Annotated in this window: 45 protein-coding genes and 3 pseudogenes (2 of these 48 cut by a window edge); 22 read left to right on the top strand and 26 right to left on the bottom strand. The window is 69.3% G+C overall.

Annotated elements, in window-relative coordinates; translation table 11 throughout:
- Positions 1-147: the start of a hypothetical protein gene (locus AB0I41_RS08250; protein ID WP_357103414.1), read on the bottom strand. The gene continues 276 nt to the left of window position 1, outside the view; 147 of the gene's 423 nt are visible here — the first part of the coding sequence; the start codon lies at positions 145-147; its stop codon lies beyond the left edge, outside the window.
- A 229-nt stretch (positions 148-376) separates the two neighbouring features.
- On the opposite strand from AB0I41_RS08250, the pseudogene AB0I41_RS08245 reads away from it, so the two are divergent.
- Positions 377-793: pseudogene (locus AB0I41_RS08245) on the top strand (transposase); the annotation flags it as partial.
- A gap of 78 nt (positions 794-871) precedes the next feature.
- On the opposite strand, the gene AB0I41_RS08240 reads toward AB0I41_RS08245, so the two are convergent.
- Genes AB0I41_RS08240 through AB0I41_RS08230 form a run of 3 tightly spaced genes read right to left on the bottom strand, consistent with a single transcriptional unit; the run spans position 872 to position 3,640 of the window.
- Entirely contained in the window at positions 872-1,528 is a 657-nt protein-coding gene (locus AB0I41_RS08240) for a response regulator (protein ID WP_357103411.1), read from the bottom strand.
- A complete protein-coding gene (locus tag AB0I41_RS08235; RefSeq protein WP_357103408.1) occupies positions 1,507-2,604 on the bottom strand; it encodes a hypothetical protein in 1,098 nt (365 codons plus the stop codon). Before AB0I41_RS08235 ends, AB0I41_RS08240 begins: the two co-directional genes overlap by 22 nt.
- Positions 2,597-3,640 carry an ATP-binding protein gene (locus tag AB0I41_RS08230; protein WP_357103405.1) on the bottom strand — a complete coding sequence of 348 codons (1,044 nt, stop codon included), beginning with the start codon at positions 3,638-3,640 and terminating at the stop codon, positions 2,597-2,599. Before AB0I41_RS08230 ends, AB0I41_RS08235 begins: the two co-directional genes overlap by 8 nt.
- 560 nt (positions 3,641-4,200) lie before the next feature.
- Here AB0I41_RS08230 and AB0I41_RS08225 point away from each other — a divergent pair.
- The 8 genes from AB0I41_RS08225 to AB0I41_RS08190 all read left to right on the top strand — a co-directional run bounded on the left by AB0I41_RS08225 (position 4,201) and on the right by AB0I41_RS08190 (position 23,146).
- On the top strand, positions 4,201-4,647 hold the full coding sequence (locus tag AB0I41_RS08225; RefSeq protein ID WP_357103507.1) for a peptidoglycan DD-metalloendopeptidase family protein: 447 nt from the start codon (positions 4,201-4,203) through the stop codon (positions 4,645-4,647).
- 28 nt (positions 4,648-4,675) lie between these two features.
- A complete protein-coding gene (locus tag AB0I41_RS08220) occupies positions 4,676-5,230 on the top strand; it encodes a M23 family metallopeptidase (protein ID WP_357103402.1) in 555 nt (184 codons plus the stop codon).
- A gap of 431 nt (positions 5,231-5,661) precedes the next feature.
- On the top strand, positions 5,662-6,225 hold the full coding sequence (locus tag AB0I41_RS08215) for a transposase (protein ID WP_357103399.1): 564 nt from the start codon (positions 5,662-5,664) through the stop codon (positions 6,223-6,225).
- A 473-nt stretch (positions 6,226-6,698) separates the two neighbouring features.
- Positions 6,699-7,358: a LuxR C-terminal-related transcriptional regulator gene (locus AB0I41_RS08210; protein WP_357103397.1), complete on the top strand. Its 660-nt coding sequence runs from the start codon at positions 6,699-6,701 to the stop codon at positions 7,356-7,358.
- Positions 7,359-7,517: 159 nt separating this feature from the next.
- Positions 7,518-10,760: a BTAD domain-containing putative transcriptional regulator gene (locus tag AB0I41_RS08205; RefSeq protein WP_357103394.1), complete on the top strand. Its 3,243-nt coding sequence runs from the start codon at positions 7,518-7,520 to the stop codon at positions 10,758-10,760.
- 434 nt (positions 10,761-11,194) lie between these two features.
- Positions 11,195-17,269 (top strand): DNRLRE domain-containing protein, encoded by a 6,075-nt coding sequence (locus AB0I41_RS08200; RefSeq protein ID WP_357103391.1) that lies wholly within the window; start codon positions 11,195-11,197, stop codon positions 17,267-17,269.
- 642 nt (positions 17,270-17,911) lie between these two features.
- Positions 17,912-18,931, top strand: coding sequence for a hypothetical protein (locus AB0I41_RS08195; protein ID WP_357103389.1), 1,020 nt, complete (start codon positions 17,912-17,914; stop codon positions 18,929-18,931).
- Positions 18,932-19,561: 630 nt separating this feature from the next.
- Entirely contained in the window at positions 19,562-23,146 is a 3,585-nt protein-coding gene (locus AB0I41_RS08190) for a S8 family serine peptidase (protein WP_357103386.1), read from the top strand.
- 66 nt (positions 23,147-23,212) lie between these two features.
- On the opposite strand, the gene AB0I41_RS08185 is transcribed toward AB0I41_RS08190, so the two are convergent.
- Positions 23,213-24,238, bottom strand: coding sequence for a helix-turn-helix domain-containing protein (locus tag AB0I41_RS08185; RefSeq protein ID WP_357103383.1), 1,026 nt, complete (start codon positions 24,236-24,238; stop codon positions 23,213-23,215).
- Positions 24,239-24,442: 204 nt separating this feature from the next.
- Between AB0I41_RS08185 and AB0I41_RS08180 the strand changes: the two genes are divergently transcribed.
- Positions 24,443-24,847, top strand: coding sequence for a hypothetical protein (locus tag AB0I41_RS08180; RefSeq protein ID WP_357103380.1), 405 nt, complete (start codon positions 24,443-24,445; stop codon positions 24,845-24,847).
- 295 nt (positions 24,848-25,142) lie between these two features.
- On the opposite strand, the gene AB0I41_RS08175 is transcribed toward AB0I41_RS08180, so the two are convergent.
- A complete protein-coding gene (locus AB0I41_RS08175; RefSeq protein WP_357103376.1) occupies positions 25,143-25,790 on the bottom strand; it encodes a response regulator transcription factor in 648 nt (215 codons plus the stop codon).
- A complete protein-coding gene (locus AB0I41_RS08170; protein WP_357103372.1) occupies positions 25,787-26,983 on the bottom strand; it encodes a sensor histidine kinase in 1,197 nt (398 codons plus the stop codon). The genes AB0I41_RS08175 and AB0I41_RS08170 overlap by 4 nt, the downstream gene beginning before the upstream one ends.
- 134 nt (positions 26,984-27,117) lie before the next feature.
- Between AB0I41_RS08170 and AB0I41_RS08165 the strand changes: the two genes are divergently transcribed.
- Positions 27,118-28,182, top strand: coding sequence for an ABC transporter permease (locus AB0I41_RS08165; protein ID WP_357103369.1), 1,065 nt, complete (start codon positions 27,118-27,120; stop codon positions 28,180-28,182).
- A complete protein-coding gene (locus AB0I41_RS08160; RefSeq protein ID WP_357103366.1) occupies positions 28,179-28,865 on the top strand; it encodes an ABC transporter ATP-binding protein in 687 nt (228 codons plus the stop codon). The genes AB0I41_RS08165 and AB0I41_RS08160 overlap by 4 nt, the downstream gene beginning before the upstream one ends.
- 67 nt (positions 28,866-28,932) lie before the next feature.
- Here AB0I41_RS08160 and AB0I41_RS08155 read toward each other — a convergent pair whose 3' ends face one another.
- From AB0I41_RS08155 to AB0I41_RS08135, 5 genes are all read right to left on the bottom strand, one after another.
- Complete coding sequence (locus tag AB0I41_RS08155) at positions 28,933-29,346, bottom strand: transposase (protein ID WP_357103364.1); 414 nt, start codon at positions 29,344-29,346, stop codon at positions 28,933-28,935.
- Between the two features lie 104 nt (positions 29,347-29,450).
- Positions 29,451-30,737 carry an MFS transporter gene (locus AB0I41_RS08150; protein WP_357103361.1) on the bottom strand — a complete coding sequence of 429 codons (1,287 nt, stop codon included), beginning with the start codon at positions 30,735-30,737 and terminating at the stop codon, positions 29,451-29,453.
- On the bottom strand, positions 30,734-32,161 hold the full coding sequence (locus AB0I41_RS08145) for a hypothetical protein (RefSeq protein WP_357103359.1): 1,428 nt from the start codon (positions 32,159-32,161) through the stop codon (positions 30,734-30,736). The genes AB0I41_RS08150 and AB0I41_RS08145 overlap by 4 nt, the downstream gene beginning before the upstream one ends.
- A complete protein-coding gene (locus tag AB0I41_RS08140) occupies positions 32,158-33,237 on the bottom strand; it encodes a transporter substrate-binding domain-containing protein (protein ID WP_357103357.1) in 1,080 nt (359 codons plus the stop codon). Before AB0I41_RS08140 ends, AB0I41_RS08145 begins: the two co-directional genes overlap by 4 nt.
- A 379-nt stretch (positions 33,238-33,616) precedes the next feature.
- Positions 33,617-34,603, bottom strand: coding sequence for a helix-turn-helix domain-containing protein (locus AB0I41_RS08135; RefSeq protein WP_357103355.1), 987 nt, complete (start codon positions 34,601-34,603; stop codon positions 33,617-33,619).
- Between the two features lie 102 nt (positions 34,604-34,705).
- On the opposite strand from AB0I41_RS08135, the gene AB0I41_RS08130 reads away from it, so the two are divergent.
- Positions 34,706-35,635, top strand: a complete 930-nt coding sequence (locus AB0I41_RS08130; RefSeq protein ID WP_357103352.1) for an NADP-dependent oxidoreductase — start codon at positions 34,706-34,708, stop codon at positions 35,633-35,635.
- A 4-nt stretch (positions 35,636-35,639) separates the two neighbouring features.
- Positions 35,640-35,912, top strand: coding sequence for a hypothetical protein (locus AB0I41_RS08125; RefSeq protein ID WP_357103349.1), 273 nt, complete (start codon positions 35,640-35,642; stop codon positions 35,910-35,912).
- A 192-nt stretch (positions 35,913-36,104) separates the two neighbouring features.
- On the opposite strand, the gene AB0I41_RS08120 is transcribed toward AB0I41_RS08125, so the two are convergent.
- Positions 36,105-37,604 (bottom strand): FAD-binding oxidoreductase, encoded by a 1,500-nt coding sequence (locus tag AB0I41_RS08120; protein ID WP_357103347.1) that lies wholly within the window; start codon positions 37,602-37,604, stop codon positions 36,105-36,107.
- Positions 37,605-38,035: 431 nt separating this feature from the next.
- Here AB0I41_RS08120 and AB0I41_RS08115 point away from each other — a divergent pair, with 431 nt between their 5' ends.
- Positions 38,036-38,245 (top strand): hypothetical protein, encoded by a 210-nt coding sequence (locus tag AB0I41_RS08115; RefSeq protein WP_357103345.1) that lies wholly within the window; start codon positions 38,036-38,038, stop codon positions 38,243-38,245.
- Between the two features lie 166 nt (positions 38,246-38,411).
- Here the strand turns inward: AB0I41_RS08115 and AB0I41_RS08110 are convergent, their stop codons facing one another.
- The 5 genes from AB0I41_RS08110 to AB0I41_RS08090 form a co-directional block, all read right to left on the bottom strand.
- Positions 38,412-38,726, bottom strand: a complete 315-nt coding sequence (locus tag AB0I41_RS08110) for a DUF3703 domain-containing protein (RefSeq protein ID WP_357103342.1) — start codon at positions 38,724-38,726, stop codon at positions 38,412-38,414.
- Positions 38,727-38,761: 35 nt separating this feature from the next.
- Positions 38,762-39,499 carry a cation transporter gene (locus tag AB0I41_RS08105; protein ID WP_357103339.1) on the bottom strand — a complete coding sequence of 246 codons (738 nt, stop codon included), beginning with the start codon at positions 39,497-39,499 and terminating at the stop codon, positions 38,762-38,764.
- Entirely contained in the window at positions 39,499-39,828 is a 330-nt protein-coding gene (locus AB0I41_RS08100) for a metalloregulator ArsR/SmtB family transcription factor (protein WP_357103336.1), read from the bottom strand. Before AB0I41_RS08100 ends, AB0I41_RS08105 begins: the two co-directional genes overlap by 1 nt.
- 545 nt (positions 39,829-40,373) lie before the next feature.
- On the bottom strand, positions 40,374-41,237 hold the full coding sequence (locus AB0I41_RS08095) for an RICIN domain-containing protein (RefSeq protein ID WP_357103333.1): 864 nt from the start codon (positions 41,235-41,237) through the stop codon (positions 40,374-40,376).
- 892 nt (positions 41,238-42,129) lie between these two features.
- Positions 42,130-43,032: a DUF5996 family protein gene (locus tag AB0I41_RS08090; protein WP_357103331.1), complete on the bottom strand. Its 903-nt coding sequence runs from the start codon at positions 43,030-43,032 to the stop codon at positions 42,130-42,132.
- A 162-nt stretch (positions 43,033-43,194) separates the two neighbouring features.
- Here AB0I41_RS08090 and AB0I41_RS08085 point away from each other — a divergent pair.
- Positions 43,195-43,388: pseudogene (locus AB0I41_RS08085) on the top strand (IS1380 family transposase); the annotation flags it as partial.
- A 337-nt stretch (positions 43,389-43,725) separates the two neighbouring features.
- On the opposite strand, the gene AB0I41_RS08080 reads toward AB0I41_RS08085, so the two are convergent.
- Complete coding sequence (locus tag AB0I41_RS08080; RefSeq protein ID WP_357103327.1) at positions 43,726-45,339, bottom strand: IS1182 family transposase; 1,614 nt, start codon at positions 45,337-45,339, stop codon at positions 43,726-43,728.
- 327 nt (positions 45,340-45,666) lie between these two features.
- Between AB0I41_RS08080 and AB0I41_RS08075 the strand changes: the two genes are divergently transcribed.
- The gene (locus tag AB0I41_RS08075; RefSeq protein WP_357103324.1) at positions 45,667-46,275 is read left to right on the top strand and encodes a hypothetical protein; all 609 of its coding nucleotides are present in this window, start codon (positions 45,667-45,669) and stop codon (positions 46,273-46,275) included.
- Between the two features lie 47 nt (positions 46,276-46,322).
- Here AB0I41_RS08075 and AB0I41_RS08070 read toward each other — a convergent pair whose 3' ends face one another.
- The 4 genes from AB0I41_RS08070 to AB0I41_RS08055 form a co-directional block, all read right to left on the bottom strand.
- Positions 46,323-47,762: a ricin-type beta-trefoil lectin domain protein gene (locus AB0I41_RS08070; RefSeq protein WP_357103321.1), complete on the bottom strand. Its 1,440-nt coding sequence runs from the start codon at positions 47,760-47,762 to the stop codon at positions 46,323-46,325.
- A gap of 179 nt (positions 47,763-47,941) precedes the next feature.
- Positions 47,942-48,736: an ABC-2 family transporter protein gene (locus AB0I41_RS08065; protein WP_357103317.1), complete on the bottom strand. Its 795-nt coding sequence runs from the start codon at positions 48,734-48,736 to the stop codon at positions 47,942-47,944.
- Positions 48,733-49,533 carry an ABC-2 family transporter protein gene (locus AB0I41_RS08060; RefSeq protein ID WP_357103315.1) on the bottom strand — a complete coding sequence of 267 codons (801 nt, stop codon included), beginning with the start codon at positions 49,531-49,533 and terminating at the stop codon, positions 48,733-48,735. Before AB0I41_RS08060 ends, AB0I41_RS08065 begins: the two co-directional genes overlap by 4 nt.
- A complete protein-coding gene (locus tag AB0I41_RS08055; RefSeq protein WP_357103312.1) occupies positions 49,526-50,494 on the bottom strand; it encodes an ATP-binding cassette domain-containing protein in 969 nt (322 codons plus the stop codon). Before AB0I41_RS08055 ends, AB0I41_RS08060 begins: the two co-directional genes overlap by 8 nt.
- Positions 50,495-50,511: 17 nt before the next feature.
- Between AB0I41_RS08055 and AB0I41_RS08050 the strand changes: the two genes are divergently transcribed.
- The 4 genes and pseudogenes from AB0I41_RS08050 to AB0I41_RS08035 form a co-directional block, all read left to right on the top strand.
- The gene (locus AB0I41_RS08050) at positions 50,512-50,694 is read left to right on the top strand and encodes a hypothetical protein (RefSeq protein ID WP_357103309.1); all 183 of its coding nucleotides are present in this window, start codon (positions 50,512-50,514) and stop codon (positions 50,692-50,694) included.
- Between the two features lie 236 nt (positions 50,695-50,930).
- A complete protein-coding gene (locus AB0I41_RS08045) occupies positions 50,931-51,776 on the top strand; it encodes an SGNH/GDSL hydrolase family protein (RefSeq protein WP_357103307.1) in 846 nt (281 codons plus the stop codon).
- A 315-nt stretch (positions 51,777-52,091) separates the two neighbouring features.
- Complete coding sequence (locus AB0I41_RS08040; protein WP_357103304.1) at positions 52,092-52,865, top strand: MBL fold metallo-hydrolase; 774 nt, start codon at positions 52,092-52,094, stop codon at positions 52,863-52,865.
- A 125-nt stretch (positions 52,866-52,990) separates the two neighbouring features.
- A pseudogene (locus AB0I41_RS08035) lies at positions 52,991-53,245 on the top strand (VTT domain-containing protein); the annotation flags it as partial.
- Here AB0I41_RS08035 and AB0I41_RS08030 read toward each other — a convergent pair.
- The gene (locus tag AB0I41_RS08030) at positions 53,141-55,615 is read right to left on the bottom strand and encodes an alkaline phosphatase family protein (RefSeq protein WP_357103302.1); all 2,475 of its coding nucleotides are present in this window, start codon (positions 55,613-55,615) and stop codon (positions 53,141-53,143) included. The pseudogene AB0I41_RS08035 and the gene AB0I41_RS08030 overlap by 105 nt on opposite strands.
- Positions 55,616-55,969: 354 nt before the next feature.
- Here AB0I41_RS08030 and AB0I41_RS08025 point away from each other — a divergent pair, with 354 nt between their 5' ends.
- On the top strand, positions 55,970-56,263 hold the full coding sequence (locus AB0I41_RS08025; protein ID WP_357103299.1) for a hypothetical protein: 294 nt from the start codon (positions 55,970-55,972) through the stop codon (positions 56,261-56,263).
- Between the two features lie 175 nt (positions 56,264-56,438).
- Here AB0I41_RS08025 and AB0I41_RS08020 read toward each other — a convergent pair whose 3' ends face one another.
- A complete protein-coding gene (locus tag AB0I41_RS08020; protein ID WP_357103297.1) occupies positions 56,439-57,362 on the bottom strand; it encodes an RNA polymerase sigma-70 factor in 924 nt (307 codons plus the stop codon).
- A protein-coding gene (locus tag AB0I41_RS08015; RefSeq protein ID WP_357103294.1) for a hypothetical protein crosses the window boundary here: on the bottom strand, positions 57,359-57,671 show its 3' portion. Its footprint extends 221 nt past the window's final position; only the last 313 of its 534 coding nucleotides appear in the window; the start codon falls outside the window, past its right edge; its stop codon occupies positions 57,359-57,361. Before AB0I41_RS08015 ends, AB0I41_RS08020 begins: the two co-directional genes overlap by 4 nt.

The following is a 57,671-nucleotide window of genomic DNA, read 5'->3' as shown; positions in this document are numbered from 1 at the left end:
CTCAGGCCGATACAGGGTCAGCTCCCCGTCAACGGTGCGCACCAGACGACGCTTCTGACCCAGGTCCCGAAGTCGCCGGTACTCGGCCCGAGCTGCCTCGCACCGCCTCAGCCTCGCCACCTCATCAGCTGCATCGTCAGCGGTCACGCTCGCCAGTCCTTCCCTTATTACGTAGGGCCCCCATCTGCCCACCTGTCCCCGGCCGGGCGGAGCCGGCGCCTGGATCACGCGGGACTGTCCGAGTAAGGGTGTAACCGGTCTGGCCTGACACGCCGAGCCTGGAGGGCTTGGTGGGAAGGACAGGCAATGACCGAGATCATCGAGTCTGTGCCGAAATCGATGGATACCCAGCTGCTCGCGCAGCAGCTCCTGGAGCAGGGCCCGTGCCGAGGGTGTGGACCTGGTGGGCCCGGCCGGGTTGCTGTCCGGGCTGACCAAGACAGTGCTCGAGACCGCTCTTGAGGCGGAGATGACCGAGCACCTGGGCTACGACAAGCACGACGCCGCTGGCCGCAACGGCGCCAACTCTCGTAACGGCACCTGGTCGAAGACTGTGTTGACCGAGATCGGGCCGGTGCAGATCGACGTGCCACGAGACCGCGACGGCAGCTTCGACCCGGTCATCGTGCGCAAGCGGCAGCACCGGCTGACCGGCGTCGACCACCTGGTGTTGTCGTTGACCGCACGAGGTCTGACGACCGGGGAGATCGCCGCCCACTTCGACGACGTCTACGGGGCGAAGGTCAGCAAGGACACCATCTCCCGGATCACCGACAAGGTCGTCGAGGAGATGACCGAGCGGCGCCACCGTCCCCTCACCGGCGCCCTCTACTGGGCCGCTTCCGGGGTAGGAAGCCCCTCACCACGCACATCACAGATCGTCGAGCTGGATCAACCCATCCTGGATGGCGCGCGCTACCAGCATTGCCTTGGTGGGAGCCGCCCGACCACGCATCGCGTACTTGACCCGAATGTGCTCCAGATGAGAGTTGACCGTGCTCAGCGAAATCCCCAGACGCTGAGCCACGAACTCCTTGGACTGCGACTGGAACCACTGGATCAGCACCTCGGTCTCGCGCGCCGACAACACCGGCCGGTGGGCAGAGCGGTCGCCAGCGAGCGCGCCCGCCAGGGATGGCGCGGTGTAGGCTTGGCCGGCCGCTGCGGCCCTGGTGGCTTTGAGGAGATGCTCGGTGCTCTCAGCCTTTGTCAGGTAGCTCAGCGCGCCCAACTCCAAGCACTGAAGTGCGATTATGTCGTCAGCGCGCATCGAGTAGACAACAACCCGCCGCCCCGCCTCCACCAGCCTACGCAGCTCACCCATCACCGGGGTCGGTCCGCCAAGGTGCAGGTCGAGGATGACCACGTCGGCCTGGGCACCCTCACCGAGCCACGCGACGCGGACGTCGCTACCCGAGGCGGCCACCCGTATAGGCGGTGTGCCGGAGGACAGCCAGTGGGTCACCCCGGCCAGCAGGGCTGGGTGGTCATCGACGATCACGGCGCTTAGCTGTTCCTCGTCCGCCATCTGGCCTCCATTCGCACGTACTCGCCATAGGTGTCACAGTCGACTACAACCTGTGCGGAAATCGGGGTGACCACGGCGGTGCCGACGTCCGCCATCACCGCGACCCGCACGTCCTCGTGGGTGCGCAGCACACTCACCCGCGCGTGGGACCGCGCAGCCGCCAACGTCGCCACAACAGGGCTGGTGAGTTCCCGACGCACGTCGGGGGGCACCGCCACGGCCGCGCCGCTGATCGCCAGCGACACCTCGACGCCGCGTCGTTCGGCCTCATCGACACACGCGGTGACTTCGTGCACCAACGGATCGGGGACCTCGTCGTTCTCGGCGAACAACCTGCGGAGCTGCGTCGCCGCGAGGGAGCACCGTCGTCGGGTGTCGTCGTCGCGGGGGTCCAGCACGCCATCGGCCAAGTCCGCCAGTAGCGGCAGTGTCACACCCAACTGCCCGGCGAAGACGGTGCGCTGTTCCCGTTCCCACTGCTCGGCCGACATCACCCTTGTGATCAGCCGGTCCTGCTCGGCTGCCACTGACATCGCCTGACGGGTTCTATGGTGCAGCATCCGCGAGAACGGCACGACCGCCAGCTGGATGCTGGCAGTGGCGAATGCGACGATGCCTGCGGCGCCGATCTCGGCGCGGTCCTGCACGCCCGACAACATGAATTGGCCAACGCTCGCCGTCAGATGCACAGCCATGGCGGTGAGCAGCACGGGCGCACGGTCCAGGAGCAGCAGCAATAGATGCCACCCCACCAGGCCGAACGACCAGTCCGGTGTGCCGAAGTGTCCGCCCGGTGGCAGCACGCGGGTGGCACCGGCCGAGGCTGCCAGCGTGACAGCCGTGCCGACCATCACGACTGCGCCCGGCATGGGCTTTCGGCGCACCACCCACACGCCACAGGCCGCGGCGACGAGCGCCAGTGCCGTGAATGCAGCCGCAGCGACCCACGTCGGCTGGTACTCGTACTCGACCAGCGGCCGTACACACAGCCCGAATTGCACGACGCCGGCGATGCACAGCAGCGCGATCCGCATGGTGGGGTACACGTGGTCGCCATCGGCACGGCTCTCAGCCACCGGGCCACACCAGCCGTATGGAGGTCCCGGCACCGGGGCGCGAGGTGACAATGGCGCTGCCGCCGGCCGCGGTCATGCGTTCGACGACCGAGCCGCGAATGCCGCGGCGGGAGTGCGGCACCTCGCCAGGGCAGAACCCCACGCCCGCGTCGTCGACCGCAACGACTACGCGGTCCTCGACGTGGATGCTCAGCGTCGCGTTGCGTACGCCGGCGTGCCGCTCGACGTTGGCCAGCGCTTCACGTACCGCGCGCACAACCGCGAGTGCCACCGACGCGGGCACCACCGTCCCTTCCCGCCAATGGACGCCAACGCTCAGTGGGCTTCGATCCACGACGGAGCGCAGCACGGCATTCAGGTCCACAGGGCTGTCCTGCGAGTTCTGCCCACCCGTAGCGCCCGTGAGCACGGCTAGGTCGTGCCGTGCGTACTCGGCCACCTGCGCGGGGTGGGTGTTCTGGCCGTGCGTTGCCACTAGGAGGAACGTCGCCGAGGCCGTGTCGTGCAGCAACGCGAGGAACTCCCGTTCCTGCCGGTGCCGCGCCACCGCCACCGCCTCGGCCCGCGTCAGCACCGCCTGGCGTGCCCGCAACACGTCCACGCGCCTGCTAGCCTGCCGCAGCAACACGAACGCCAGGCGCGCCATGACGCACTCGACCATCAGCCGCAGGCCGACCGCACTCCCCTCGCCGACGCCAACCACGGCGAAGTCGACCGCGAGCAACCCCGCCGTGACGGGCAGCGATACCTTCGGCGGCCAGTCCCACTGCAGAGTGATAGCGGTCGTGGTCATCGTGTTCAGTGCCCACTGGTTCGGCTGTCCACCAGTCCACTCCTGCGTCACGCAGATCGCCGAAACACGCGCCACCGCGAACGTAAGCGCCAGTGGCGCCGCACGCTCGGAGAACCCGACCCAGCAGTCCACCACGGCACCAACCACCACCAGCCCGAACAGTGCGAACCCTAGCGGCAGGGCATCGCCGGGAACCGCCAGAAGCCCGAAAGCGCTGATGAGCAATAGCACGAACCCACGCATAGGCGCTGCATACCGGCGTGCTGAGGCCAGGAACTCGGCCTCTACGCTGCCCGGCCCTGAACTCGACGGCATGGCGATCTGTCATGTCCCGCGATAGAAGCAGGACGCCTGCGACCGCGTCACAACACTGCGACCGACTTCGATGACCACGCGAAGACCCTAACAACCGGGGACCGCCCTGTCTTGACGCATCCCACACCGGCCTGTGCTGTCGGCGCCTGGGACCGAGGTGCTGGTACAGCTCGACGATCTGTGACGGTGTGCGTGGTGAGTGGCTTCCTGCCCCGAATGACCGTCGGTCGAACGTACGATGCCTGGCGGTTCATGCCTGTCTATGTTCGACCGCACAGCACACCTCGACGCGGGAGTCGGTTGATGGCAGGTGACGAGATCAGCAGGCGGATCTTCTTGCACGCAACGGTGACGACCGGCACCGTCGCTGCGATCGGTGTCGGGGCAGGCGCGGCCGTGGACGCCGTCCCAGGCTTTTACAACCCCTACAGTGGCTACCAGATCACTGCACCCGGCAGGAACATCTCAACCGAGGCTCGCTCGGCGGCATCGACTACGGCATGTCCGTCGGCACGCAGCTACCCGCGGCGGGCGGCGGTGTCGTGACCAACGACCCGAACAACGGCACCGGCGGCTACACCGTCACCGTGCAGCACGATAACGGCTACCGCACCCAGTACCTGCACCTGTCGCAGTCCTTCAACGACTACCTCAATCGCGCTGGTGCCGGCTCCCACCGGAGACAAACCACTCCGGACGCAACCGCGGGTAACCCCACCAACACGGCTGCGTCGGGACAAGCCGTTCCGACGCCACCGCATCGCACCAAAACAGAGTCGGGCCCTCCAGACCCCGAATCGGAAGCCACGCCAAGGGACCCGCCCCGATCAAATCCCACTCAAGCCACCACCGACCCCGCACACCGGCTCGCAAACCCCAGCTCGGCCGGCCCCAAACATCCAGTGCCCAACAAAATGTCGAACATCGACAGCTGACGACTAGTACTACAACAAGGGAGGGTTCATGAAACGACCGACAACACTGTGGCGCAAGAGCTTGGCCATGGTGATCACTCTGGTCATGGCGGCTGGGATCTTGTTCGTCGGAGCAAGCCCGGCATCGGCCGCCCCCGACTACTTCAAACTCCCCTACCCGGCCGGTGAGGCCTACATGGTCACCCAGGGCCCGGGAGGCTCGTACTCACACTACGATCAGTACAACCGGTACGCATGGGACTTCGGCCTCCCGGCGAACTATGAGGTCTCTGCCGCGCAGGGCGGCTGGATCGTCAGATCGGACTGGTCGCCCTACTGGCAGAACGGCATCGAGGTGATCATTCGGCACCCGAACGGCACCTGCACCCACTACGCACACCTGAACCGGTCCTTCTACTGGCCCGGCGACTGGGTCCCACAGGGCCGGGTCGTCGGCTGGTCGGGCAGCACCGGGGCGTCGAGCGCGCCGCACCTGCACTTCCAGGTGATCAACTGCGACACCCGGGTCGGCCTGTACGCCACCCTCCAGGGCTGGGTCCCGCAAACCGGGAGCTGGCCGGTCAGCGAGAACTCCTACGCCTGATCACACGACCCGGCGCACGGTACCGCTCACACGAACCACGCCGTGCGCCGGGCCGCAAGGCAGCAGCCAACTCCCCGGTTGTCCTGTACGCGGCGAGTTCGCTGCAGGCGCAGGAGTTCACGGTGGACGTCGGCGCCGAATACCCATGAAGCCAGGTCACCGTCACTGTACGGCAGGCGTCGAGCGTAGCGGACTCGACCAGGGGATCCACTGTGGAGGACAACTGGCAGCGGCCGGAGGTAGCGGCCGGCGCCTGCTCGGCAAGGCAGCGGCTCGGCCGACCGCACGCCCACACCCGATGACGATGCAGCGCGTTCGGCGGCGCCGGGGTGGATGCGCTTGGCGTCCACCCCGGCGCTTTTCCCGGTGTCGTAAGCCCCGCTGGGGCTGGCTGGGAGCTACTCGCCCCAAGGCGAGTAGCTCAGGTCCTTATGCATCGCCTCCCGCTCGGCTACGACGACCTTGATCCCGTGCAGGCAGCCGGGCATCGCACGTTACGGACATTCGCCGAACGCATCCGCCACCTCTCCTCGGAGATCCGCGAACTCGAGAAACTGCTAACCGCCGCGGTCACCGCGACAGCGCAGCGGCTACTGGGCCTCTCCGGCGTCGGCCACGACAGCACAGCCGCCCTGCTCATCGCCGCCGGCGACAACCCAGACCGCCTGATCGGCGAAGCCGCCTTCGCCGCCCTCTGCGGTGTCAATCCCGCCGAGCGCTCATCACGCGAAGCACAGCGACGCCGCCTCAACCGCGGCGGCAACCGCCAGGCCAACGCCGCGCTGTTCTGGATCGCCCTGACCAGACGACCGCCCGCGGCTCAGTCGAACGTGATGCGCTGGGCATCGTGGGGTATCCACGGGTTCGGTTTCCGCAGTCCAGCCGGGGTCGTATTGCTCCACGGCCTCGATGAACTCAGCCGGCGGCCGGTAGGAATGTACGGTGACGTAATGCCAGATGAGCGAGGGTACGGCGAACATCACGCCCGGCCCTGACGGCACTGATCTCAGTGAGCCTGACTTTCCGCGTAACGGTGTGAGCGCAGCGGGTAGCTGCCTTGGTGGTCGGTGCGGACACGCCCGAGCCCGTTGTGGTGCAAAGGGAAAGACGCAGAACCCGGTTTGTCCGTGCGCGGGGAGACCGTGTTGTTCCTGTCCGGGCTCCTGCACGGGCAGCGGCAGCGGCTGGGAGGCCGCTGGTTCCTCGACCAGTTACGGCGGCAACGTGCAGCCCACGCCACGCCCAACGCCAAAGCCAAGTGACCTTGGAGTATCAGGTCGACCTCAAGGTGGCGCGAAGCGCCTGGTATGCGGCGAGCATGCGCCCTTTATGCAGACGCTGGCGAGACTCGCCGTAGCGATCCGTTCGGAGTATCCGAAGGCCCACCGCGCACCGCTTCCTGGTGGGCGAGCCGATGATCCGGCCGTGGCGGGCCTGATGGCGGTGCGGGAGATCAGGAGGAGGCGGGATGGATAAAGTTGGTATCTTCGATACGAGTCCGGTCTTCGCCCATGGGCTCGCCGGGTTGCTGGCGGTGGAGGGTTTCGAGGTACTTGAGGTCAGATCCAGCACGGAGGGGGACTACTGCCGGCAGGCAGACATCTTTCTGGTTGACCCGGCAGCGGTCCGTGTTAGCACCCTCTGGGCCTTCGTCGCGGAGGTGTCGTTGGTGGCACCCGTGTTGGTGCTCGCCCCCTTTGGTGACTACTGGACGCCCGGCGAGCGCTGCCCCGGCTCGGGCCTGGTGAGCTACGTGGACCGCTACGCGCCCGCCGACGTCGTGGTGCGCGCGGTCCGAACGGTGGTCGACGGTGGACAGTTCTTCGGCAGGGCGGAGCCGGCGGGCCAGCCGGATCGGCGTGGCGTCGATTCCGTCCCGCTTTCACTGCGTGAACGGCAGGTGCTCAGGCAGATCGCGCGAGGGCTGACGCACACTCAGATCGCCCGCGTACTGGGTATCAGCCGGCACACCGTGGACACCTACGTCAAGCGCATCAGGTCCAAGCTCGACCTCGGCAACAAGGCCGAGCTGACGCGGGCGGCGCTGGTCGGTGAGTTCCCCGAGGCTACCGCCGACGCGTCCTGGCCGGTCGTGCTATCGGCCTCCGCCTCGGTGCCGCCGGTATGACCGGACCGGGCCGTGCGTACTGAATGCGCAAGTCGACGTCTGCCAGATTCGGGCCGTTCGCGGGCCAGCCGGAGAAACGGGGGTGAACAATCGGCCGATGTGCGGTTATAAGATCTATGATCTTGTCGTCCGGGACCGGGTGGGGCAGGATCAAATAATGTGACCATCGTGGGCGGCGACGGTGAGTGGGAGTTTCGCCTCCTCGGCCCGGTTGAGGCATACCGGGGAGGCATTCAACTCCCGCTCAACGGAAAGCAGCGCTCGCTGCTGGCAGTCCTGCTGCTCAATGCCAATCGGGTAGTCGCCACCAGGCAGCTCGCGGAAGCGGTCTGGGGTCAGCGGCTGCCGGCGTCACCCGAGGCGCGGGTGCGGTTGCTGATATCCGAGCTGCGCAGGGCGTTCGCGAGTGACGGTCAAGGGCTCATTCTGACCCGGCAGCCCGGATACCTGGTGCGCGTGGGCGCCGGCCAGATCGACGTGGACAGCTTCCGGCACGCGGTCGACCAGGCCCAGGAGGCGGCGGCCCGGGGCCGGCCGGAGATCGCGGTCGAGCAGTACGACAACGCGCTCGCGGTGTGGCGTGGCGTGGCGCTGGGCGGCGTGAGCGGCGGGTTCGTCGACACCGAGGTGGCGCGTCTGACCGAGCTGCGGGAGCGTGTCGCGGAAGACCGTACTGAGGTCATGATGGCGGTGGGGCGACACGCCGAACTCGTCTCCGAGCTGGGGCATCTGGTCGCTGAGCATTCGCTGCGGGAGAGGCCCCATGCCCAGCTGATGATGGCCTTGTACCGGTCGGGCCGGCGTGGTGAGGCGCTCGAACTCTACGCCCGGCTGCGGGAGCGCCTGGTCGAAGAGTTGGGGCTCGAACCGACGCCACAGCTGCAGCGTCTGCAGCAACAGATTCTCGTCGGCGATCCAGCGCTGCACCCGCCGGTCCCCGCGGTGCGGTCGGCCGCGTCAACAGTCCGCCAGTCGTCGCCGCCGGCCAGGATGCCGGCGCGCCAGCTGCCGCCGGCCCCTGGACGGCTCGTCGGCCGCGTGCGGGAGCTGGAGCAGCTCGACGCGCTCGCCGCGCGGGGTGACGGCCCGGTACTGGTGGTGGGGCCGGCCGGTGCCGGCAAGACCACCCTGGCCGTGCACTGGGCCCACACCGCGATGGATCGATTCCCGGATGGTCAACTTTTCCTGGACATGCGTGGCTTCGACCCCGGTACCCGTATGTCGCCTATGGACGCACTGCCGCAGTTGCTGCATGCGCTGGGGGTGGCGACTGAGGAGATTCCGGTCGGGGGCGATGCGCAGATCGCCCAGTACCGCTCGGCCCTCGCGGGACGGCGGCTGCTGGTCATCCTCGACAATGTGGCCGAGCCGGACCAGGTGCGACCACTGCTGCCCGGCGGCCCTGGCTGTCTCGCCCTGGTCACCAGTCGGGATCGGCTTGGCGGCCTGGTGGCGTTGAACGGCGCGTGCCGCATGACGATCGACGTGCTGCCACCGTTGGACGCGATCGAGGTGCTGGCTCACACGGCCGGCGCCGAGCTGATTGAGGCGGATCCGGACGCCGCGGCCAAGCTGGCGAGGCTGTGCGGCCACCTTCCGCTGGCGTTGCGCATCGCCGCCGGCCGGCTCGCTGACCAGCCGCACCATTCGATCCGCCGGCAGGTGGACGAGCTGACCCGGCGCGGGCGGATGGCCGGCCTGCGGGTCTCTGGTGACGGACGGGCGTCGGTCAGAGGTGCCTTCGACCTCTCCTACCAGGCGCTTCCGCGCCCGGCGCAGCGGCTCTTCCGGCTGCTGGGCCTCGTGCCGGCGCCAGCCGGGTGGTCGGCCGAAGCGGGCGCCGCGCTCGCCGGGCTGGCGGTGGACGATGCCGGCCAGCTGCTCGACACCCTGGCCCGGCTACACCTGATCACGGCCACTGCGGCCGGTCGGTACGTCTGCCACGACCTGCTGCTGGAGTACGCCGCGGAACTCGCCGCCGGCGATCCGCCCGCGCAGCGGGACGCTGCCGTGGACCGCCTGCTCGCCTTCTACCTGCACACCACCGATCAGGCTGCCGCCGCCACCGTCCCGGCCGTCTCCCGACTGCCCCGTCCGCCTCTGCCGGCCGGCGTAGTGCCGTTGGCGTTCCCCGACGTGGCCGGCGCCAGGGAGTGGATGATCGCAGAGTGGGACAACGTGGTCGGCGGGCTGCGCCACGCGGCGGCGCGGGGGCTGCGCCAGCTGGCCTGGCATTTCGCGGACGCATTGCGCAGTCACCTGTATCTGACGGCGTCGCGGCCCCAGTGGCTGGCCATCGCCGAGACGGGCTTGGCTGCCGCGATGGAGGAGGGCGATGTGGTCGGCGAGGCGGCCATGCGCTTCTGCCTCGGCTTCCTGCGTTACCAGGTGGCGGAGTTCTCTGAGTCGATCCGCGAGCATGAGCGCGCGGTGGAGCTCTACCGGCAGGCGGGGTGGAAGCCGGGCGAGTCCACGACGCTGCGCAGCATGGGCGTGTCGCTGGCACACATGGGGCAGTTGCGGCCGGCTCTGGACCGGTTCACGCAGGCGCTGGCGCTCGACCGCGAGATCGGCAACGAACCTGGCGAGGCGGCCAGCCTTCAGAACATTGCCGGAACCTACAAGGATCTCGGTGACCTGGAACTCTCCGCACGGTACCTCAGCGTGGCGATCCCGTTGCTGCGTCGGGTCGGTCGCCGGCCCGGCGAAGCGATAGCCCTCATCAATCTGGGGGAACTCCGGCGCGAACAGGGCCGCCTCGACGAGGCCCTGGCCGCTGTCCGTGGGTCGCTGGCGATCTGCCGGGAGATCGGGCTGCGCCACGAGGCGGCGGAGGCGTTGATTACTGGGGCAGAGGTCCATCGCGATGCCGGAAGGCACCGAGAGGCTCAGCAGGCGCTGGACGAGGCGCTGGACATCGCTCAGCAAACCGGTAACCCGCGACTCCAGATGCTCGCCCTCAATGGATTGGCCAGCATCGAGATCCGGGCCGGCCGGGTCTCGACCGCAGTGGCACGGCTCGACACCGCACTGGAGGTGGCGGCGCGTACCGGCCACAGCGGCGGTCACGTCAAGATCCTGCTCACGCTCTCCGAGGCGTACTGCGCGCTCGTCGAGTACCGATCCGCGCACCGCTACGCATCCCGGGCCTTGAGCCTGGCCTCGGAATCAGGGGCGATGATCGAGGTGGCCGCTGCGCACGCCGCCCTGGCCGCGGTCCACCTCGGCCTGGATGATCCCGACCAATGCATCAGCCACTGCCACAAGGCCCTGCAGACGCAGCGGAGGTCGGGCCAGCGGCGGGCGAAGATCCGGACCCTGGCGATACTCAGGCAAGCCCGTCGGTTGCGACGAGGCGGTGCCGGATCCTCGACGACGCACGTCTCGGAGAGCGCTCGGTGACCAATTACTCCGGTTTGAAAATACGTAGACCGGTGCGCTGGCTCCGGCGCGTCGTGCAGCGGACTCCCCGCAATGGTCAGTGTGGAGAGTTGTTGCCTCGCTGGAGGGCGAACAGTCCGTAGCCGGAAGGTCCAGTCGTGGTTGCGAGAGCCGGCGCCTTTTTTGGGGTGTGGATTTGGTTGCCCGGCTTAACGCTCTTACGAAGCCGTCAGCTGGCAGCCTCCCGTTGTTCGGATCGAAGCAGTCACGACGAAGGGTTTGTCCCGTGTCCCGTAAATCGGGGACACGACGTCCTGCCGGCACGTGCCCTATGGTCCGCGTGGGCGAGGACCCCATTGATGGCAGTGACTTGCCATCGGCTGCGCCCGAGGGAGGTCGTGATGAGAAGTCGCGCACGCGGACGGAGATCGGGAGTTCGGCTCGATCAGTTACCCATGGGGAAGGTCGGCTACGGGCTAGCTGTCGGCCTGTCCACGACGCTGGTGGCCTCACTGCTGACCGGCGTGGTCTCGCGCCCGGCGCAGGCGAAGCCGCCGGTGACCCAGGCGCAGCAACCGGCTGAGCCGGTGGAGCGCCCCGACGAGGCGGCGGCCGTGGTGACGGCGCGGATGACCGGCAAACGGGTGCTGATCAGCGGGCTGACGACGGAGACGACGGAGTTCTGGGCGTTGCCGTCTGGGTCGGTGGAGGCGAAGGTCAGCGCCGGGCCGGTGCGGATGCGCGACGACCAGGGCGACTGGGTGGACGTCGACCTGACCCTGCAGCGGAAGGCGGACGGCTCGGTGGCGCCGAAGGCGCACCCGGCCGGGTTGACGCTGTCCGGGCCGGCTGGTCCGGGCGAGCACGACCTGGTGTCGCTGGGTGCGGCGGGGCGGCGTTCGACGTTGGGTTGGTCGGGCGCGTTGCCGGCGCCGGTGTTGGAGGGCGCGAAGGCGACGTACCCGGAGGTGCGTCCAGGTGTCGACCTGGTCGTGTCGGCGACGCGGACCGGGTTTGAGCAGTTGCTGGTGGTGAAGGACCGCACGGCTGCGGCGCACGTGCGGCAGTTCCGGATGCCGTGGCGTCCGTCGGGCGGGAAGGCGACCGCGGCGCGGGTCGGTGAGTTGCCGGCGCTGATGTGGGACGCGCAGGTGGACCCGACTTCGGGTGAGCACGTGCGGCGGGCGCGGGTGGGCACGCGACTGGACGGCCAGGGCGAGCGGACCGGGCTGGTGTTGACGCCGGACGCGAAGTTCCTCGCCGACGAGTCGACGGTGTACCCGGTGACGATCGACCCGTCGCAGTCGTTGGGGCCGAACTTCGACGCGTTCGTGCAGAACACGTACACGTCGGATCAGTCGACGGCGACCGAGCTGAAGTTGGGTACCTACAACGGTGGGACGGACAAGGCGCGGTCGTTCCTGCGGTTCGACAACATGGGCTGGTTGTGGGACAAGCAGGTGCAGTCGGCGACGCTGAGCCTGTGGAATCACCACTCGTACTCGTGTACGGCGCGGGAGTGGCAGGCGTGGCGGGTCGGTGATGTCACCAGCACGGTGCGGTGGACGGCGCAGCCGGCCTGGTTGCAGCAGGTGGGTACGTCGACGCAGACGAAGGGCTTCAGCACCAGCTGCGGTGACGGGTGGGTGACGATCCCGGTGACCGGCGCGTTCCAGAGCACCGCGACTGGGCATCTGGACAAGACGACCATCGGTGTCCGGGCGACGAGTGAGATCGACAGCTACACCTGGAAGCGGTTCAACTCCAAGGAGGGCACCTACCCGCCGTCGGTGACCATCACCTACCAGTCGGGGGCGCAGGTGACCGCGATGGCGACCGCGCCGACGACGGTGTGCGCCACCGGGGCGCAGCGGCCGTACATCGCGAGTTTGACGCCGCAGTTGCGGGCGCAGATCACCGATTCCGCGGCGACGTCGGTATACGCCACGTTCGAGTGGCACGCGGCGGGCGGATCGTTGATCGGTTCGGCTACAGAGGGGCCGGGCGCGTCCGGGTCGTGGCTGGCGACGAATGTGCCGCCTGGCGCGTTTGTGGAGGACGGCTCGTACGCGTGGCGGGTACGGGGCAGTGACGGCACGACAGCGGGTTCGTGGTCGCAGTGGTGCGAGTTCACGGTGGACACGATGGCACCTACGGTGGCGCCGTCGGTGTCATCGACGGCGTACCCCTCGGGCGTGTGGTCCGGCGCCGCGGGCACCGCCGGTAGCTTCACGTTCGACGCCGGCGGCGTCGCGGACGTGTCGGCCTACGAGTACGGCGTGGACGTCAACCCGCCGAACCAGACCGTGAACGCGCCCAGTCTCGGTGCCGCCACCGCCGCTTCGATCACGCCGACCTCGGACGGCCCACACACGCTGTACGTGCGCACCCGCGACCGGGCGGGCAACCTGTCGCCGATCCGCTCCTACGCGTTCTCGGTCGGTGGCGGCGCGGTGACCGCGCCGAAGACCGGTGACATCACCGCGGCGAAGACCGCGATCACCGGGGTGGGGCGGCCGGACGCGACCGGGGTGACCTACCAGTGGCGGCGCGGCGAGAGCGACGCGTGGACCGACATCCCGGCCGGGCACGTCACGGTCGCGGCCGGCGGCGCCGCAGTGACCTGGCCTTTGCCCACCAGTGGCAGCGGCCAGTTCCCGAAGCTGAACTGGGACGTCGAGGCCACCCTCGCCGCGGTGGACGCCCAGTCGATCGCCCGCGACGGGCCGCTGCAGGTACGGGGCAGCTTCACCGGTGGTACGGCCGCGTCCTCCGGCGCAGTGAAGATCACCTTTGACCGGAACCAGGCGTCGGCGGCGGCGGAGAAGATCGGTCCGGGTGAGGTGAACCTCATCACCGGTAACTACACCTTGTCGGACAGCGATGTGTCGGTGGCCTCGTACGCCACCGACCTGACTGTGGAGCGTTCGTACAACAGCCGGCGGTCGGCGGAGACCGACTCGGCGAACATGTTCGGCCCGGGTTGGGTGTCCGGTGCGGCGGTGGACGGGGTCGAGGCCAACTACACGTCGCTGACCGTGTTCGGGTCGCTGGTGCAGGTGGGTCTGCCGGACGGTGACACGATCGGCTTCACCAGGCGCACCAGCACCGCCTTCGATCCGGAGATCGGGCTCGAGTCGATGAAGCTGACGTACGACAGCGCGACCGACTCCTACGGCCTGACCGACGAGGACGGCGACACCGTGACGTTCGCCCGCGTCGCCGGCACCGCGGCCGGCAAGTACTTCCCGACGCTGGTGGCTGAGTCAGGCAGCAACCAGACCACCACGTACAACTGGGAGCGGGTGACCGTTGCCGGGGCGGAGGTGGTCCGGCCGACCCGGATGCTGGCACCGGTGCCGGACGGGGTCAACTGCGCCACCCTGACCCGGGGCTGCCGGGCGCTGACCTTCACCTACGCCACCACCACCACCGCGACCGGCATCACCGAGGGCACCTGGGGTGACTACACGGGCCGGGTCAAGGAGATCTCCTTCACCGCCTGGGACCCGGATCTGCCCACCCCGGCCATGCGTACCGTGCCACTGGCCCGGTACGCGTACGACAACACCGGCCGGCTCCGTGCCGCCTGGGACCCGCGGCTGGACTGGACCGACGCCGGCACGACGCGGCACCTGCGGAAGACGTACGACTACGGCGCCAACGGTGTGCTCACCGCGGCCAAGCCGGTGGGCGAGGAGCCGTGGCAGTTCAGCTACACCACGGTCCCGGGTGACCCGGGCGCGGGCCGGCTGCACAAGGTGACCCGCACGGCGCTCGCCGCGGGTACTGCGACGAGCACCATGGTCTACAAGGTGCCGCTCTCGGGCGCCGGTGCGCCGTACGACCTCTCGCCCGGGCAGACCGCCCGGTGGGGTCAGCCGGAGGCGCCGACCGACGCGACGGCCATTTTCCCGGCCAACCAGATACCGAACGGCAACCCGGCCACCGGCACCATGCCCTCGTCCTGGGAGCGCGCATCGGTGACGTACCTGGACGCCAACGCCCGCGAGGTCAACGCCGCCGCGCCGGGCGGATACGTCACCGCCACCTGGTACGACGAGTTCGGCAACACCGTGCGTTCGCTGACGGCGGCCAACCGGGCCCGGGCACTGGCCGACTCGTCCACCGATGATGCGGCACGGGAGACGACGCTGGCGCAGAGCTACTCCACCCGCAATGTCTTCAGCGGCGACGGGCAGCGGCTGCTCTACACACTCAATCCCGAGCGGGACGTGCTGCTGGCCGAGGGCAGCACGGTACGCGGCCGACCGATGACCCGGAGCACCTACGACGAGGGTGCGCCGCTCACGGGCGGGCCGTACAACCTGGTCACCAAGCAGGAAGAGCTGGTGCGTTACTGGGGGCCGACCGGCACCGAGACCGACGCCGAGCTGCATACCACCAAAACCGTGTACGACTGGTCGCTGCGCGAGCCGACGGTGACCACCGTGGACCCCGGCGGGCTCGGCCAGACCACCCGTAGCACCTACGACCCGGGTACCGGACTGGAAACCTCGCTCACCACGGCGGCCGGCGGCACCAGCACGAACACCCCGGCCACCACCCGCGCGATCAACTACCGGGCGACTTCGGGCTCCGGCTACGCGGAGTGTGACCTGCGGCCGGAGTGGGCGAACCTGCCCTGCCGGGTGCAGCCGGGCGGCCAGTCGGCCAGCGGACCGGAAGTGCCTGCCACCGTGACCACCTACGACATGTTCAACCAGCCCCGGGTGGTCACCGAGAAGACCAGCGCCGGCACGCTGCGCACCACCACCACGACCTACGACGGCGCGGGGCGGGAATACGAGACCGCGGTCACCGGCCCCGGTACCGCCGTGCCCCTCGTGCGCAAGATCTACGACCAGGCCACCGGCCAGCTCATCCGTACCCAGTCGGTCAGCGGTGGCACGGTGACCGCACAGATCGTCCGCGGCTACGACACGCTCGGCCAGCTGACCTCGTACACCGACGTCGACGGCAACCTGTCGACCACCACGTACGACCTGCTCGGCCGGGTCGCCACCAGCACCGACGGCAAGGCCACCCGCACCTACACCTACGATGGCGGCAGCGAACGACGCGGCCTGCTCACCTCCGTCAACGACAGCCAGGCCGGCGTGTTCGCCGGCAGCTACGACGGGGACGGCAGGCTGATGTCGGAGAGCTGGCCCAACGGCGTCGTGGTCAGCCGTGACATCGACGCGACCGGCGCCGAGGTCGGCCGGTCGTACATCAAGACCGGCTGTGGCGCCGCGGACTGCACCCTCTACCGCGAGTCGGTCAAGACTTCGACCCACAACCAGGTACGGGTGCACAGCTCCACCCTCTCCAACCAGGAGTACGCCTACGACCAGGCGGGCCGGCTGACCCAGGTCCGCAACATCCTGGGCGACCGCTGCACCACCCGGGCGTACGCCTTCGACGCGGCCACCAACCGCAAGTCGTCGACGGAGTACGCCCCGGGCGCGGACGGGTCATGCCAGACCACGACCGCGGCGGCCAGCCGGAGCTGGACCTACGACACCGCGGACCGGGCCAACACCGCCGGGTACACCTACGACACGCTCGCCCGCACCACCACCGTCCCGTCGGTCGACACCGCGAACCCGGCCGGCGGCAATGTGACCGTCACCTACCACGCCACCGACCTGGTCGACACCATCACCCAGGGCGGACGCACGACCGACTACCTGATCGACGTCGAGGGCGAGCGGGTCCGGTCGTGGACCGACAACGTCTCGGGTGAGGCGGCCACCTCGATCCACCACTACGCGGACGACGAGGACAGCCCGGTCTGGACCCAGGAGACGTCGAGCACCTACACCCGCGCAGTCAGCGGGCTGGCCGGCGTGGCCGGGACCTGGAACAGCGGCACCGGCGTGGTCGACTGGCAGATCGCCAACATGCACGGCGACGTCGTCGCCACCATCAGCGGCAACGACGCCGGCCTGAGCAGCACCAGCGAGGCCACCGAGTACGGCACGCCGCTCGACTCGACGAACGTGGGTAGCCAGCGGTACGGCTGGCTCGGCGCCGAGCAGCGCGCCGCCGACACGCCGGGCGGGATCCTGTTGATGGGTGTCCGCCTCTACAACCCGACCACGGGCCGCTTCCTGCAGGTCGATCCGGTGCCGGGTGGCAGTGCGAACAGCTACGAGTACTGCGTCGGCGACCCCGTGAACTGCACCGACCTCAATGGGAAGTACGCCACGGGGAAGTGGAAGTGGCTCCCCAACAAGGTGTGGCAGAGCGGCTGGAAACAGATCAGACGTGGCATCTACCGCGTGTATATCAAGTTCCGGCAGCGCGACATGCGTCTGTTCCGCTGGATATACACCAGCAAGCGCCGCACCTGGATCGTCGGTTACCAGATCCTCACCAAGAGGTCGTTCTCCTTCAAGACCAAGCACTGCGTGTGGCGCTGCAAGACGACGCCCTGGATCCCCATACCGGTCCCGAAGTTCGGCGGATACCTGACCTGGATCCAGACCTACATTTACTACCGCCCGATCCGAGTCCGCCGCTAGCGTTCTGCTATCGCGGACAGCGGTGGCCGCCAAGCCAATCAGGCATGGCGGCCACCGCCGTACCGGTCCCGAGTATGCCCGTCCGCCGATCCCACCAGCTTGGGTTGGTGGCGCAGTGGCCCCGGCGGTCGCCCCGCGCAACGGCGCGCTACGGGCGCTGCCCGGGCCGTCCGTCCGTGAGGACTTCCTCGGCCGGGCCCAGCCGGCGCTCGACCCGGAGGAGACAGCCGTACGCCAGGTTGCCCGCCTCGGCTTACGACGGGGACGTCCGGGTGAACGTCTGGCCGGTAACCCGGCATCCTGGCGATCTTCCGACCGTACGAGGGGGGGGAAGAGGTGTTCCCCGGCCGGTGTGGGCGGGGCTGGAGGTGAGCCGTCCGTGCGCCCCGAAGCCGTGCGGTACGGGTGTCGGTTCGCCTCACAGAAGGCCGGGTTCTGCGTGTCGTCGTCCAGTTTGTACCTACGGCCGTCCAGGCGGGTCACGACGGTCGGTCATCCCCAGCGGCACCACCGTTGATCCTTCTTTGCCAGCCGGGCACGTGCCGGGGGCCGCGGACAAGATAGATTGTTATCGGTCTATCCGTACTTCCGGATGTGGGAGCTCACATGCTCAACAGAAGCAGGATCACTGGGAGATCTCTGGTGGCGACCGTAGCGGCTGCGGCGCTCGTGACGGCGGGGCTCGCGGTGCCCGCACCGGCGAGCGCGGCGGTCACCAGGGAGCAGTTGGCGCTGCGCTGGGCGCCGATCCACTACCAGGACGTCGACGTCACCGGCAGCCATGCGCTCGGTGGCAAGTCCGACTACATCACCAAAGTCGACTTCGACGGCGATCTCAACGGGCGCAACAACTGGGACCGCGCCGGCCAGGCGGGCGTCTCGTTCGCCGCGCACGCCTACTACTCCGTGCTGGAGACGAGCACGCACTGGTACGTCACGTACCTGTTCTTCCACCCACGGGACTGGACGGACACCTTTTTCGACACCGAACACGAGAACGACGGCGAGGGCCTGCTGCTCGCGATCCAGCGGGACGGATCCACGTACGGGGTGCTGCGCTCCGCGGTCACCGTGGCGCACACGAACTTCTTCTCGTACACCCCGGCCGGGAGCACCTGGACGAGCGGCCGGGAAAGCGTCGACGGCACCCTGAAACTCCAGGCGTCGCCGCACGACGCGTTCCTGCACCCGGTGACTGCGCAGGAGGCAAAGGGTCACGGCCTGAAGGCGTACCCACAGTACGACATCAACGGCGACGGCATCGTGTACTACCCGTCGACTGTGGCGGAGACGCCGAGCAGCGGCAACGACCGTAACGTGCGGTACAAGCTCATCGACATCTTCGCCAGTGACGGCCTGTGGGCGCAGCGGGCCAACACCAGCCTGTTCGCGAACCTCGGTACCTTCGCCGGTGACGACTCCGGCGACTGTGGCGTGGGTGCGCTCGACTGCTCGATCAACTCGGCCAACGCGCCGTGGGGCTGGGACGACGGCGACGACCTGCCCGCCCGGGGCGAGATCGCCACCGATCCGGCGAAGCTGTCCGTCGAGTACTTCACGATCCCGGGCAGCCTGTCTCGGACGTACACCTACAACCCGTACGCCGCTGCGGCGGCGGCCCTGGCGGCCGCGGCGAAGACGGCGCCACCCGTCGTCGACTGACGGGTCGTGGGCCGGCTGAGTCGGCCGCAGGCGCCCGGGCGCACACGCAGTCTTCGCAGCACCGCGAGCGGTGCCCGGGATGTGCGGGAAGGGCATTGGCACCCCCGATGCCGTTGGGAGTGCGCCAGGTCTGGCGCACTCCCGGCGCGCCCGTACCGCCTGCGGCGGCACTGGGCACCCGAGGCAGTGTCAGGGCCATCCGCTGTCCAGCCGACCTCGGTGCCCACCCGACCCGGCACCGCGCCTGCCGGCGGTCCGCGACGCCGGTGGTCGCACCGGCGCGGGCGCCGTCGTCGCGCCAGATCTCCGACTGGCTGCACGGTCTGGACGAGCCGTCGAGCTTGCCTGCCCGGGGCGTGTCCACTTGGTGACATGTCGCCTCTGTGGCACCTGGCGCCTAGTGACCACCATCGTGTCGGCGAGGAGACTCCGGTGGTGTCAACAGTGGTTGCCAGCTTCGCTGAGCAGAGGAGTAGCACGATGAACCGGCTCTTACGCTGGACGGCCGTGGCGTTGGTCGGCGTCCTGGCGGTGGGCGTTCCCGCCGACGCAGCGCCACCGCCCCCGGCAGGAGGTAGCGGCACCACCGTGACCGCTACCCCGTCCCGCGTCACCCTGATAACGGGCGACGTGGTGGAGCTGGTCGAGGCCTCGCCCGGCAAGTACGCCGCCTCGGTCCGGCCGGCGCCTGGCCGGGAAGAGATCACCTTCCACACCCTGGAAGCCGACAGCGGCCTGCGCGTACTGCCCAGCGACGTCGTGCCGTACGTGTCCACCGGCGTTCTCGACGGCGACCTGTTCGACGTACAGGAGCTCATCGAGCAGGGCTACGGGGACGATGTGGCGCCAAACCTCCCACTGATCATTCGCTACCGGGAGACCGGCGAGCAGACGATAGCCGGGGCACGGCGTGTCTCCAGGCTGGACAGCATCGGCGCCTCCGCGGTCGTCGAGGACAAGGACGGGCTGACCGGGTTCTGGCGGGCGGCGGCCGGCGGCAGCCCAGGCGTCCGATCGTTCGGCGTGGACACGCCGAAACTGGGGTCCGGCATCGCGCAGATCTGGCTCGATGGGCGGGTGGAGCCGACGCTCGACCGTAGCGTGTCGCAGATCGGCGCTCCGGCAGCGTGGGCGTCGGGGTACGACGGCGACGGTGTCACGGTGGCGGTACTGGACACCGGCATCGACGCGACACACCCCGACTTCGCTGGAAAGATCAGCGAGACGAAGAACTTCTCCAACAGCGCCACGACCGCCGACAAGTTCGGGCACGGGACGCACGTCGCTGACACGATCGCCGGCACCGGCGCCGCCTCGGACGGTCGACGCAAGGGCGTCGCACCAGGGGCGAACCTGCTCATCGGTAAGGTGCTGAACGACACTGGCTCCGGCTACGAGTCGTGGATCATCGCCGGAATGGAGTGGGCGGTCAGTTCCGGAGCCGACGTGGTCAACATGAGCCTTGGCGGGAGTGCCACCGATGGCACCGACCCGTTGAGTGAGGCGGTCAACCGGCTCACCGCGAGCAGTGGCACCCTCTTCGTCGTCTCGGCAGGCAACGAGGGGGAGGAGTCGACCGTGGGCACCCCGGGTGCGGCCGATGCCGCTCTCACCGTCGGCGCGGTGGACCGCGACGAGAGCCTCGCGAGTTTCTCCAGTCGGGGTCCGCGGTTGGGTGATTATGCGGTGAAGCCGGAAATCACCGCACCGGGTGTCGGGATCGTCGCGGCGCGGGCCGCCGGTACCGCGATGGGAACGCCGGTCGACGCGTACTACACCGCGGCGTCCGGCACATCGATGGCTGCGCCGCACGTGGCCGGCGCGGCGGCGATCCTCGCCCAGCGTCACCCTGACTGGAACGCCGCGCAACTCAAGGACGCGCTGGTGAGCACGGCTCGCACCAATGCCGCCCTGACCGTGCATCAGCAGGGCGCCGGCCGGGTCGACGTGGCGCGGGCGACTGCCCAGCAGGTGCACGCCACCGCAGTGCTCAACTTCGGGCTGCATACCGACACCGCGCCGGCCGAGGCGCCGATCACCCGGCAGGTCTCCGTCACCAACGCTGGGGATAGCGCGGTGACGCTGTCGCTTGCCGCGCGCCTGGAGAACCTCGACTCTCACGCTGCAGACCAGGACGCTATCGCGCTCGGCGCCGACCAGATCGTCGTGCCCGCGGGCACGAGCCGGCAGGTGCCGGTCACGATCGACCCAGCCAAGCTGACCCGTGGACGGCACGGCGGTTGGCTCACGGCCAACGGCGCTGGCGGGGTGCTGACCACCACTGCCCTGGCGGTGACCCTTGATGGACCCAAGCACACCGTGACCCTGCGCGGGGTGGACCGCAGCGGCGCGGACACGAGCGTGTCCGTGGTCGCCCTGCACGGTGCCGACCAGCGCTCGGACGTGGTGTCCTGGATTCAAAAGGGCAAGCCCCGGACCGTCGAGGTCGAGGAGGGCAACTACCTGCTGCACGGCCTGATCTCGGACGGTGGGCCACTTGACCCACAGGCCACACTGATCACCGACCCACAGTTGAAGGTCACCCGGGACCTCGAGGTGGTCATCGACGCCCGCAAGGGGACCCCGATCACCATCCAGACACCGAAACCCGCAGAGCAGCAGGCGGTGCTGAGTTACTACGTACATCGCACGTTCGGTAACGGGCGGAGCATCAGCCACGGGGTCATGCATTTCAGCACCGTGCAGCAGGTCAACGTGACGCCCACCGACCCCGTCACTGACGGTGACTACGAATTCGCCTCCCGATGGCAACTCGTCGCGCCCATGGTGAGCGCCCAGGTGTCCGGCGTGTCTGGGCCGCTGGACATCAACCTGCTGCACCGCTCACCAGCTTTCGAGGGTGGCCGCAACTTCCCGCTGGTCTGGGCCGGCACCGGCACCGACGCGGAGTTGACCGCTGCCGGCGCACGCGGAGCCGCGGTGCTCATGGACAGTGCGGAGGGCCGCTCCGAGAGCAACCAGGTGGCTGCCGCGGCAGCGGCCGGAGCTGCGGTCGCGCTGATCGTGCGCCCGGCAACCCGTTCCGCATGGACGGTGTGGCGGCCGATCGGCGCCCGGGAGCCGATCCCGGCGATGGTGGTCGCCAACGACGACGGCCAGCGCCTGAAGGCCGCCGCCACGGCGGGAAAGCCGATGCTCAACCTCACCCTCACCGTGTCCAGTCCCTACCTCTACGACGTGTTCCATGTGGAGCAGGGCCGGATCCCTCCGCAGGTCGTCCATCGAGTGACCGCGGAGAACTCGGCGCGGATCATCACCAGGTACGCCAACACCGGCGGGGATGAGTGGGCCAAGGAGCAGCGCTTCGGCTGGCGCCCCTGGCAGACGTACTCGTGGAACGACACCCAGCGCATGGTGCGGACGGGCGGGGAGCGCGAGGAGTGGGTTTCCGCCGGTGACTCGGTGTGGCAGCACCGGGTGGCTCACTACTACACCTGGGATGAGATGAACCCGCTCGGCGTTGGGATGCGCGACGCGCCCCGCAGCTACCAAGGCGACAGCCGCACCCGCGAGGACTGGTTCACCCCGGTGGTGCGTCCGGCGTCGCCCAGCGGTATCGCGGGCCTGGCGTCGACCCGCCGTGGCGACATCCTGGCCCTGCGTGTACCGGAATTCGTCGACGCCGCCGGCCACTACACGCTGGCGGGCGGCGGCGGTGAGCGCGATCTGGTGTCGGCACGACTGTTGCGCGACGGTGCCGTGCTCGCCGAGTTGCCCGATGCGCGGCGGGATGTGCCCACGATGGCAGCCGACGCGTCATATCGGCTGGAGTTGACCACGCAGCGGGCGTCCAAGGAGTGGCAGTGGGCGACGCGCACACAGACGGCGTGGGACTTCCGGTCCGGGCGCCCGGACGGTGACCCGGAACAACCGCGGCCACTGCCGCTGCTGCAACTCGACTACTCTATTCCGGCCGACCTGGCCGGAACGGTGCCCGGGGCACACCCGCACATCATCGGTATCACGCTGCGCAACCAGGACGGGTTGGCGGCTCCGCGCGGGGGCAGCGTCGGGGTCGACGTGTCGTTCGACGAAGGGGCGACGTGGCGCTCGGTGAAGGTCGCGAGCGAGGGCGGCGTCTTCCACGCGGTCGTGCCGCCGGGCACCGGCACGGTCTCGCTGCGGGTGCATGGCGCCGATGCCGACGGGAACGAGGTCACCCAGACGATCCTGCGAGCGTACGGGCTGCGCTGACCGAAGGTTGATCAGGACGTCGACGCGTCGGCGTCCTGATCAACCCTCCGGGCGACAAGGGTGACCTCAGATCCAACCCCGGCGTGCTGCCTGGTAGGCCAGCCCGGGTCGGGTGTCGACATCGGCCAACGCCATCAGCCGCTCCACCCGGCGTTGAACTGTGCGCCGGCTAACGCATAGCTGTGAGGCGATCGACTTGTCCGGCACGCCCGCCACCAGGAGGGAGAGCAGGTAACGCTCATCCTCGTCTGGGCCAACCCTCGCCGGGTCGGCACGTTCACCGGTGGTGCCGTCGGCGCTCAGCCGTACCGGGGTGGCCCGATCCCAGTAGCTTTCGAACAGCGCCATCAGCGCGTCGAGCAGCTGGCTCCGGCCGATCACGGCAGCGGTCGGTTCGTCACGGCCACTCTCGATAAAGGGCACCAGCGGACAGAGCGCGGTCGACCCGTCAGCGACGGCCAACCGTACCGGTAGCTGGGGCAACATGCGGGCCTCCTCCCCCCGGCGGATGCCTTCGGCGACGCTGTCGAGCATGCCAGGTTCGTCGAGCAGGGCCCGTTCGTAGATGACCCGATACCGCACCCCGCGGTCCAGAGCGCTGAACTCCTCGGTGTTTTCCGCACTGGACATGGCCACCGGATTGGCTTTGCAAAACCAGAGCATCTCGGTGCGGGCGGTGTCCTGCAACAGCCGGATCCGCTCGCGCAGCGCATGCCCGCCGGCCACCACCTCGACGAGTTGGGACGAGTCGTGGCGCCGGGCGTTGGTCCGGTACATCTCGGCCAACTGGGCCACGGCCTGACGCGCCGCCTCGATTGATGCTTGGCGGTGCAGCAGCGTAGGCCCCAACGCCACCTCCGGAGGCAAGGCCCGATAGGTCTGTTCATCGTCGTGCTCGATGGCGGCCAAGCCCTTGAGGCGCAGCGCCTCCAGCAGCGTCACTGCCCGCTCGCGTGTTACCGCCATCCGTTCGGCCAGATCGGCAGGGTGGGCACGGGCCAGCTGGACGAGCAGCCGGTACGCCTGCTCATCCAGCGGCCCAAGGCCAGCCGGTGCGAGCGCTGTTTCCGGCTGGCCACCATCATCGTCCACACCGGGACTGTACGAAGGACGGCGGTGGGGGTGATGCTCGGGATCCCGCCGCCGCTTCGGTCCACGCGAACTGCCCGGTCTCCCGCGACACCGGCCGACGCCAAGGCCACCACCGCACCAATGGCGACACCAACATTGCCCGCGCCACCAGCCGCGCCAACCGCCGGGCCAGGTGCGGCGGCTGGTCGCCCACGACGAGTACCTGTGCGCCGGCACGGTTGGGCGGTCACCTTCGACACGACCGTCTCGGCGACCCGTATCTGCCTGGACCTGCGGTTCAGCGCACCACACCACCCTCCTTGGCTACGGTGGGAGCAGCGTCTCGACCTGCTCATGCCGGCCGGCTACCGGCGGTCGCTGTTCATGGCCGCGATCTTCCCGGAGGTCACCGCGATCGCCGCGCTGATCGCTTCATCCGCACGGCAGGCGGTGACCGCCGAGCGGCGGCCGGCACACCTCGAGCACCTCCTCGACGCCTGCGCGCAGCTCACCCTGTTCACCTCGGCGGTCGCGGACTGGCACGTCAACCCGGTGCTTGTGGACATCGTGGTTGCGTTGAGCCTGGTCTTCGTCGGCGTGGTCGGGCTGCAGAGGCGGCCGAAGAACTGAACGTTACGGCGTTCCCTATGGCCAGAGCGTGTTTTACTGTCAGCAACGGCGCGCCGGCGATCGGCGACGGTGGGTGTTCCCGCAGCACAAGGGTTACACCGATACTCTCACGCCGACGCGTGCATCACTCACAAAATACGTGAATCAGATGCCCTCTTAACGCCACCACATGCACCGAAGGTCGGCGCGATCCAGGGTGTGGAGATCGCGGTCTCCGACGACGACGGCACCGCCTGGCGACCGGCGGCTGCGGCACCGGACGGATATGACCAGCCGCAACCGGTGCCGCGCCTGCTCAGGGGATGATGCCGCGGCGGCGGCCTTCGGCGACGGCGGCGGTGCGGTTGTCGACGCCGAGCTTGCTGAACACCTGGACTAGGTGGGACTTGACGGTGGCCTCGGTGATGAACATGGCCCGGGCGATGGCGTGGTTGGTGTGGCCCTCGCCGACCATCTGCAGGATCTGGATCTCGCGCGCGGTCAGCGCCCGCCCGGGAGCGCGTACGCGGTTGATCAGGCGGGCGGCGATGGCGGGGGCGAGTACGGTCTCGCCCGCTGCGGCGGAGCGGATGGCGGCCAGCAGGTCGTCAGGTTCGGTGTCCTTGAGCAGGTATCCCGTGGCGCCGGCGGTGATGGCGGGCAGGATGTCGGCGTCACTGTCGTAGGTCGTCAGCACCAGCACCCGTGGTGGCCGGGGGTGGGCCAGGATCCGCCGGGTGACTTCCGCGCCGTTGACAACCGGGCCCAGGTGCAGGTCCATGAGGACCACGTCAGGAGTGGTGGCTTCGGCCTGTGCGATCGCGTCGACGCCGGTGGCGGCCTCCCCGACGACCGTGATGCCCGGATCGGCATCCAGCGCCGCCCGCAGCCCGCGACGGACGATGGGGTGATCGTCGACGATGAGCACGCGGAGCGGCTCGGCCGGACGGGGCGCGCGAGTCACGATGGTTCCCCTTCGGTAGGGATGGAAGCACCGATCGCAGTGCCCTGTCCGGGAGCGGATTCGACGACGAGCGTGCCACCGACAGCGGCCAGCCGGCGGCGCATGGTGGCCAGGCCCAGACCCGTGCCGCTCGTGGAGGTGAGCGGCTGGTCCGGGTCGAACCCCCGCCCGTTGTCGACGACGTCGAGGCTGACCGCCCCGGGCAGGAAGGTGAGGGTGAGGTCCACGCGGTCGGCGGCGGCGTGTGCGCGAACGTTGGCGATGGCTTCCTGTCCGGCACGGAGCAGGGCGACTTCCACCGGGGTGGGCAGTGGGTAGGGGTGGCCGTCGACGGTGAGGCGAGCGTCGAGACCAGTCCGGCGGCCGTCGTCGACGAGGTGACCGAGGGCCTCGGTGAGCGGCCGGCCGGCCAGCGAGGCGGGGGTGAGGGCGCGGATGAGCCGCCGCGCGTCCTCCAACGCGGACTGCGCGGCCTCGACGGCGGCGTCCAGTTGGCGGTGGGCGGCCGCCGGGGCGTCCGGCCAGCGGCCGGCGGCCGACTTCAGCAGCAGGACGATCGTGGACAGGCTCTGGGCGACGGTGTCGTGGATCTCGCCGGCGAGCCGGTCCCGCTCGGCGAGAGTGCCGGCACGGCGCTGCGCGGCGGCGAGCTGGCCCTGTGCGGCGGTGATGTCGGCAAGCAGTCGCGTGGTCAGCTCGTTCTGCTGTCGGAGGTCACGGTAGACGGTCATGATTACGATGGCCACGCTGGCGCCGATGACCGGGCCGAGCACCGCGGGCAGACTCAGCCTGCCCTCATGTGCCGAGAACGCGGCGACGGCCGCCGCAGTCAGCCCCGCGACGACCACAGGCCCGAGCACCCGCGGGAGAAGCTGCATGGCCAGCAGGAACAGGGCGAACGCCAGCCACACGAAGTCCACCGACAACGCGGCCAGCGCGATCCAGCCGGCGGTGAGCCCGGCGAACCACAGCCCAGCCACCACCGGCTGCCGAGCGCGCCGAGCGAGTACGACGCCCAGCAGGTACCACAGGGCCACCGACGCCACCGCGGTGATCAGCAGGCCGACGGGTGGACGGCCGGACCGCGCGGCGCGTACGGCACCAATCAGCAGCAGCGCGACGAACAGGACGTGCTCGGCCCGACGTAGCAGGGTCAGCGTGACCGCCGCGACCCGCGGCTGCTGGTGATTCATGGCTCTGTCGACGGTAGTGGCCGGCACCCGGCCTGACCCCCAACTTTTGATGGGTTTACCCATGCCTCGTTCGTCTCTGCACGTCCCAGCCCCAGTGCGATGGCACCGGCGGTGCCAGCGGGAACGCTTGTGGCATGTTCATCGCGGTACGTGACCTTCGATTCGCCCGGGGCCGGTTCGCCCTCCTGGGCACCGTCATCGCGTTGATGACGTTGATGGTGGTTCTGCTGACCGGGCTGACCGCGGGATTGGGGGCGGCCAGCGTATCGGCGGTGGCGGCGCTTCCCGTCGACGGCATCTCCTTCCAGCGGCCGACCGACGGCCAACAGGTGTCGTTCGCCACCAGCAGCCTACCGGCGGAAGCGGTCGCCACCGTGGCGGCGCAGCCAGGGGTGACCGCCGCGTGGCCGCTCGGCGTGTCGACCACCCGCCTCCAAGCCGATGGCGGCGCCACGACGGTGACCCTGATCGGCGGCGATCCCGAGTTGTACCCGGCACTGCGGCACGGTCAGGCACCGACCGGCGCCGAGGTGGCCCTCACCACCGATCTGGCCGAGGCGCAGTCGGTATCGGTCGGCGACACCGTCGCGGTCGGCGGGCAGCGGGTCAGGGTGGCAGCGGTCGTGGCCACCACCTCGTTCAACCACCTGCCCGTCGTGTACACCCCGATCAGCACCTGGCACGACCTGGCTCGGACGGACGCCATCACCGCCGTGGCCTCGACCCGCGACGACGCGGCCAGCGCCGCTGCGGACCCCACCGGCATGACGACCGTCAGCCGCGACCAGGCGTTCACCGCGGTCGGCGGCTACGCCTCCGAGCAGGGCTCGCTCAACCTGATGCGTGGCCTGCTGCTGGCGGTCTCCGCCCTGGTCGTCGGCGCCTTCTTCACCGTCTGGACCATGCAGCGCGGCACCGACCTGGCCGTGGTCCGGGCGCTCGGCGGCAGCCGCGGCTACCTGCTGCGCGACGCCCTGACTCAGGCCGGGATCGTCCTGCTGGTGGGCGCCGCCGTCGGCGCCGGCGCCGCCGCCGGCCTGGGCGCGGTGGCCGCCCGGGTCGTCCCGTTCGTCCTCAACGCCACCACGGTCGGTACCCCGCTCGCGGCGATGGTCGTCGTCGGCGCGCTCGGCGCCGCCTTCTCCGTCCGCCGGGTCAGCACCGTCGACCCGCTCACCGCCCTGGGGGCAGCCCGATGACTCTCACCCTCACCGATGTCCGACTCACCTACCCTGACGGGGACCGCCGCCTGGTCGCGCTCAACGCGGTCAACCTGCGGATCGCACCAGGTGAACTAGTGGCGGTGACCGGCCCGTCCGGCTCCGGCAAGTCCAGCCTGCTGGCCGTCGCCGGCGCCCTGACCAGCCCGGAATCCGGCACCGTACGCATCGAGGACACCGACGTCACCGCACTTGACCAGAAGGGCCGCGACCGGCTCCGCCGGGAACGCATCGGATTCGTCTTCCAGCAGGCCAACCTGCTGGCCTCACTCACCGCCCTCGACCAGCTCCTGCTCGTCGCGCACCTGTCCGGCGCATCCCGACGCCCGGCTGAGGCTCGCGCCCGCCAGATGCTTGACCGGGTAGATCTCGGCGGCAAGGCGCACAAGCGACCACACCAACTCTCCGGCGGGGAACGCCAGCGCGTCGGGGTCGCCCGCGCGCTGATGGGACGTCCCGCCCTGCTGCTGGTCGACGAACCCACCTCCGCTCTTGATCACGATCGCGGCGAGGTGGTCGTGGCCCTGCTGCGCGACATCACCCACGAGCAGCAGGTGGCCACCGTCATGGTCACCCACGACCTGCAGTACCTGCACCTGGCCGACCGGACGGTGGCGATGCAGGACGGACGAGTGATCGCCACCCAGCCCGCCCCGGCATGACAGCTCCGAGCAGCTCGCCGGTGAGCATCCCTGATACCGCGGGTGAGGCGCTGGCTCATGTTGTCGATCATGGCCCAGTGGATGTGGGCACGGGAGTGTTCTGGTGATGTTTTGTAGTCACGGACGAGTCGACGGTGGAGCATGAGCCAGCCGTTGGTGCGTTCGATGGCCCACCGCTCGGGCAACGGCTGACGTCACGACTGGCGTCGATGCCCTGGCTGGATTCGGGCACGTTGCTGCTGGTCTTGACGCTCTGCGAGTCGATGATCGCGGCAGTGGGCTCCGTGTCGCGGCCCACTGCCCGCCGGACCTTCCCGCGTAGCAGTCCGTGGATCGTCTCGGTGGTGCCGTCCGCAGCCCAACGGGTGAAGTAGGAGTGCACGGTCTTGTACGGAGGGAAGTCGTGCGGCAGGTACTCCCAGGCGATGCCGGTGCGGTTGACGTACAAGATCGCGTCGACGATCTCCCGTAGGTCATGCACAGACAGACGATGGATGCACGTGGCCGTGAAGTGAGGTCTGCCTGGTGTAGGTGAGGCGCTGGTCACCGGGCCGCGTATGTCTTGGGGTAATTCAGGCCGGACGGTCAAGAGGATGGCTGCTGGGTTCGCCGGCGAGGCGAAGGCCGACGTGGTGGGTCGGGGCGGCCGAGGAATCGCTGCTGGGTACGCCTGGCTCCGCCGGGCGGGCCGCCGAGGGGCATGTCCGCCGCCGGGTGCAGCCGGCGGATTCCCGGCACCGCCAGGCCCACCAACACCACCCCGACGCCGGCCCACGTCAGGAACGCGAACGACGTGGAGTGGTCCGTCGCCAGGATCCCGAGCGCGGGGCGGGCCACGGCGATGCCCAGCCCGCTCAGGCAACTGATCACGCCGAACGTCAGGGCCCGCACCGCCGGCGGGGTGACCTCGTTGGTCAGCACCTCCAAGACGGTCGTGCCCAGGGCGTAGCCGAACCCCATCAACGGCAGGAACAGAAACGGGCCCAGCCACGGCACCTGACCGGTGGCCACCAGGGCGGCGAGGACGAGCAGGAACGCCGCGGCCAGGGCGGGCCGGCGGTGCGACCGCCCCACGTACCCGGCCGTCAACCCACCGAGCACGGAGGCCGCGGCGAACGCCGCGTACATCGATCCGGTCAGCTTCGCGGGCAGGCCCAGTTCGAGCGCCAGCGGCTGGAACAGGATGCGGGCACTCCACCCGAACAGCAGCAGGAGGATGCCCAGCCACCCGGCCCGACGTATCCGGGTATCGGTTGCCGCGCGACGGATGTCCGCCACCACCGATGACAACGTGGAGACCACCTGGGGCCCGCGGATCTCCGGCAGCGTGAGCGCGAGCAGGAACGCCACCGTAGCCAGTGCGGCGGTGACGGCGAATGGCAACCGGGGGTCCACCTCGTACAGGTGGCCGGCCGCGAGGAGCGAGAGCAGTACGGATGCGTTGCCCGCCGCCCGCACCAGTCCGAAGGTCTTGGCCGGGCTGATCTCCAATTCGTCCTGGTCGCACAGTTCGTACAGGTAGGTGCTGGCCGCGCCGGAGGTCAGCGCCCAGAGCACGCCCCAGAGCACCCATGCCCCGAACAGCATCTCCACGGACTGGATCTGGGTGATTGCGGCGAACGTCAGCACCGTGCCGGCGGCCAGGGTCAGGTAGGTGCGGCGTCGCCCGATCAGGTCTGCGACCACCCCGACGGGAAGTTCGCACACCACTACGATGATCCGGAACACGCCGTCGGCGAGCACCGCCGTCGTCAGCGGAAAGCCCAGATCCAGCAGGTAGATCAGCCAGACCGGGAACCAGAACTGCACCTCGAGCAGGAACTGGGTGATCGCGAAGGTACGGATCGGGCGACTGCGCAGAGCCGTTCTCATGCGCTTTTGTCGCGCCGGAAGAACAGGTACAGGATCACCAGCAGCACCGACACCACCCCGGAGGAGACGACGATCGCGTCGGCCGGTTGCGCGGCGATCCACTCCACGATGGAGGATCTGCCGAGGTCGTAGGCCGCCATCTCGGGGTCGTTGGCGATCGACCGGCCGAACTCGGTCACCGTCAACGCCGTGCCGAGGATCGAGGTCACCGCGATGCCCAACAGGATGAGGTCGGTGAACATCGCCGAACGGGCCGTACGCCGGGCGGCGAGCTCCGCCAGTTGGCGCTCGCAGATCCCGATCTTGAACCGCACCGGCTGTTCGAGCAGGCTCTCGTAGTCCCAGAACTCCAGGATCGCGTCCATCTCCGCACGTACGGCGCGCTTGAGGTACTTCGACAGCTCCCAACGCTCCATGATGATCAGCTCGGCCCGTTGGCTCAGGCTCATCAGATGCCCCTTGAGCCGCTCGAGTTCCCACCGCGAGCCCGCCGCCGCCGAGTCCGCGAGGATCTTCGACAGCCGGCTGTCGATCCGGTCCAGCACCCCGTAGAAGACCTGGGCGTACCGCAGCGCGTCCCACTGGTCGCGGAACGGGTCACCGGGCAGCATCCGGCCGCCCGCGCCGGTCCGGTCGACGAAGACGTAGTTCAGCCAGCGGACGAGGTGATGGAGGTCGGCGTTCAGCAGTCGGTCCGCCGGATCGCCGTCGTCCCCGGGCGTTACCACGTCCTTGACCCAGTGCCGCACCGCCCGCTCGGCGCCCGGCTCGGACGGGTCGACCACGAGACTACGGGTGACCCAGAGCGCCTCGCCGAACTCCACCGTTACCGGGTCGCCGGCCGGGGTCGCCGCGACGACCAACCGCTCCTCCCGGTCGGCCCGGCGCAACAGGTCCAGCACCGGGTCCACGTACCGGCGGACAGCCTCGCGCGCCACCTGCTCACCCATCGCCACCGCCCGGGCCTGGATGCCGTCGAGGTGGGTTTCGAGTCCGTCGGTGTGCTCGGCGAGCGGTCCCACGTCCGTCAGTATCTCCAGCAGCATCAGGCCGTGGTCGAACAGGCGGAAGCTGATCTCGGTGACCCCGCGGTGCAGGGTGTCGGTGGCGCCGGTGAACCCGTCCGGCAGGTGCTCCGGGCGCAGCGTGCCGGTGAGGATCCACAAGGTGCGCTCGACCGCGTGGTCGTCGATGGTGCGGTAGAGGTTCAGCGAGCTCGTGGTCCGGGTGTGCTCCAACACGACGGTCGGGGGCGATGGCCCGGGCTCGTCCGTGGAAGCGGGGGAGAGAACTCTCACCAGCTCGTCGACTGCCGGCTGCTGCGCGGCCCAGAACCGCGCGTACCCGAGGGGATCGCGCAGCGAGGCGCCGGGCACGGCGTAGTAGTCCACCACCACCGGAGCGAGGATCCGCAGCTGGGTCATGACGCCTTTGCTTCGAGCAGCAGGGCTCGGGCATCGACGTGCAGAACCCGCCCTCGCGCCGGGCCGTTGGTGACCTTTACCCGAACGAGAATCCGCCCGCGGGGTGTGCCGGCGGAGCGGACGAACTGCTCGGGCCAGGTGAGCACCTGGGCCCGCGTGCCCTGCGGCGCGACCAGCACCAGGTTGCCCTTGTCGTCGAGCAGCTCCACCAGCCCGGTCTCACCCACCGGGGTCAGGGTGACGTCCCGGAACGCGGACGGCTGGAGGCCCTCGACGAACTGCTCGTATTCCGTGCTCCGGCGGAGCTCCGCCAGCACCCGGTTGAACTTCTCCAGCACGGGCGCGGCCTCGGGGGTTCTGGCCATCATGAAGTACACGCCCTGCACCGAGTGCACCAGCGGATTGTCGCCTTGCAGGTAGCCGAAGTCGCGGGCGTCCCCGGCGAAGGACGGGTCGGCCAGCGCCGCCTGGCCGGGGAGCAACCCTTCGGCGAGTACGTCAATCCGGCCGTCCGCCAGCGCTTGGACGCCTTCCCGGGTCGAGCCGAACTCCACCATTCGGGGGACCGCGGACTCCAGGTCGTTCCAGTAGTCGTACCCGCTGATGCCGCCGACACGCAGGGCGCGCAGGTCCGCGGCGGTGGTGACCCGCGGCTCGCCCGCGCGACGGTCGTAGAAGAGCACGTATTCGAAGTCGATGAGCGACTCGGAGAGGAGCAGGTCCTTCCGCCGCGACGCGCTGCTCACCAGCGGAAACGCCCCGACGGTGGCGCCGGACCGGACCTGGTCCTCGGCCAGAGACCAAGACGTGTATCTGACCTGGGGGGAGTAGCCGGCCCGGTTTAGCACCTCGACGACCAACTTCGTGACCGGCCCGCCGTCGGGCAGTTCCGGGCCGACGAACGGCGCCCAGGCGCCGGTCGAGACCAGCACCGGTCGGGCCGGTGAGGTGGGGGACGGGCGCAGACCGACGGCCACGATCGCCACGGCCACGACCACCAGTACGAGCAGCACCAGTACCGATCCCCAGGCCCGGAACGGCTGCAGCAGAGCCGGGCGGCGCCAGTTCGGGGTCATGATCCGCATCCTAGCTGGACGGAACCAGGGGCCCGGGGCCCGTTGGCGAGGGGTGGATCGGGTGACCGATGCCCAGTGCGCTGTCCATGAACGTTCGCCGCGCACCCCTAGCCGGAAGGCCGGACTGTCTGCAGTACATCCATATGCTTCACTATGATCTTGAGAGAACGCCTGGACCGGACGTGGTCAGCGTCCATTTGGGCGACGTCAGGGCACAACCGGGTCATAGCGTTCCGGTGTGCTGGGGCCGTCAGACCGCGCACGACGATCTTGCCAGGCGGGCTGTGGTGGGCCGTGACCACCGGGCTCATCACCGGCAGTAGGTGATCCGCAAGGTTGGGTGATCCCCTGTCACGGATGGCCTGCGTATGGAGCCCCGTTACGGCGTGGGCACCGTCGTCGGCGTGGACGCGGCCCGGAACGTGTGGCGGTAGGCCAGGGGTGGCACGCCGATCGCGTCGGCCAGGTGCTGGCGTAGGGAAGCGGCGGTGCCGAAGCCGGCCTCGGCAGCGACGCGGTCGATCGGCAGGTCGGTGGTCTCGAGCAGGCGCCGGGCGTGTTCGACCCGCTGGCGGGTCAGCCACTGCCCGGGTGTCATGCCGACCTCCTCACGGAAACGGCGGGAGAACGTTCGCACACTCATCCGCGCGTGCTTGGAGAGTTCCGCGAGGGAGATCGGCCGGTGGAGCTGACCGAGTGCCCACTGCCGGGTAGCGGCAGTGGTCGCCGTGGCCGGCTCGGGCACGGGCCGGTCGATGAACTGCGCCTGGCCGCCCTCGCGCCACGGTGGCACGACGCAGAGCCGGGCCACCCGGTTGGCGACGTCGCTGCCGTGGTCGCGGCGTACCAGGTGCAGGCACAGGTCGATGCCGGAGGCGACGCCGGCGGCGGTGAGGACCTCGCCATCATCGACGAACAGCACCGACGGGTCGACCTTGACGGTCGGGAACGTCCGCTGGAAGTGCTCGGCGTCGTTCCAGTGGGTGGTTGCCGGCCGGCCGTCGAGCAGGCCGGCGGCGGCCAGTACGTAGGACGCGGTGCAGATCGACACGATCCGCGCGCCGGGGCGCAGGCGGCCGAGCGCGGCGGCGAGTTGCGCGGGCAACCAGTCGCGCGGGCCGGTCGGTGCGCACACGAACGGGGGCAGCACCAGGGTGTCGGCGGTGTCGATGACGTCGGCGGCGTGCTGGACCGTGATGGTGAAGTCGTAGCTGGTGGGGACGGGCGCGCCGTCGAGGCTGCAGGTTGTGACCGCGTAGAGCGGCACACCGTCCGCGCCGGTGGCAGTGCCGAAGATCCGAGCCGCGATGCTCAGCTCGAACGGGTAGACGCCAGCAAGGGCCAGGACGACGACGCGGTGGGCCATGGCCAGATCCTTGCACATATTGGCGATGTGGCCACTCGGCTGCGGCGGCCGTCACGAGCAGGGTTGATCGCGCAGTGATTGTCGACAGATGGGATGAACGCGATGCGTGCGATCGGCCAGGATGTGTTCGGTGGGCCCGAGGTCCTGCGGGTGCTGGAGGTGGACCGCCCGGAGCCAGCGACGTCGGAGGTGCTGGTGCGCGTCCACGCCACCGGCGTCAACCCGACCGACCTGTGGCACCGCTCGACCGGCGGGCTGCTCGGTACATCGGTGCGTCTCGGCTGGGACATGTCCGGGGTGGTCGAGGCGGTCGGCCTGGGCGTGACCTGGCTCCGACCCGGTGACGAGGTCTTCGGCATGCCCCGCCTGCCCGAGGCCGCTGGCACCTACGCCGAGTACGTGACGTCGCCGGCCAGGCACCTGGCTCGCAAGCCGGCCCGGCTGTCGCACGTCGAGGCCGCCGGGCTGGGTCTGGCCGGGCTCACCGCCTGGCAGGCTCTCGTCGACACCGCCGAGGTGCAGCCCGGGCAGCGGGTGCTGGTGCACGCGGCTGCGGGTGGCGTCGGGCACCTCGCCGTGCAGATCGCCAAGGCGCGCGGCGCGTACGTTGTCGGCACCGCCCGACCCGCGAAACACGACTTCGTCCGGCACCTCGGCGCCGACGACGTCGTCGACTACACGACGGTGGCCTTCGAGGAGGTTGTTCGCGACGTCGACGTCGTACTGGACCCGATCGGCGGTGAGTACGGCCCGCGTTCGTTGCGGACGCTACGGCCTGGCGGCTTCCTGGTGTCCCTCGCATCTCCCGCCGAGGCGTACCTTGCGGCGGAGGCCGAACGGCAGAATCGGCGGGCCGGCTTCATGATCGTCCAACCCGACCACGGCGGCCTGCGAGCCCTCGCCGACCTGGTCGAACAGGGACGGCTGCGCGTCGCGATCGACACGGTCCTACCCCTCGAGGAAGTCGGGAAGGCCCATGAGTTCAGCGCCAGCGGCCGAGCAACCGGGAAGATCGTCCTGACAGTTGTCTAGTGCGGTGACCATCTACGTTTGCCGGCTCTACGCGAGCCGGTCACATCGAATTGCGCTGTTCGACCGCAGCGGGATGCGGTTTGTCCTCGTCCCCGGCCGCCAGCCGATGCTCGGCTACGACGGATCCCGCTTCCAGCCTGCTCCGGACCAGGCCGACAGCTACGCCGAGGGCGCCAGCACGCGGATCGGACAGGCCCGCCAGGGCCGCCAGGGCCGCGAGCAGCCCAGCGGCGCGACCGGGCACACCGAGGCCGGCCGGCGCGTTCGACAACGATGAGATCAGCGATGATGGCAACGCGGGCATGACTCACTTCGGACAGATCAACAAGGCGTAGAGAGCCTCGATGATCCTCAGAAGGGGTCATGCCCGCCCCGCAACATCCCGCTCCGGCGCGTAAACACCAACCACCTCAAGCCGGACACCCTCCACGACTTTGCCAGGGCCCTGGGTCCCGAGGGGAACTGTCGGTCAGCATGATGCGGGTGGGATGCTCTGCTCGTACTGGAAGACGTTGTGGGGGTCGTACTTCGCCTTGATCTTGCGCAGCCGGTCGAAGTTGTCTCCCCAGTAGGCGGTTTCCCATTCCTGCATTCCGATGTTCGGCACGTTGACGTAGGCGCCGTTCACGTAGGGCCGCAGTGCCTGGCTGAACTCGGCGATCCAGGCCTGGGTGATCGGGGTGAGGGCGTCGCCGCTGTCTGGCACGCCACGAGTTCCCCAGCCGATCCCAGGCTCGGAATAGAAGAGCACGTTGCGATGCGGGAACGCCGAGCCGCCGCGAGGTTCGCTCGCTTGAGCCCCTGTGCCGAAGGCCTGGGTGAAGAAGTTGCTGTCATCCGAGGGAGCGTCTTCCATGAATGCGCGGATCAGGCTGATCGCCTTCTTCGGGAACGGCTCGGTGGTGAACTGCGAGAAGAACTTCCAGTTCGCGGGCTCGTCCGCGGTCGGTATCTGGAAGCCGGCATAGATGTCGCCCCACCCCCCGGTCTGCACCGTGACCTCGGGGTTGCCAACCGACAGGATCGGGGCCAGCAGCTCCTTTGCCTCTGCCTCCGATCCCTCTGCGAGAACCCCGAACAACAGGATCTGGGTTTTGTGGATCTCGAGCTGGGTTCCGAGGCGGTTGTCGGCGAACGGTGCGCTGCGCTGCCATGCGTCGAAGACCCCGTGCAGGTCGTCGAGGCCTTCCCAGGTTGCTTGAAGGTAGGCGACACTCTTTAGTGGAGTCACCTTGTAGGTGAGTGAGGTCACGATCCCGAAGTTGCCGTTTCCCGCTCCGCGGAGCGCCCAGAGCAGGTCCGAGCGGTTTTTCAGGTCTACCTCGATCGCCTTGGCGCCGTCGGCACCCGACGCGACGACAATCTCCGCCCCGATCAGGTTGTCGCAGGCCATGCCGAGGTAGCGGGTGAGGAAGCCGAAGCCGCCGCCGAGGGTCGCACCGGACAGGCCCACGCTTCCCTCCGTTCCAGTCGTGACTGCAAGGTCCTGCTTCCCGAGCGTGGTCACCGCCTCCAACTGGTTGAGCCCGGCGCCGACTGTTGCGGTGCGAGTGGCGGTGTCGATCTGGGCCGACTTCAGCTCGCTGACGTCGATCACGATGCCGTTGTCTACGTTCGACCAGCCCTCAAGGCTGTGGCGGCCGCTGCGCACCCGTAGCGCGACGTCGTTCTGCCGCGCCCACGTGAGGGCATTGACCACGTCCTGTGTCTCTTGGGCGAAGACGATGACCAACGGATAGCGAACGAAGAGCTCGTCCCAGCCGAGGCTCGCACTCGGGTAGCCCGGGTCCTGAGGACGGACGATGCGGCCGGTCAGTGTCGCCGGCGGGCATTTCGCGCCGGAGGACCACTCCGAACCGTCGGCCGCAATGGCCGGGGTGCCTCCAGACAGAAGGCCCGGGAAAGCGACCGCCCCGGCGCCAACGGCCGCCGTCGCCTTGAGCAGTTTGCGACGAGAAAGGTCGTGCATGGTCCGTATCCTCTCGATCGGGTTACGCCAGTCTTCGACCAAAAGGACTCTTGCCTTCCAGCTGGCGCGCTAACCGAGGGTAATACGGGAGGTTTTGTCGGAGTTGTGAGATCTTGTCACGGAACCCGGTCGGGTGATGCTGGCCCGCCTTCTGTGGGACGGACCAGACGTTGGTACTGGGGCCCTGCTGTCGATCAACGACCTGGTCGCCTCGCAGGTGGCGCTGACCCGGCTGGGTAGCCACGCGATCCTGCTCGTCGGCTACGCCATCACGGTTCTGCTGTCGGGCCCACGCCTGCGTGGCGACAGGCCCCCCGGCTGCCGGCCAGGAGCCGGCGCGGCCGCGGTGGCGGCTGCGTCCCGACGATCCCGACCAGCCGCCGCCCCGCTGATCCCTCCCGACGAGCAGGATCGTCGGGAGGGACCAGACCGTGCCCAACGCCGCGGCGCTCGCCGCCTGGCACGTCCTGGTCACCGCGCTGCAACTACAGCTGCGTGCAGTCGAGGAGCCATCAGCGTTCACGGTCGGGATTACCGACGCTACGGCGCCCGACGAGGCCGAACCGCTCGCCGACGGGAAGGAGAGCCCCTGGGACGACCTGTGGTTCTACTCCAACCCGGTCTTCGTGCGCGTCCGTTAGGCATCCCCTGGCGGTCCTCGACGTGCTGGCGGGCCCGACTTCTCGCAAGCCGCTGGTGATGGTCGTGGGGGCGGATGGAGGCAGCCCGGTCCGTGACGGTGAGAGACACTCCTCCGCTCGCCGCTGGCAGCGTTCCAGCAACCCGCGAACGACCTCACGCCACCGACTACGGTTTGCCGGCCAGTAGCGCGGCGAGGTCCTCCGGCACCGGCATCGGTTTGGTCATCGGCACCCGCGCTCGGCCGGTGTTGCCCTGCGGGTAGCGGCCGGTTGCCGAGCCGGGTCCGGCGACCGCGAGGCGGATGACCTGCCCGACCGCCTCGACGACATCGCGCTCGCGCAGCGAACGCCGGAGCATCACGGCATGCACGACGGTGTGTGGCCATGGCCACGGCTGGGACAGAATGTGCGCCCGTTCGGCTGCCCGCCATGCTTCGGCAGAGTCGGTGGTGTGGCTGGCGGTGGTCAGTTCGGCGTCCAAGGCGGCGCGTACGGTCGCGGGCATCCGCGTAAAGATCATTTTGAGTCTCCAGAGCAGCAGGAGCAGCCCGGCTGGCAGCCGCACCCGCCGTCGGCCCCGTCTGACATCCCAGCTGTGGCGGAGGGAACGGTCAGCGGCACGGCACAGCAGTTGTCTCCGCGCCACGCCTCGCGGCCTTCCTTGAGCGCAACCGCGGCGATGACGAGCGCGGCGACGGGGTCGGCCCAGGACCAGCCGAACAGGCTGTTGAGGCCGAGGCCGATGAGCAGGACCGCGGACAGGTAGGTGCACAGCAGGGTCTGCTTGGAGTCGGCGACCGCCGAGCGGGAGCCCAGTTCCCGGCCGGCGCGGCGCTGCGCGTATGACAGCCCCGGCATGACAGCCAGCGACACCGCGGCGAGGACGAGCCCGATCGGGGAGTGTTCCGCGTCGGCGCCGCCGAGCAGGGCGCGTGCCGACTCGACGGTGACGTAGGCTGCCAGGGCGAAGAACGACACGGCGATGACCCGCAGCGCGGTCTTCTCCCGGGCCTCAGGATCGCGGGCGGCGAATTGCCACGCGACCGCGGCGGCGGAGGACACCTCGATCACGGAGTCGAGGCCGAAGCCGATCAGCGCGGTCGACGAGGCGAGAGTGCCGGCGGTGATCGCCACGACTGCCTCGATGAGGTTGTAGGTGATGGTGGCGGCGACGAGTAGCCGTACCCGCCGGGCGAGCACCGCCCGCCGGGCGGGGGACGGTCCAGCCGATATCTGGGTCAACGGCAGGGTCATCAGCAGCAGCCCTTCTCGTCGGCGTCCTCGCACGCAGCCGGGTCGACGGTGAGGATCAGGCCCAGCAGGTCACCCAGCGCGTGCGCCAGGCGCGCGTCGGCCAGTTCGTAGCGGGTCCGCCGGCCCTGTGGAATCGTCACGACCAGGCCGCAGCCACGTAGACAGGCCAGGTGGTTCGAGAGGTTCTGCCGGGTCGTGCCGAGCAGGTCGGCCAGCTCCGCCGGATAGCCCGGCCCGTCGCGCAGGGCCAGCAGCAGTCGCGCCCGGATCGGATCGGACAGGGCGTGGCCGAAGCGGGCCAGCACCTGTCCGTACGTCAACGTCTCCACATCCCGACGGTACAGTGTTCGCTGTACTGAACAAAGGTGGGTGTCCTCCCCCTGTGGTCCGGCTCGGAGTGGATGCCTCGGATGGTCGCGGTAGGGACGCAGTCCGCTCCCACTCCAGCCGCCGGGCGTACGGCCAGCGGTGCCGTGCTTGCCCGCGTCCGCGTGTGGCTGCTGGAGTTCACCGGGGCGCTGCAGCGGGTCGCCGAGCAGGTGCTCGCTGACCCCGCTGCTGCAGGCGAGGCAACCTCAAGAGCAGCTAGAACAGGCCGGCAGTGCGAACCTGCAAGTTCTGCGGGCGCGGACCTGTCGCCGGGTCACGAGATCGCCCTCGGGCCGGTCGTGCCGGTCCTCGATCACCGTCTTCACCGCTTCTTCGCGGAACTCGGGAGAGAAATTCCTCTTCGCGAGTGGCAATAGTCGTCCTTCCAGGCAGGGCAATTCTACTTTGGGGTCCCTGTCCGGAGAACCCGTGGCACCTCAGTCGACGCTGGAGGTTGCTGGTGGCCCCGCGGGCAGTTCAGCCCGCAGGGCCTGTTGTCACGCGGTCAGTTCCACAGCTGGAAGAGGTCGCTGCCGGAGCAAGCCCACTGGAAGATGGTCCCGTTCTGGCCGACGTCCGATGCGTCGGCGTCCAGGCAGGTCCCGGAACCGACGTTGTGCAGTCCGGCGTTGGCGTCGCCGTTGGTGTTCAGTTGCCCGCTGCCCGCGAACCACCACCGCTGGTAGGGATCGCCGGTGGTGTTGCAGGCCCACTGGGCGATCTTCCCGCCGTTGCGTACGTCGGACGAGATGGCGTTCAGGCACGTGCCGGTACCGACGTTCTGGAGCACTGGATTGTAGTTGTTCGCACCGACCACCACGCGCCACTGCTGGTAGCTGTCGCTGCTGTTGCAAGGCCACTGGGCGATCCTCCCGCCGTTGCGTACGTCGGACGAGATGGCGTCCAGGCAGGTACCGGCGCCCCGGTTCTTCAGCTGGAACGAAAACCCGGTGATGGCGCTGCGCGCCGTGTCCAGGTAGTTCTTCCACGCCCCGTTGTTGTACGTCGACCACGGGGTCCAGTTACTGCCGTGGTTGGAGATGTTCCACGCCGCGTTGGCGTTGCACTGGACCTGGTAGGCGCAGGCGTCACTGACCTCGGGGTGGTAATAATTGTTGATCTGCCACAGGCCCCGGTCGATTGAGCCGGGGTTCTGGCCCGTCGCCGACGGATTGCAGCTTGACTCGGCCATGGCGACCGCCACGGCGACCACGATCTGCCGGACGTTGCCCGCAGAGGTGCTGACGTTCGCGGTGTACGAGAAGCCGGCCTTGGCGGCCACCTTGGCGCAGACCGTGGCGGCGGCGGAGGCGACCGCGGCCGTCGTGTCCGTGGGCACACCAGCCCCCGCGTTCAGCGATGCCGGCATTTGTCCGGTGGTACCGGCGGTACCGCCGGCCGAGGCCGAGGCCGAACCTGGCGGAACCATCAATACGGCGGCCAGCGCCACGACCAACAGTCGCACCGGCCGAATCCGGCCGACGTGCGGCCACCACGGGAATCTTTTGCTTACGGGATCGGATCGCACACATGCCTCCCAAGGACGATGGTCTATCCACGAGGGACCTACAATGTCCACTTTGCGCTCACGACGCCATTGCTATGCTACATGTAAATATTTGAATACGTCGATCAAGTCTCGGAGTTTCAGGACGACTTCGACTCCGGTCAGGCCCGGGTGCTGGCAAAGAACCAAATTGCATGATCGTTTAACTACAGGCTGCGGAACCAGGGAGCCTCGCCAGGGCCGAAGCAAGGTCGGCTGATCCTGGCCGGGATGCGTTGAGCAGGGCAGGGGTGAGCATCTTGTAGAAGATTGCATCCAGGACCCGGCGACGCGGATGCAGCTCAGGACGTCGGCCTCGGCTGGTACCGGATCGCGGCGCCGGCAACAGCGGCGCCGGCAACAGCGGCGCCGGCAACAGCGGCGCCAGCAGCGCCCACGGCCGGTCGCCGATCGTCAACGGGTACACCCCACACACCGTGCCCACCGAGGCGTTCACGGCGGTCGGACACGACAAGCAGGTGCAGCAGGCGACAATGCCACCGGGGACTCCTGGCGGGTCGGGCCTCGACAACCACGCACCTACCAGGAGTTTCGCCATACCCATCGACGCCACGCCGGACGGCCAGCCCCGGTTCTCAAACGGCTTTTGACGGCTGCCACCCGCTGTGGTCCAGGTTGAGCCGCTCCCGTTGGCCGGTTGATGATGTTGCTGGGCTGGTGGCACGGCAGACTCCGGTCACGTTGGTGCCGGTGGTCAGGGTGCGTACCGGGTGCGTAGTTTGCTGGTGTCCCAGCCGGCGCGGTGGGCGCCGGCTTGGTAGGCGCTCTCCAGGAAGGTGAGGACCGTCGCGCGTGGGTCGGTGGTGGCGCGGGCGTCGTCGTAGGTCAGCAGCGCGAGGTGTGCGCCCCGGTTTTCGGTCCAGTGTGCCTGCGCGGGTCGCAGTGGTTCCTCGGTGAGGCCGTCGGGCTCGGGTGCGGTGTAGGAGTAGAAGGCCGGTTCGGGGATGTTCTTGTCGCCGAACCAGAAGCCGGCGCTGATCACCTCGTGCGAGTATGCCTCGCGGGTCACCGGGTCGACGGTGTCGGGCTGCGGTGCCTGTCGGCCGGAGAAGCGGGTGACCGCGATGTCGAAGGTGTGCCAGAAGTGGTGGACCGGGCTGGTCTTGGCGTTGCACCGGGCGGCGTATTCCTCCAGCACCAGCCCTACCTGGCTGAGTACCTGCCAGTACCGGTTGACCCAGTACGGGTCGTACGCGGCGTGTGTGGTGTCCTCGGCGAACGGGATGCTGTCGGTCAGGTCGTAGGGCGTGGCCCGGATGTGGGCGCGGATGCCGAGGTACGCGAGCGCGGTGAACAGCTGCTCGTGGAACGCGGCGACGGACAGGCCGGGCAGCGGGAAGGAGACCGTCTGGCCGGCCAGGGTGTTGATGACCAGCCGGTGGTCGACGAAGTCGAAGTCGATGGCGAACATCACGTCCCGGCCCATGGGTCGGGATGTGGTGCCGCGGCCGGTCAGATGGAACGGCACGTGCCACCAGTGGTTGCGCGGCCGTGCCTGGTCCAGCCGGATCTTGCCGACGATCTGCGCGAACCGGTGGACGGTCTCCTTCGAGTCCGCCCACGCGGACAGCGGGATCGGCGGGAACAACTCGGTCATCCGGACTCCTCCGACAGCGTGCCGTGCACCATTCGGACCCATGTCGGCATCCTTCCCGATCCGATGGCCGTACGGGCGCCAACCTCGCGCCTTTGTGCCGCGGAGGGAACTTTTCTCGATGCAGGTGGCCGGGTCGCGTCCGGAGATCGTGCCACTGCTGACGGGTGGGGTGTCGTCGGGTTTACCGGGGCTCGGCTGCTGGTCGACCTCGCCGGTGCCACGGGGCTGACCGGGGCGTTCAGCGACGCTCTCGCGCCGTTTGCGGGTCCGGCGGGCAGGTCAACCCTGGCCGGGTGGCGGTGGACGTGGCGGTCATGCCCGCCGATGGTGGGGAGGCGACCGCTGATCGGGCGGTGTTTGTTCTGCTTCCTCGACGGCTACCGCGAGGCGTTGTCGGGGCTGCTGCGGGAGGGCCGGGTCAGCGTCGGGGCACTTCTTCGACGTTGTCAGCCCTGGGCGAACCCGGTTGTTGCCGGTCATTGTCCGGGGTGGGTGGCCTGGCGACGGCCTAGGTGACTGGTGTTAAACGCGGGTTGATCGGTGGTCCGGTCAGCCCGTCTGTGTTTGGCGGTTCGTTGGCTGGCGTGAAGGGGGTAGTCGCTGGGCTGGCTGATCGGTGGCTCAGCGGGCGGCTGTGGGGCTGATGGGCTGTTGCTGGGCTGGATAACGCCTGGTCGGGGTCCTTGCTGGTGGTCAGGCGGGGGCCCGGCCGAGCTGGCTGCTGCCGGTGAGGCCGAGGGTGGCGAGCCGGGCCAGGTTGGTGGCGGCGGCCAGGAGTTTGAAGTCGGTGGCGACGCGGAGCAGGCCGCGCATGCGGGCGCGGCGGCCGCCGTGGCGGCGGCGCATGAGGTGGGCGATCTTGCGTTCGACTTTGGGGCGGGTGGCGCGGTAGTCGGCCCGCCAGGCCGGGTCGGTCTGTCGGGTCCGGGCGGCCGTGAGGTGGGTTTCCCAGCGGCTGATGGTGATCTGCCGGCCGGTCTTCGACTCGGTGCACTGCGTGCGGAGCGGGCAGTCGGTGCAGGCCCGGCCGAAGTCGGCTTTCCCGGCGTGCCGGTCGTGACCGGTGATCGGGCGGATCGCGATGGTGACCTGGTTCGGGCAGGTGACCGTGCCGGCGGCGAGGTCGATGGTGAACTGGTCCTTGGTGAACTTGCCACCCGGCGCGACCGGTGGCTGGACCTTGGTCTTGGCGTCGATCCCGGCAGTATGCAGGCATTCGAGTACTTCACCGGCGCCGTAGGCCGAATCGCCGTAGACCGCCGCGTCGGCTCCGGGTGTGTCCTGATCGCCGGCCGGGGTGGTGAGGTCGGCGATCAGGTCGGCGATCAGGTCGGCGGCCGGGCCGGCGTCGCCGGTGTTACCGGCAGTGACCTCGGTGGCGGTGATGATCTCGCTGTCCGGATCGACGGCGATATGCCCTTTGTAGCCGTCGAAGCCGCGGTGGCTGGTCTTGTGCCCGTGCCGGGCCTGCGGGTCGACGGTGGAGATCACTCGGTTCGCGGCGACTTTGCGGGCGATCCGCAGCACCCCGTCGTCGCCGGTTTCCAGGTCCTGGCCCAGCACCGTGGCCAGCAGCCGCATCGCCTTGGTGACCGCCTCGGGCAGCTTCTTGCGGCCGTCGAGGGCGGCGAGCAGGGCATACCCGTCCCGGGCCCTTGAGTCGATCAACGCTTCCCGGGCGGTCTTGTCGTCCCAGTCCACGACCGGTTTCGCCGTGCTGGCGTAGTCGTCGCCGCTGGTCAACACGGCCCGCAGTTCGATGGCCAGGTCGCGGCCGGCCGCGGTGAGCAGCCCGCGGATCGCCGAACGGATCAGCGTGATCGTGTCCATCGTGGCGACCCCGTCATACAAAGGGGTCGAGTCAAGCACCCGGCGCCGTCCCAGCAGCCCGGCCTCCCGCGCCGCCGCGAGAGCAACCTCGAAAATCCGGTCCGGGTTCGCCGAGCGGCGCAGCCGTTCGCGCATGTCAACCAGGACCGTGTGCGCGAACCCGGCCCGCGAAGCGCCGTCCCAGCCACCGGCCCCGGCCGCGTACCGCCAGCGGACATCGAACGCGAACCGGTCGACGGCCTCGCGGTCCGACAGTCCTTCCAAACGCTGCAGCACCATCACCGTCGCGACCACCGACGGCGGCACCGACCGCCGCCCGACCTGCGCGAACAGATCAGCGAACAAGCTGTCCGGGAACAACCGGTCGCGGTGATCGTGCAGGAACGCGTAGATCGAGTTCGCCGGAAGGGTCTCAGCGCAGAATCGGCTGACCGGATCGAGGAGGTCCAGCTGCTGCGACGCTCTGCCCAACGTCATCCCAGCAAACTACTATAAATAGATGCAAAACGATGGCCGCCACGCCGGTGGCAGCCATCGTTTAACACCAGCTACCTAGAGAGGCCTGAAGGTCCCGCCGTTCCAATTTCTGCGATGTCCCGCGAGGCCGACTCCTCGTCTTCAAGGATGTGAGGGGGCGGCCCGTATCACGAGTCCCGGGCCGCCCCGTCCGTCATCGAGGCCTGGTCTTGTCGTCCGTCACCATGACCGGCCCTGAACAGCAGAGGCTCGGTCAGCGTGGGTTGACCCGGCGAAGATCCCTGTCCTCCCTGAGGCGAGGGCGGCCAACACCGGAGGGGCGGCGGCATGGACCAGGACGCGCGCGAGCAGGGGCTGCTCACCGCCCTGACCACCGAGCATTTCGTGCTCCAGACCTCGCGTAGCGCCACGATCACCGAGTCCGTCGGGCGGGCGACCGTGTTCCTGTCACTGCTGTCCGCCGCGCTGATCGGGCTGGGCTTCGTCTCCAGCAGCGGACACCTGATCAAGCCGTACCTCGGCGCGGTGCTGCCGACCCTGGTAATCACCGGGCTGCTCACCTTCGCCCGGCTGGTGGAGAACACGGTGGAGAACTCGCTGAATCTCAAGCGCATCCAGCACATCCGCGCCTACTACCACCGCCAGTTCGCCGGCGAGCACGACTTCTTCGCCGACGCGGTGACCGGCGGGGGCGACACGCGGACGATCGCGGCGGCGGTTGGCAGCGGCGCCTCTCGCTGGCAACTGCTACTGACCACGGCGGCCATGGTGGGCGCCGTCAACGCACTGTTGATCGGCCTGGGCGCGACCCTGCTGACCGGAGTGGCCAGCGGATCCGTCACGTCGGCGATCGCGCTCGGTGTGGCGGTCGCACTGGTTGCCTTCGCCGCACAGCTCGCGTACATCAAGCGGGCCTCGATCTGGCTGAGCCGCTGATGGTTGCTGGGCCTAGGGCTGCCGGCCGCCGGCTCTCGGCGGGTGTCTCACGAGCGCACCCACTGCTGGTTTCTGCCGCCGTTGCAGTACCACAGCCCGACAGCGGTGCCGTTGGCCGTGCCGGCGCCGTTCACGTCGAGGCACAGTCCGGTCGGAGCGTTGGTGATCGTGCCGTTGCTGTTGACGTTCCATTGCTGGTTGCCGTTGCCGCTGCAGTCCCAGGTCTCCACCCGGGCGCCGGCGGCAGGGCTGCCGCCGGGGACGTCGAGGCACAGCTTTCCGTACACCACCAGGGTCTTCGACGGAGTCAGCAGCCAGGACTGGTTGCTGCCGCCGTTGCAGTCCCAGATCTGCAGCTTCGTACCCCAGGTGGTCGATGAGCCGGGCACGTCGAGGCATCGGTTGGAGGCGACCCCGCGGATCACGGCGGGGGTGGAGCTGCCGACGCCCCAGGCCCACTGCAGCCGGCTGACGCCGGAGGCGTTGTTGTTGGTGAGGGTCAGGTTGGTCCCGCTCCCGCCGAGTGTCGTCATGCTGTAGGAGTCCCCGGTGCGCAGTCCTGGCCAGTAGACCGCGCCCATGCCCAGCAGGCGAAGCGTGTCGCTGTCGGCCTGCAGGTAGGCGACGTAGGCGTTGCCGTTGATCGGGCCGTTGTAGTTCAGCCCGGTCGTCATCGGCGCACCCCACTCGTCCAGCACGGTGCGGGAGGCGCACGAACCGATCCGGTTCCTCAGGTCGTTGGCCCATGACCAGTAGCTGGTCTGGCTGGGGTTCCAGAAGCCGTAGTGGTGCAGGGAGAGATATGTTCCGGAGAGTCGGCTGTCGGCGCACACGCTGGTGACATTGTCGTTGTACCCGGTGCCGCTGACGAAGATCCGGCTCTTCGGGACCGACGGATAGGTGCTGATCCATGTGGCGGCGAGGTTCGCCCAGGCGCTCTGGCTGTATCCGAACGGCTCGTTCATCGGCTCGAAGTAGACCAGGCTGTTGCCGCCGTACGTGTTGACGACCGTCTGCCACATGTTCCAGTAGGAGGTGGTGTTGTCGACCAGCCCGTCCTTGTGGGCGGAGCCCTCCCAGTAGCTGAGGATGACCTTGAAGCCCTTGGCGACGGCGGCGTCGATGGCGCCCGTGTACGAGGACCAGAACGACCCGTTGACGGTGTACGGGTTGATCGGCAGCCGCACCGTGTTCGCGCCGAGGTTGCTCTGGAACCCTCCGATGGCCGCGGTCGCCTTGGCGTACGTGATGGAATAGCTGTCCGATGTGGAGAGGCCCGAGGGTACGACCGGATCGTCGGCGTAGTTGTCCCTGGGGTCGGCCCAGTTGACCCCCTTGAACTGACTCGTGCCGGCGAAGGCGGGAGCGCTGCTTGCGCCCACCCAGACGACGACCATCGCAGCGAGCAGGGCGGCGAGGGTGGCTACCGTGACGCCCCGTCGTCGAACGAGGCGCGCGCCTCGCCAGGAAGCCCGTGTACGCGACATGAACCGCCCCTTCCAGCAGGCGCGGGCGGCTGCGCGACAGGGCCGCAGGCGACGAGCGGCGCCGTGCAGGAACCCGGCAATCACCGGTCAACAAATCGACGGAAGTCTAAGACTCCGCTACCTCGCCGTCAACGGGCGGCAGTGGCCCGGCACGCGATCGCGAACGGCGGCGGCCGGTGCTAGGCGCTGGCGCCGGCGTAGGAGCGCAGCGAACGCCGCCAGGCCGCGGTGGCCAGGATGACCGCGCCGGCCGCCACCGCCGGGGCGATCAGCAGCAGGTGCGCGTCGAGCCGGCCCAGCAGCCCCGCGGCGGGGTACGTGGTGAGGAACGCCACCGGTACGACGGTGAGTACGGCCTGTACCGGGTTGCGGTACAGGTCCACCGGGAAGCGGGACAGCTCGAGGAAGGCGAAGGAGACCCGGCCGAGCTCCTCGGCGGCCACCAGCACCACCGCGAGCGCCATCAGCAGCACGGTCAGGGCGTACATCAGCAGCACGGCGCAGGCCAGCAGTAACAGGAACGAGGCCAGCCCGGCCACCGACACGTCGTGGCCGGACAGGACGACCCCGACGGCGGCCAGGGCCAGGCCCAGCACCGGGTCGAGCAGGTTGTTGACCCGCACCTGCCGCAGGCTCACCAGCAGCTGCGCGTCGAACGGCTTGGTGAGCAGGAAATCGAGGGTCCCGAGGCGCACGTACTCGGTCATCCGCTCCAGGTTGGGTTGCAGCAGCGCCTGGCGGAGGCCGTTGAGGGCGAAGAACAGGCCGATGACGACGAGCACCTCGGCATGGGCCCAGCCGGCCACGGAGCCGGTGAATCGGAAGTAGACCGACGCGCCGACCGCCGCCCACACCATCCAGAAGGTGCTGAGCGCGACGTTGGAAACGAAGTTGAATCGGTACTCGACCTCGGTGGCCACCGCCGCCCGCCAGCAGATGGCCAGGATACGCGCGTGCCGCGTCCACCGACTCATCCGGCCACCGCCTGGTAGCGGCGTACGCCGTGCCGCCAGATGATCCGGTACAGCAGGGCGAACGCGGCGAGCCAGCCGAGCCCGACGGCGAAGCCCAACGCGGTCTGACGCGCGTCGAGGCGGCCCATCAGCAGCTCCACCGGGAAGCCCATCGCGGTGCGGAACGGCAGCACCACCGCAGCCGTGCGTAGCCAGTCCGGCATGAGCGCCAGGGGTGCGACCCAGCCCGAGGTGAACGAGCCCAGGCCCCACCACAGCAGCCACACGTTGGACGTCTGGGTGCTCCAGAATCCGATCAACGCGAACGCCGACGCCATGAGCAGGCTGACCGCGTACGCCAACGCCAGCGCGGCGGCGACGGCGGCGAGCCGGGCGGGTCCGGCCGGGTAGTCCAGGCCCGGCACCAGCAGCGCGGCGAGCGCCAGGGCCGGCACCAGCACCGTCAGGCACACCAGCCGATGGCCGAGGTCGCTGGTGGCGTACTGGTGGAAGGGGTGCACCGGGCGCAACAGCCGCACGGACAGGTCGCCGCTGCGCATGTCCGCGTCCCACTGCCACACGACGCGGTCGCCGGAGAGGTTCCACAGCAGCGTCGCCGCCGCGTAGTAGGACAGGAAGTCGCCGGTGGTCCAGCCCGCCGGCGGGCCGCCTTCGGCGACGACGGTGAGCCACACCGCCATCGTCAGCAGCGGGAAGAAGCCGGTGAGCAACGACAGCACGACCCCGCCCCGGTAGGTCGCGGCCACCAGCGTCGCGCTGCGCACCAGCGGGGGGTACGCGGTGAGCACCTCACGCATGGGCGAAGACCGCCCGGATGATGTCCTCCACCGGCGGGTCCTCGATCGCGACGTCCTCGACCGGGAGGGTGGTCAGCAGCTGGGCCGCGATCGCGGCGGTCTCGGCGCGCGGCACCGCCAGGGTGACCACGGCGCCGTCGACCGACGACACCTCACCGAGGCCCACCCAGGTCTGCGCCGGTACGGCCTGGCGCAGGGTGACCCGGACCAGCCGGTGCGGCGAGTGGGCTTCGACCAGCGCGGCGAGGTCGCCGTCGAAGCGCAGCGCGCCGCGGTCGATGACCAGCACTCGGCGGGCCAGCGCTGTCACGTCGCCCATGTAGTGGCTGGTCAGCAGGACCGTGGCGCCGTACCGGGCGTTGTAGTCGCGCAGGAACATGCGCACCGCCGCCTGGCCGTTGACGTCCAGGCCGAGCGTCGGCTCGTCGAGGAAGAGCACGTCCGGCCGGTGCAGCAGCGCTCCGGCCAGCTCGCAGCGCATCCGCTCGCCGAGGCTGAGTACCCGGACCTGCTTGTTCAGCAGCGGTTCGAGGTCCAGCAGGGTGACCAGTTCGTCGAGCGCCGACCGATACGGGCCCTCGGCGAGGCCGTAGATCGCCCGGTTGACCTCGAAGGCGTCAGCGGCGGGCAGGTCCCAGAACAGGGAGTTGCGCTGGCCCATGACCAGCGAGATCCGGCGCAGGAACGCGGGTTCCCGGCGATGTGGGGTGTGCCCGAGCACCCGTACGGTGCCGGCGGTGGGATGCAGCAGACCGGTCAGGCATTTCAGTGTGGTCGTCTTACCGGCGCCGTTCGGGCCGAGGAAGCCGACGACCTCGCCTTCGGGAATCGTGAAGCTGACCTGCTCGACTGCGCGGACGGTGACGTTCTCGCGCCGGACGAGGGAGCGGAGCGAGGCGCGAAGCCCGGGTTGTCGCCGGTGCACCCGATAGTGCTTTGCCAGGTCGCTCACCTCGATCATCATCTGACCCTAGCGAGATGCGCGCGCCGATCAATATCGAATATTTCGGAGGAGTGGGCGCGGGCTTCCAGGGAAGAAGATCAAAGATGCTGGGGGTCTACTCGTCGGCGGCACGTGCGACGATCAGGCCGGCTGAACCCACCGTCGCTTGCGGTGCTACCCGTACCGCCAGTCAGATGGCCGAGACCGTGGACGGCTGACGGCGCTCGACCCCATCCGTCATCTTCTTCCAGTTCCCCGGGCACCGTGCCATTTTTGTGACGGCAGGGAGGGGCTCTGGTGCTCCCTGCCAAGTGGACTCTGTCCACTTGTTCGATTGAAGGAAACTTTCGCTTGATCTCTTGCGTGTGTCAGCGCTTGCCGCCGACAGTCTGGATCACCACCAGCCTTCGACGCTCGTCGATGTGCTTGCCCGGTGGACAGCTGAGGAGAAAGCATGGCACCCGTCGTCCCCCGCCGCAGAAGCCGCTTCGTCACACTCGCGATCGCCGTCCTCGCCGGCCTGGCCCCGGCCGTGCTCTGGGCGCTGCCCGCGCAGGCAGCCGCACCGCTCTACACCGCCCTGGGCGACTCGTACTCCTCGGGCGTCGGCACCCGTACTTACTACTCCGACGGCACCAGCTGCTACCGCTCGCCGTACGCGTACCCGGTCCTCGACGCGAACCAGATCGGCGCCAGCCTCACGTTCGCCGCCTGCTCCGGCGCGAAGGTCGCCGACGTTTCCAACAACCAGCTCGGCAGCCTCAGCTCGTCGACCAGCTACGTCACGCTCACCGTCGGCGGCAACGACATCGGGTTCGCCAGCGTCATTACGCAGTGCGCCAAGCCCTGGCCGTACACCTGCTGGGGTGACATCGACAACGCCAACTACTACATCCGAAACACCCTGCCCGGCACCCTGGATGCGCTCTACAACAAGATCCGCTCACGGGCACCGTCCGCCCGGGTGGTGATCGTCGGGTATCCGCGCCTGTTCAACGAGAGCGACTGCCAGTCGCTGGCCCGGATCAGCCCGGGGGAGCAGGCGGCGCTGAACGACACCGCCGATCTGCTGAACGAGACCATCAAGGCCCGGGCGGTCGCGCACTCGTTCCGATTCGTGGACCCGCGAGCCGCGTTCACCGGTCACGCCGTCTGCGACTCCATCGAATGGGTCAACGGTCTGTCGGACCCGATCATGGAGTCGTACCACCCGAACCGCACCGGACAGTCGAGCGGGTACGCCCCGCTGGTCAAGAACGCCCTGCTCAGCACCATGACGGCGGCTGCCGGCAAGGCGTAGACACCGCGAGCGGGTACTGGCCGGTGGACGTGCCCGGCCGGTACCCGGTATCGCCGGGGCGAGGCCCACGGGGCGGCGCGGAGGCTGTCCAGTAGGGCACCGGTGGACTCACCCCAGAGCGTGATGTTGCCCGGGTCGCCCCCGCCACGTCCGCCCGCGCGTTTGGGGTAGCGGGACGAGCTGGGTCAACTCGCCCAGATGTCCGGGCGCGTGCACACCCCCGGCCACCTCGATCGCCCGGGTGATGACAGACCAGGCCGCCCAGGCGAACAGGGTGACGTGAGCGCCTGGGGCCGGCACCCGTACGGTGGGAGGGTGACGTCTGCGGTCCAGGTCACCTGGTGGGGGCACAGCACGGTCTGGATCGAGGATTCCGGGGTCCGGCTGTTGACCGATCCTGTCCTGGGTGGCCGGATCGCGCACCTGCGGCGGATGCGGGGGCCGGTTCCGCGTCTGCCCGCCCTGCCGGATGCGGTACTCGTGTCGCACCTGCACCCCGACCACCTCGACGTCGCGTCACTGCGTCGCTTGCCGGACCGAGTCGTGCTGGTGGTGCCGGCCGGGGCGCGCGCGTTCCTGCGCCGGCGGCTGGGGGCGGACGCGGCCCAGCGGGCTGTGGAGTTGGCGCCCGGCGAGGAGACCCGGGTCGTCGCGGTTACCGTGCGGGCTGTCCTGGCGGTGCACGACGGTGGCCGTGGGCCGTGGTCGCGGCACCGTGCCGCCGCGATCGGGTACACGGTGCACGGCGCGGCCACCACCTGGTTCGCCGGCGATACCGGGCTGTCCGACGGCATGGCCGACCTCGCTCCGCTCGACCTCGCGCTGGTGCCGGTCGGCGGGTGGGGCCCGACGCTGGGTTCCGGTCACCTCAATCCGGCGCAGGCCGCCGAGGCCGTACGTCGGGCCGCGCCCCGGTACGCGGTGCCGGTGCATTTCGGTACGTTCTGGCCCGCGGGTCTGCCGTTTCGCCGTGGGATGTTCCACGAGCCGGGCCGGCGGTTCGCCGACCATGTTGCCGACACCGCACCCGGTACGCGGGTCATGGAGCTGTTGCCGGGGGAGACACTCGCGGTGGACCCGGTGCGGTGAGTGACGTCCTCGGAGCGCTGGCCTCGCTGTTCCTGTTGGTGGCCTTCGGTGCTGTCGTGCCCGTGGTGCCGACCGGTGCCGCGGTCAGTGCGGCGGCGGCGCTCGCCTTCCACCAGCATTCGCTCATGATCGGCGCGGTTGTCTTGGCCGGTGCGGTGGGTGCCTACCTCGGCGATGCCATCACGTATGTCGCCTGCCGGTGCGGGGGTGAGCAGTTGGCCCGTCGGCTGCGTTGGCTACGCAGCGGGCAGCGGCTCGATGGGCTCGCCGGGCGGCTACGCGAGCGGGAGGTGGCGGTCCTGCTGGTCTCCCGGCTGTTGCCGGGTGGCCGGATTCCGGTGCTGCTCACCATTGCGCTGGCTGGCCTGGATTGGCGGCGTTTCGCGGTGGCCAACGCGCCGGCGTGCGCGCTGTGGTCGGTGGTCTATGCCGGTATCGGCGTCGTCGGCGGCTCCGTTTTCCCCGAGCCCTGGCAGAGCGTCCTGGTCGCGGTTGCCCTGGTGATGGTCGTTACACAGATCGCCGGCCTGCTCCGGCGACGCTCCCGCGTCTGAGCGGCCGCACGTCGGCGCCCGCACCGGCTCGACCGTCCGGTTCGGCGTAGCGTCGACGCGTAGCCGTAGCCGGCGTTGCCACGCGACCAGTTGTCGGTGCATGCTGGCCGGGCCGATCAGGGGGTCCTCGATGACCGGCCAGTCGACCGGGTGTACCAGGAAGGCGTCGGTCTGCCAGCCGCCCAGGCCGCCGTGGCTGCCGACGAGCTCCTCGAACGCGGCCACCTCCTCGGTGACCGGGTCGACCGTGCTGATCAGCACCAGGTCGCCGACGTGGTCCATTTCCTGATGCCGTAGCAGGTCGGCCGGGGCGAGTGGGCCGTAGACGGGCAACGGGTCCTCACCGTCGACGTGTCCGTGGCGCAGGTGATGCTCGCCCCGGCTGCCGACGGCCACCGGGCCCGTCTCGCCGCCGACGACGACCACCCCGATCCCGGGGTGGGCGGCCAGACCACTCACCAGACCGGGGTAGGCGGCGTCGATCTCGGCCCGGGTGAGTTTGCCCGGATGCCGGGTGAGGTACACCATCGCCAGGTTGCCGGACGCCACGACCACCGATTCCGCGTCCGGCCCAGCGGCCCGGCGGGCTTCCTCGCCGGCCGGCCCGAGCGTCACCTCGCGGTCGGCGGTACGCGAGCGGGCGGTCGCCCGAGTGGAGGCCGCGCCGGCACCGCGCCGGGCCGTGATCTCGGTGAGCAGAGTGTTGACCGGACCCCAGGGCTCCACCGCGCCGCTCACGTCAGCCGTCGCGAGCTGCCCTGGTACCAGCCCCGTCAGCCCGCCGGCCTTGGCGCCAGCACGGACCAGTCGATCCACCACCTGGGCCAACGGCTCCCCGAACCGCTGCCGGAAGGTCGCACCCTGACTCTGGCCGTGGTCGGAGAGCACCACCAGGTGGTAGCGGCGGTCCGAGCCGGCCGAGAGCCGCTGGATGATGCCGAGCACCTCATCGAGCCGGCCCAGCGCCTCCAGCGCCTCCGGCCGGGCCGGCCCGGCGTGGTGGGCGACCTCGTCGTAGTCGACGAAGTCGCAGAAGATCACCGGGGTGCCCAGCGCCATCTGCTCGGCGATCAACGAGACGTTCACGTCGCGCAGCATGCCGGCCAGCGGCCGCAACGCCAGGAACACTCCCGACCGGCCGACCCGGGGACGGATGTCGCGTAGCCGCTGCGCGCGGGCCTGGTGCAGCTCCTTGAGTACCCGGCCGAGGCCCAACACGATCGCCCGGGTGAAGCCGTAGGTCATGAACGACGCGTACCCCCGGGTGGACCGGCCGGGCAGCGCCGCCCGGCTGATCGTGAACAGGGTCGTGGGTGCGTCGCCGGAGAACACGTTACTGATGCTCACACCGCCGTCACGGAGCAGCCCATGGCCATCGGAGAGCCGGCGCTCGACCTCTGCGGCGTCCTGGGGCCGGTTGGTGATCATCAGCCGGCCTCTCTGCTTCTCGTACCAGCGGAAGGCCGGCACCGATCGGACGTCGCCGTGCAGGATGCCGGCCTGGGCCGCCGGGGTCGTCGCCGGCATCCCGGTGTGCCAGGTGCGTAGCCGGTGGCTGCGGCCGCGGAGCAAGCGGCCGATGGTGGGCAGGTTGCCGGTCCGTACCGCCCACTGGATCAACGGGGCGGATACCCCGTCGAGTTGCACGATGAGCAGCCCATCCCCACCGGCCGGTGTGCCCCCTCCGCCACCCGCCCGGCGTACCTTGCGCATCACCCGCCGCGCCTCGCTGACGAACGCGTCGTCGGTGCCCGAATCCGTCAACCAGTTGACGAGCGTGGCCAGCACCGCGGCGATCCATGATGCCACGAACGCCGCCGGCAACCCGGAGATCTTGGCGTCAGGCGCGAGCCGCAGCGCGACGTACAGCACGATCGTCTGCACGCTGGCGCCGATCACCATCGCACCCAGGCCACCGAGCACAGTGGCCAGCGCGAGGAGCAGGGGCCGCAGCAGCGCGCCGACGCACGCGACCAGGACAACCAGCCACAGTACGGCGGACAATCCGTAGGCGTCGACACCGGGCATCAGCCAGAGCGTGCCTGCCAGCACGATTAACGAGGTGACCGCGCTGCGCAACAGCCCAAGCAGGCGGGCCAGGGTGGGACGCCAGGCCCGTAACTCCTGCAGCACCAGCCGTACCCGTCCGGGCGGCACCGCAGCCGGCGTGAAAGGCGGATCAGCGGGCTCGTTCACCGCCCTACCCTGACACAGCGCCGCCGCCCCACCCCGGGTCGTCACAGCGCGACAGCAGGATGTGATCATGACAACACCGCCGCACAAGTTCGGCCCCCAGCGTGGCCCCTGGGAGAACCACGAATGGCGGGGATGGTGGGGGGGACAACCACCGTTCCACACGCCGGTCTTGGTGCTCACCCATCACGAACGCCCGTCGTGAGGGCGGCTGGGATGATCGGCGCGAAGTGGGCGAGTGGATGAGGCGACATTCGGTGTTGCACGAGGAGTGGCTGACCGGTTGGGCGGCGCAGGTCGAAGCCGCCGTCGCGCAGGCATTGAGGGACGTCCTGGCGACGTACCCCTTCGAGGCGGATGACCAAAGTGTGGGTCCACCGTCGTCCGCGGCAGAACTGGCCGCGCTGCGCGAGCGCATGCCGTGAGCTATTTGCCCTGTATCGATTTGTCGGGCCGGTGTCGTTGCCGGACATCACCAACGGCTACTTTCTACACCCGCTGGATAGTGTGATCGGCAACCTGTATCACGACGACAGGCGTGCCGACCGCATCGGTGAGCCGTTGGCAGAGGACGTCGACATCGTGGTCTTCGGCAGCAACGGAGGCGCCGTAGAGGCCTTCGCCGACGACGGCAGCAGCACCGATCTCTGACCCGCCGGGCACGCCAACCGACTACCGACTACCGATAGCGCATCAGACTGTCGGGGGACACACATCTGCCGCAGGGCACGCCCGTCGGGACACGCGAGGTTCCGTCACTGTGCGTCAGGATGTCCTGCCGTCGCCGCCGCCGAGGGCGCTGTCGTGCCGAATTGAGTGCACGGGTTCAGTCGTTCTGGCGGCGAGCCTGCTTCACCTCGCGTGCCACTGCCCACGCGTCCGCCACCGGACCCAAGTGCCCGAGTTTGTCGGGGTTGACCACCGAGCGGATTGTTTGGATCCGCCCGCCGAGCACATCGAGCGTCACTGTGCCGACCACGTTGTCGTCCCGATCGCGAAGAATCGCGCCCGGCTGGCGGTTCATTTCGCGTCGCTCCATTCTCACGTCGGTCCGGAGGAGTGCTGGGAAGTTCGATGCGAGCACGCGGGCCACGTTGTCGGTACCGACCACGCTCCTGGCAAGCGCAGGCGCCTTGCCTCCCCCATCCCCGACCATCTGGACGTCGGCAGCGAGCAACTCCCTCAGTCCGTCGACGTCGCCATCCCGGAGCGCATCGAAGAACCGCGCCGCCAGCTCCTCGCGTTCCCGGCGGTCCGCCTCGAACCGAGGACGCCCGACGTCCATGTGGCGCCGCGCCCGGACCGCGAGCTGGCGGCACGCCACCTCTGACCGCCCGACAGCCACCGCGACCTCGGCAAAGCCGAACCCGAACACCTCCCGCAGCACGAAGACCGCCCGTTCGAGCGGGCTCAGCCGCTCAAGCAGCAACAGCGCCGCCATCGACACCGAGTCCGCTAACTCCGCCGACCGCGCCGGATCCTCATAGGGGTCGGTGAGTAGCGGTTCGGGCAGCCACTGCCCGACGTACGTCTCCCGCCGCACGCGCGCCGAGCGCAGCACGTCGATCGAAACCCGCGTGACCACGGCCGAGAGGAAAGCCTTGGCCGACGCGGGCTGGGTCGGGGAGGACTCGTAGCGCAACCAGGTTTCCTGGACCGCGTCCTCCGCCTCGGCCACGCTGCCGAGAATCCGGTAGGCGATCGCGAACAGGAGCGACCGCAGCTCCTCGAACTCCTCGGTCCGAGTCACGCCAGCTCTTCCTTGAAACCCTGCCGCCACGACGGATAGCGCAGCTCCCAGCCCAGCTGCCGCTTGGCCTTGGCGTTGGAGAAGCCACGCCCCTCGGTCATCACGCCCACTGCCATCTCGCCGGCCAGCAGCCGGGCCAGCCACGCGGGCACCCGCCGCGGCGGCTTGGCCCCGACGCACTCCGCCAGATACGGCAGCCACACGCTGACCGGCGCCGGCTCGTCATCGACGATGTTGAACACGCCTTGTGCCTTCTGCTCCACCGCCAGGACGGTGGCGTTCGTCGCGTCGTCGACGTGCACCCACGAG

Source organism: Micromonospora sp. NPDC050200, assembly GCF_040656135.1.
In the GTDB taxonomy this organism is placed as follows: domain Bacteria; phylum Actinomycetota; class Actinomycetes; order Mycobacteriales; family Micromonosporaceae; genus Micromonospora.
This window is presented reverse-complemented; position numbering and strand designations above follow the sequence as displayed.

Excerpts from the sequence above, each read along its gene's own strand:
- AB0I41_RS08220 (WP_357103402.1), top strand. The coding sequence starts at position 4,676 with ATGAAACGACCGACAACACTGTGGCGCAAGAGCTTGGCCATGGTGATC.
- AB0I41_RS08200 (WP_357103391.1), top strand. The coding sequence starts at position 11,195 with ATGGGGAAGGTCGGCTACGGGCTAGCTGTCGGCCTGTCCACGACGCTG.
- AB0I41_RS08045 (WP_357103307.1), top strand. The coding sequence starts at position 50,931 with ATGGCACCCGTCGTCCCCCGCCGCAGAAGCCGCTTCGTCACACTCGCG.
- AB0I41_RS08075 (WP_357103324.1), top strand. The coding sequence starts at position 45,667 with ATGGACCAGGACGCGCGCGAGCAGGGGCTGCTCACCGCCCTGACCACC.
- AB0I41_RS08150 (WP_357103361.1), bottom strand. The coding sequence starts at position 30,737 with ATGAGAACGGCTCTGCGCAGTCGCCCGATCCGTACCTTCGCGATCACC.
- AB0I41_RS08080 (WP_357103327.1), bottom strand. The coding sequence starts at position 45,339 with ATGACGTTGGGCAGAGCGTCGCAGCAGCTGGACCTCCTCGATCCGGTC.
- AB0I41_RS08230 (WP_357103405.1), bottom strand. The coding sequence starts at position 3,640 with ATGCGTGGGTTCGTGCTATTGCTCATCAGCGCTTTCGGGCTTCTGGCG.
- AB0I41_RS08215 (WP_357103399.1), top strand. The coding sequence starts at position 5,662 with ATGCATCGCCTCCCGCTCGGCTACGACGACCTTGATCCCGTGCAGGCA.
- AB0I41_RS08065 (WP_357103317.1), bottom strand. The coding sequence starts at position 48,736 with ATGAGTCGGTGGACGCGGCACGCGCGTATCCTGGCCATCTGCTGGCGG.
- AB0I41_RS08145 (WP_357103359.1), bottom strand. The coding sequence starts at position 32,161 with ATGACCCAGCTGCGGATCCTCGCTCCGGTGGTGGTGGACTACTACGCC.
- AB0I41_RS08070 (WP_357103321.1), bottom strand. The coding sequence starts at position 47,762 with ATGTCGCGTACACGGGCTTCCTGGCGAGGCGCGCGCCTCGTTCGACGA.
- AB0I41_RS08210 (WP_357103397.1), top strand. The coding sequence starts at position 6,699 with ATGGATAAAGTTGGTATCTTCGATACGAGTCCGGTCTTCGCCCATGGG.
- AB0I41_RS08130 (WP_357103352.1), top strand. The coding sequence starts at position 34,706 with ATGCGTGCGATCGGCCAGGATGTGTTCGGTGGGCCCGAGGTCCTGCGG.
- AB0I41_RS08240 (WP_357103411.1), bottom strand. The coding sequence starts at position 1,528 with ATGGCGGACGAGGAACAGCTAAGCGCCGTGATCGTCGATGACCACCCA.
- AB0I41_RS08165 (WP_357103369.1), top strand. The coding sequence starts at position 27,118 with ATGTTCATCGCGGTACGTGACCTTCGATTCGCCCGGGGCCGGTTCGCC.
- AB0I41_RS08140 (WP_357103357.1), bottom strand. The coding sequence starts at position 33,237 with ATGACCCCGAACTGGCGCCGCCCGGCTCTGCTGCAGCCGTTCCGGGCC.
- AB0I41_RS08170 (WP_357103372.1), bottom strand. The coding sequence starts at position 26,983 with ATGAATCACCAGCAGCCGCGGGTCGCGGCGGTCACGCTGACCCTGCTA.
- AB0I41_RS08055 (WP_357103312.1), bottom strand. The coding sequence starts at position 50,494 with ATGATCGAGGTGAGCGACCTGGCAAAGCACTATCGGGTGCACCGGCGA.
- AB0I41_RS08120 (WP_357103347.1), bottom strand. The coding sequence starts at position 37,604 with ATGCACGACCTTTCTCGTCGCAAACTGCTCAAGGCGACGGCGGCCGTT.
- AB0I41_RS08025 (WP_357103299.1), top strand. The coding sequence starts at position 55,970 with ATGACCAAAGTGTGGGTCCACCGTCGTCCGCGGCAGAACTGGCCGCGC.
- AB0I41_RS08105 (WP_357103339.1), bottom strand. The coding sequence starts at position 39,499 with ATGACCCTGCCGTTGACCCAGATATCGGCTGGACCGTCCCCCGCCCGG.
- AB0I41_RS08060 (WP_357103315.1), bottom strand. The coding sequence starts at position 49,533 with ATGCGTGAGGTGCTCACCGCGTACCCCCCGCTGGTGCGCAGCGCGACG.
- AB0I41_RS08095 (WP_357103333.1), bottom strand. The coding sequence starts at position 41,237 with ATGCCGGCATCGCTGAACGCGGGGGCTGGTGTGCCCACGGACACGACG.
- AB0I41_RS08090 (WP_357103331.1), bottom strand. The coding sequence starts at position 43,032 with ATGACCGAGTTGTTCCCGCCGATCCCGCTGTCCGCGTGGGCGGACTCG.
- AB0I41_RS08160 (WP_357103366.1), top strand. The coding sequence starts at position 28,179 with ATGACTCTCACCCTCACCGATGTCCGACTCACCTACCCTGACGGGGAC.
- AB0I41_RS08050 (WP_357103309.1), top strand. The coding sequence starts at position 50,512 with ATGCGCGCGCCGATCAATATCGAATATTTCGGAGGAGTGGGCGCGGGC.
- AB0I41_RS08135 (WP_357103355.1), bottom strand. The coding sequence starts at position 34,603 with ATGGCCCACCGCGTCGTCGTCCTGGCCCTTGCTGGCGTCTACCCGTTC.